This window comes from Noviherbaspirillum sp., from assembly GCF_035254685.1.
In the GTDB taxonomy this organism is placed as follows: Bacteria; Pseudomonadota; Gammaproteobacteria; order Burkholderiales; family Burkholderiaceae_D; genus Noviherbaspirillum.
On record NZ_DATFAI010000045.1, the window covers coordinates 55945 to 112433 of the forward strand.

Sequence of the window (56489 nt, forward strand, 5' to 3'; positions counted from 1 at the left end):
TCAGATCGAGCGCGCGGTCAGTGAAGGCGTGCGTGTGCGGATCGAGGATTACGCCAACGTTCCATGGTATGAACGCGCCTGGTATGGCGCGGCGTACATGCTCTACAAGGTGATCCTCAGGCTGATCACCCTGGGCCGCTATACCGAGTGACGCAGCAATCAGGCTCCCAGGGCTTCCGCCCTGATCCAGTCGCAGAATGCCTTCACCGCCGGGCGCGCCTCCGCTTCCGGCAAACGGAGCAGGTGGAAGCGGTAAGGGCCGAGCACCCGCTGCGGGAACAGCCGTACCAGCCGCCCCGTGCGCAAGTCTTCCTCGATGAATGGTTCGGCCGCGATCGCCACGCCCTGGCCGTTCGCGGCTGCCTCGAGCGTCAGGTAGGTGTGCGAGAAACTCGGCCGCGCCGGGCCTGCATGGTTCACGCCGCAGGCCTGCAGCCAGCGCGCCCAGTTCACTTCATCGGGAATGCGCGCCTCCGTTTCGTCGTGCAGCAAGGGATAGCGCAGCAGGTCGGCGGGTTCGCGCAGATCGGTTGCGGCAGCCTTGAATGCGGGGCTGCATACGGCGCAAAACCATTCCTCCAGCAGCACATCGTCCTTCAGGCCGGGATAAGGCCCGGTGCCGAGGCGGATCGCGACGTCGACACCTTCACGCAGGAAATCGACCGGATGCAGTGACGCCAGCACCCGCATGTCGATCTCCGGATGCTGCTCGCGCAGGCGCCCCAGCCTCGGCATCAGCCAGCGCGAGACCAGCGACGGCACGGAGGTCACCGTCACCACACGCTCGTCGCCCCGGTGCCGGACGGCCTCCGATGCATCGGCCAGGCTTTCCAGGATCGGCCGCAAGGCTTCCGCATACTGGCGTCCGGCGGGCGTCAGCACGACGCCGCGTGGCAGGCGCTGGAACAGGATGACGCCCAGCCAGTTTTCCAGTTGCTTCACCTGGTGTGCGACGGCGCCGGCGGAAACATGCATTTCCTCCCCGGCGCTCTGGAATCCGCCGTGGCGGGCGGCCGCTTCGAAGGCGCGGACGGCGGGCAGGGGAGGCAGGCGATAGCTCATGGTAGCCTCAAAATTATTGGGTCAATCATTCAAGAATATTGATTTGTTTCGTCCTGTGCAAGCCAATTACACTGAGGTCGTGTCGTGGTGATTGCCCGCGACCCCTAATCAAATTTGCTCATCCCGCCATGTCCATGCCCCGCCAGTCTGCTGTTGCCCTTGTCCTGCTGTCCGCCCTCGGTTTTGGCAGTGTCGCCCTGTTCGCCAGGATCGCCTACGCCACGGGTGTCAGTACGACGATGCTGCTGGCATGGCGCTTCGTGCTGGCAGTGCTCTTTCTCGCGCCGGTGGTCTGGGCCAGGCGCCTGCGCCTGCCGCGCGGCAGGACGCTGGCGGGCTTCGTGCTGATGGGCCTGCTCTATACCAGCCAGGCGCAGAGCTATTTCACCGCTTTGCGCTACGCGAGCAGCGGGCTGGTCGGACTCCTTCTGTATGTTTATCCGGTGCTGGTCACGATGCTCGCTGTCGCGTTCGGATGGGAAAAGCTCGACCGCCGTACCGTGCTGCTTCTCGTGCTCGCAGTCGCCGGGCTCGGCATCACGCTCGGCGGCGACCTGCAAGGGCAGCCGCTCGGCATCGCGCTCGGGTTGCTGGCAGCCGGCATTTATGCGATTTACATCGTGCTCGGCGGTCGCCTGACCATCGGCACCGATCCGCTGGCTGGCACGCTGGTGATTATGGCGACCGCAGGCGTCGGCAATTCCCTCCTTGCCGCTGCCAGCGGTGCGGCGCTGCCATCGGGAACCACTGCCTGGCTGGCGATTGCCGCAATCGCCTTGTTCTCCACCGTGATGGCGGTGGCATTCTTCCTGATCGGCATCAAGCATATCGGTGCTGCGCAGGCATCCATCATTTCGACGCTTGAACCGGTGATCACCCTTTGCCTCGGCGTGGCCTTGCTGGGCGAATCCGTGAGCGGCGGGCAACTTGCCGGCGGCGCGATGGTGCTGACGGCCGTCATCCTTCTTGCGCAGCGGCCGAAACATGCGGACGCACCGATTGCCGGTGAGGCGGCGGCATAGTCGGTTGTGAGCCTGATCTGATCGTGGCAAGATGCATGGAAATGTCCATGCAGGCGGGTTCCCGCCATCAAGTGCCGAAGCAATTGTCCAGTGAGCAGATTCCATGGCAATGAACACCACCTACGCTGCCAGCGAGCCGACGCGTGCCGATATCGACACGCTGGCCGGTCCGGTCGTGCTTGAATTCGGGGCGCCCTGGTGCGGCTATTGCCGCGCCGCGCAGCCACTGCTGTCTGCCGCCTTTGCCGATCATGACGATGTGCAGCATTTCAAGATTGAAGACGGCCGGGGCAAGCCGCTCGGACGTTCATTCCGGGTGAAGCTCTGGCCCACGCTAGTCTTTCTTGACAATGGCAAGGAAGCCGCCCGCCTCGTCCGCCCCGATAGCGAGAACGAGATTCGCAAGGCATTCGAAAAGATCGATCATGGCGAGCGGCATGTCACGACGGCATAAGCCGTGGCCGCGCCCGTAGCCGGAACGATGGGCCGCGGCTATACTGCCGATTCTCCTTCCGCCAAATTGCGACCCATGCACTTCGAACCCGATCTGCTGGAGAAACTGCGTGCCGCGCGACATATCGCCGTGTTCACCGGCGCCGGCGTGTCCGCCGAGAGCGGTATTCCCACCTTTCGCGATGCGCAGACCGGGCTCTGGGCGCAATTCCGCGCCGAGGACCTCGCGACGCCCGAGGCTTTCCGGCGCGATCCCGTCACCGTCTGGAACTGGTATGCCTGGCGGCGCAAGCTGATACGCGAGGTGAACCCGAATCCGGCGCATCTTGCCATCGCGCAGATGGAACATCTGGTCGAGCATGTCACTGTCATCACGCAGAACGTGGATGGTTTGCACCGGCGCGCCGGCAGCAGCGATGTGATCGAGTTGCATGGCAATATCCTCGACAACATCTGTTCCGACTGCAGGCAGCCAATAAAGGATGTCGATGAAGATGCAGCAGCGCCGCCGGTATGCCCGCGCTGCAACGGGCTGGTGCGGCCCGGCGTGGTCTGGTTCGGCGAGGCACTGCCCGAAGCGGCATGGGCGCGCGCCGCCGAGGTGCTGGAATGCGTGGACCTGTTTTTCTGCGTGGGCACCTCCAGCCTGGTGGAACCTGCGGCCAGCCTGCCGCGCCATGCGCGATCCTTCGGACGAACCGTGATTCAGATCAATCCGGCGCCGACCAGTCATGATGAGATTGCACAGTATGTCTTGCGCGGTAAGGCAGGCGAGGTTCTCCCGGCACTGGTGCACGCGGCCTGGCCGACGGCAGTGTGAACCTGCGCGCGCATACGCTACGCAATCCAGGAGCATGCAATGCATGATGATGAGCACGCCGACCATGAGGCGATCCGTGATCTTGTTACGAGCTGGCAAAGCGCTGCTGCGGCAGGGGACGTCGCGCGCCTGCGCGACATGCTCGCAGAAGATGTTGTTTTCCTGACTCCCGGACAGGCGCCCATGTGCGGACGGCAGGCATTCCTTGATGCATTCGAGGAAGGGCTCCAGCATTACCGCATTGAATCGCATGCCGAGATCCGAGACATCGGTTTCGATGCGGATCTCGCTTACTGCTGGACGCATTTGTCCGTGACTGCGACGCCGCACAAGCAGGGATTGCCCGTGCGGCGCTTCGGCGACACGCTGACCATCCTGAAGAAGCAACAGTCGCGCTGGGTCATCGCGCGCGACGCCAACATGCTCACCTCGCAACCCGCCATCGTCCCCGCCGAGCGGAACTAAATCTCCGCCTGCGCATCCTCCTTCATCACCCTTGAATGGTGAGGCACATGTTGCATGAAAGGAGCACGGCAATGGCATTTGATTTATTCAGCGCGAAAGGCACGCCGCTCGAACAGCAGCGCTTCACCTGGCGCGATATGGTCGGCAAACCGATCAGCAAACTCGATGATGATGCGTTCACACGCGTGCGCATCATCCTGATGAACGGCATCGAAACCGAAGCGCTGCGCTTTCAGCACATGGCGCAGCGGATGAGCCGCGAACTGCGCCAGTCGCTCGCGCGCACGCGGCGCACCGAACAGCACCAGGCGACGATGGTGAACTGGCTGATCGGTCCGGACCATTCGCCGCTGGAAACCACGATTGCCTATGAGCAGGTAGCGATTGAAGTCACCGCCGCCGTGGCGCAGACAGAGCCGGATCCCTACATCGCGCAGACCTACCGTTTCGGCCTGCTCGAAGACTTCGACCATCTTTACCGTTATGCGGCGCTGCTGGATCGCATGGAAGGCAAGGATGCGAACAACATCCTGCAGAGCTACACCGACATCCTGCCGGGCCGTCCTACCGTGGAAGAGCACCGCTCGCCCATCGATGACATGCGCGAACCTTATGACTGCCGTAAGGCTGCGCCGATCACCAAGCTGCACGCATTGACCATCGCCGGCTCCGAATACCAGACGCATGACTACTACATGAATATCGGCCCGTTGTTTGCCGATCCGGTGGCGCGCCAGCTGTATGCGGAAATCGCCTCGATCGAAGAGCAGCATGTGACGCAATACGGCTCGCTGCTCGATCCTCAGGAAACCTTGCTGGAACAGTGGCTGCTGCACGAAGCAACGGAGGTGTACAACTACTACAGCTGCGTGGAGCAGGAAACCAATCCGCGTGTGAAGGCGATCTGGGAACGCTTCCTCGATTACGAGCTGGGCCATTTCCATCATGTCGCCGAGCTGTTCAAACAGCATGAAAAGCGCGATCCGGCCGAGCTGTTCCCGGGGACGTTGCCGGAACCGATCCGGTTCGCCAGCCAGCGCGACTTCGTGCGCCAGGTGCTGGCGCAGGAAGTCGACCTGCGCGCCAACGGTACGCAGTTCGTCAGCCAGTCGCAGGAAAGCCAGGCATCGATCGACTATCGCGCGCAGATCAATGCCGATGGATCACCCAGCGAGACAGTCGCCGCCGGCTATATCTGGACGCCCGGCACGGAGTTGAACCGCAAGGTCACCGTCGCGGTGTAACGGACGAGAGAATCAGATAAAGGAGCAGCAATGAAAGAGCAAATACCCGTCGGCATGAACCGCACCGGCGTACAGATGTCTCCGTTCGAAACCAGCACCATGCAGGCCGGCATGCCCGCATCCATGACGCCGGCGACGCCGGGCGACGATACGGCATTGGCGGACATGCGCAGCCAATACATCACGGACGCCGATGCGATCGGCTCGGTGCCGGTGCCTGCGACCGTGCAGGGCGCTGTCGCCGCCGGCGCTTCGATGATGCTCGGGAACCAGCCGCAACTCCTGCTCGACAAGCTCGGCGAGCGGCTCGCTTTCGAGCGCACCGGCACACGCCTGTACGATGCGCTGATCACCAAGTTCGAAGCGACGCAGGACAGCACTACCAGCATGACGCTGGCGGACCTGCAGAAGATCCGCCAGGACGAGGCTCGGCACTTCTCCATCGTCGCCAGCGCCATCGAAGCGCTCGGCGGCGACCCGACCTCGCAGACGCCTTGCGCCGACCTGGTTGGCGTGGAGTCGATGGGCCTGGTGCAGGCCGTGACCGATCCGCGCACGACGATCGCGCAGTCGCTGCATGCGATATTGATCGGGGAAATGGCGGACAACGTCGGTTGGGAAATGCTGATCGCGCTGGCCGAAGACCAGCAGCAGATTTCCCTGATCTCCGATTTCAGCGTTGCGCTTGACGAGGAAAGGGCGCACCTGCTGCAGGTGCGGAACTGGCTGGAGGAAGCGACCTTGGGCGCGGTCGTATCGGACGGCGCGCTGGTGGACGACATCAGCGACGCCAATCCGCCGCAGGTGCACTGACGCTGGTCTTACGTCGTCCGGCTGAGATAGGCGACAAGCTGCCTGGCCTGCGCTGACAGGCCATCCAGACTGCGCACGCCCAGCCGCAGTTCCCGCGTCGCCCATGGATCGTCCAGCGTGACGATGGCCGCCTCCATCGCGGCGGCGTGCCGTTGCGCCGCTGCTTCCGGCATGACCGCAAGGCCCACGCCCTGCGTCACGAGCTGCGCCAGCGCGAAAAAGCCCGGCGCACGTACGCGCAACGTCAATGGCCGCCCGAGCAGGGTGGCCATCTCTTCCACGAAGTGCTGCATCGCGCGCTCGGCGGGCATGCCGACGAAGGGATAGTTCACCGCATCACGCAGGTGGCAATGGCCGCGTGCGGCAAGGCTGTGGCCGGCGGGCACGAACAACACCAGGCGATCATGGCGGAACGGCAGTGTGACGATGCCCTGCAAGGGCAGGTTGCCATCGAGCACGCCGATGTCGATGTCGCCGGACAGCAGCGCGTGCAGGATCTCCTGGCTGGGCATTTCCTCGACCTGCAGGTCGACGTCGGGGTAATCGATGAGAAAGGGCCCGAGCGCCGGCGGGAGGAAGGTACTGTTGGCGACCGTGTTCGCCGCCAGTTTCACCGCGACACGTTGTCGCCCTGCAAGCCCGTCGAGCGCCTGGTTGAGCTGCGCCGCTTCCGCCAGCACCCGCCGCGCATGGTCGAGCGCAATGCGGCCGTCCGGCGTGGGCGTCATGCCGTCGGCGTGCCGGGTAAACAGGCTCAACCCAAGCCGGTGTTCCAGGTGGCGCAGCCGGTTGCTTGCCGCCGACAGTGCAATCGGAAAATCTGCCGCGGCCCGGCTCAGGCTGCCCGATTCGGCAATGGCCACCAGCAGGCGCAGGTCGGTCAGATCGAAGCGCATGGTTTCTCAAATGGAGAAGGCTGATTACAGAAAATACGCATTTTCGCGGGAATGGCTTCTCGGCAGAATAAGGTATCAACCATACCACGCCGCCTGCCATGATTGGAAAAGTTCGCCATCGCACCCGTCATTACGCCAGCCACTGGGCGCAGGACGGCCGCCTGTACGCGGTGCTCTCAGCCTGCGGCTTTTCGCTGAAAGCCGTCTTCGTCAAACTCGCCTACGCGGCCGGCCCGGTCGAGCCGCTCACGCTGCTGGCGCTGCGCATGGCCTTTGCACTGCCGCTCTTCCTGTGGCTCGCCTGGAAGAGCGCGGGCCCGGATGCCAAGGCGCTGACGGCTGCCGATGTCGCACGCATCTTCGGGTTGGCGTGTCTCGGCTATTACCTGTCGAGCCTGTTCGATTTTTATGGCCTGCGCAGCATCACCGCCGGGCTGGAACGGCTCATCCTGTACCTCTATCCGACACTTGTCCTGCTGCTGCAGGCCTGGCGCACGCGGCACTGGCCGCACGCGCGCGCATGGCAGGCCATGTCGATCTGCTACGTCGGCCTGGCAATAGCGTTCGCCAACGATCTCCATCAGGCAGGGCAGGGAGCGAGCGTGCTGGCCGGTTCGGCCTGGGTGTTCGCGAGCGCGGTAACTTATGCCTTGTACTACGTCGGCACCGGCGAAATGGTGAGCCGCATCGGATCCATGCGCTTGTCGGGCCTGGCCGGCACCGCATCCTGCCTGCTTGTGCTGGGGCACTTCGCATTGTTCGGCGAGACTCAGGCCTTGATGGCCACGCCGGCCGGCGTCTGGACCAACGCGGCGTTGATGGCGGTGCTCTCCACGGCCTTGCCGATTTACTGGCTGGCGCTGGCCATCCAGCGCCTCGGCGCCGGGAACGCGGCGGCGGTCGGCACGCTGGGGCCGGTGATGACAGTGTTCGCCGCATGGCTGCTGCTCGGCGAGGCGCTGTCCTTGCCGCAGCTGGCGGGCCTTGCGCTGGTGATGGTCGGCGTGACACGCCTGAAGCCCGCGTCGGCGTCAAAGGGTGAGGCCGTGCCGCTCAATCGGGCAGAAGCGGTCGGCAAGTAGGAGCAGGCATGGACCACGGTTTCAACATGTTGATTGTCACGTCCACGTTCACCTTCGTGCTCGCCGGCTTCGTGAAAGGCGTGATCGGGCTCGGCTTGCCCACCGTCGCCATCGGACTGCTCGGCCTCGTGATGACACCGGCCAAGGCGGCCTCGCTGCTGGTGGTGCCATCGCTGGTCACCAACATCTGGCAACTGGTTTCCGGCCCCGGCTTTGCCCCGCTGCTCAAGCGTTTCTGGACGCTGCTCGCGGGTTTCTGCGTCGGCACCTGGTTGGGTGCAGGATGGGTCGGTGGCGATGAGAACGGTTATGCAACGATGCTGCTCGGCGTTGCACTGATCGCCTATGCTTTGCTCGGACTGAGCAAGCGGCGCTTCACGGTGTCGCCCCAAGCCGAGCGACGCCTCTCGCCGGTCATCGGCATCACCACCGGCATGATCGCAGCGGCAACGGGGGTATTCGTGATTCCCGCGGTACCTTACCTGAACGCGCTCGAACTGGAGCGCGACGAACTGGTGCAGGTGCTCGGCCTGTCATTCACGGTATCGACGGTCGCGCTCGGCATCGTGCTGGTGAACCACGGGATCTTCCAGCTTTCCGTTGCGGGGGCATCCTCGCTCGCGCTGCTGCCTGCGCTGGCCGGCATGTTTGCAGGCCAGCGCCTGCGCATGCGCGTGCGGCCGGAGACATTCCGTACCTGCTTCTTTGCGGGAATCCTGTTGCTCGGCGCACACCTCGCCTTGCGCCACGTCTTCTAAACCGGCGGCGATGCCGCTGCACAAGAAATCGGCCCGCCCGGGCCGTCCGTATTCGAAAACTGACAAGAAACGACAAGAAATGCTGCATCAAGTATGCCGGCCGGCACAACTGATGCGGATCGTGGCGCCACATTATTTTGCGCTGCAGGATAGAAAAAGCACGGTCACCCTATAAAATGCAGGGAGTTGCATCACTTTACAGAGCATGTCCGACTCCGTTCGCATCGATAAGTGGCTGTGGGCCGCGCGTTTTTTCAAGACTCGTTCAATGGCAACCGACGCTGTGGATGGCGGGAAAGTGCGCCTGAACGGTGAGCGCATCAAGCCGGCGCGCAGCGTAAAGATCGGCGACACGCTGGACATCGACAACGGCGCCACCGAATGGGAGGTGGTGGTGCAGGGATTGTCGGACAAGCGCGGTTCCGCGACCGTGGCGCAAGCCCTCTATGCGGAAACGGAAAAGAGCATCGCGGAGCGGCAAAAGAAGGCAGAACAACGAAAACTGTTCCGCGAGCCAAGCGAGACAATCAAGGGAAGACCGACCAAGCGCGACAGGCGGCAACTGGACAAATCGAATTACTGAGGATTTGTGTTCCGCCGCGCATTGCCGTTTCTCCCTGCTTCGGACAGCGAAAAAGGGGAGCGGCGAAATGCGTCGCAAGGCAGCATTTTCATTCGAGCATTGACTCTACATTGACTCTCACAGGACTCTAGAATCGACCCTCTAAGTTCCCGTTTGACATTTATACTACGGTGGATAATAGTACGAGCGTTCGCTTCAGGTTTATCCCCGTGCTGGTTTTGATTTTTTGACAGGGCACTATCGTGGCAACTCATATGGCTGATCCGACAACCAAATTCATGCGTAAAGGCGAACTCACCCGCGCCGCAATTCTTGACGTGGCACTTGACCTCGCCAGTCGTGACGGACTGGAAGGGCTGACCATCGGCCTGCTCGCCGACAAGATGAACATGAGCAAGTCGGGCGTGTTTGCGCATTTCGGTTCGCGCGAGGATTTGCAGATCGAAGTCGTGAAGTTGTACCACCATCACTTCGAGCAGGAAGTGTTCTATCCCAGCATGAAGGAGCCGCGCGGCTTGCCCCGCCTTCAGGCGATGTTTGCCCGTTGGGTCAAGCGCGTGTCGATGGAAATCGCATCGGGGTGCATCTACATCAGCGGCGCGGTCGAATACGATGACCGTCCGGGCGCTATCCGCGAGGAGCTCGCGGGCATGGTGCGCGCATGGAAGAACGCCTTGCGCCGCTGCGTGGTGCAGACCATTGAAATGGGTCATTTGTCCGAAAGTACCGATCCGGACCAGCTGGTCTTCGAAATGTACGGCCTAATCCTTGCCCTTCACCACGATGCGCGTTTCCTGAAGTTGCCTGGCAGCGTTAACCGCGCCGAAGTCGGGTTCGAACGTTTGATCAGCAGTTACCAGAACCCGCAGCCTGCCGAAAAGCCGGCTGCCAAACCAAACACCAGGGCTGTCAAGAAAACAGCCTGAAACGTTAGACGTCAGGAGATAAAACATGGGTCAATACGTCGCTCCATTGCGTGACATGCAGTTCGTGCTGCACGAGCTGCTGAAGGTGGAAGATGAGTTCAAGCAATTGCCTGCGCACGCAGAGATTGACAAGGACATCATCAACCAGGTGCTCGACGAGGGCAGCAAGTTCGCTTCCGAAGTGCTGTTCCCGCTGAACCACTCCGGCGATCGCGAGGGCTGCCAGCTGGACAAGGAAACGCACACCGTCAAGACGCCGACCGGCTTCAAGGAAGCCTACCAGCAGTATGTCGAGGCCGGCTGGCCCGCATTGTCCTGTGACCCGGAATACGGCGGCCAGGGCCTGCCGCTCGCGATCAACAATTCGTTCTACGAAATGCTGAACTCGTCCAACCAGGCATGGACCATGTACCCCGGCCTGTCGCATGGCGCGTACGAGTGCATCCACGAGCACGGCACCCCGGAGCAGAAGGCGCTCTATCTGCCGAAGCTGGTGTCCGGCGAATGGACCGGCACCATGTGCCTGACCGAGCCGCACTGCGGCACTGATCTCGGCATGCTGCGCTCGAAGGCAGAGCCGCAGGTCGACGGCAGCTACAAGATCACCGGTGGCAAGATCTTCATTTCTGCGGGCGAGCATGAAATGTCCGCCAATATCGTGCACCTCGTGCTGGCGCGCCTGCCGGATGCACCGTCGGGCACCAAGGGCATCTCGCTCTTCATCGTGCCGAAGTACATTCCGAACGCGGACGGCACGCCGGGCAAGCGCAATCCGATCGTGTGCGGCGCGATCGAGGAAAAGATGGGCATCCACGGCAATTCGACCTGCCAGCTCAACCTCGACGGTGCCGTCGGCTGGCTGATCGGCGAACCGAACAAGGGCCTGAATGCCATGTTCGTGATGATGAACGCAGCCCGCCTCGGCGTCGGCATGCAATCGCTCGGCCTGACCGAAGTCGCTTACCAGAATGCGCTCGTGTATGCGAAGGATCGTCTGCAGATGCGCAGCCTGTCGGGCGTGAAGGCGCCGGACAAGCCCGCCGATCCGATCATCGTGCATCCGGACGTGCGCCGCATGCTGTTGACGGCGAAGGCATTTGCCGAAGGCGGTCGCGCATTCACCTCCTATATCGCGCTGCAGATCGACCGCGAACTCAACCACCCGGACGAGCAGGTGCGCAAGGACGCGGCCGACGAAGTCGCGTTGCTGACGCCGATCGTCAAGGCCTTCCTGACCGACAACGGCTGGATCGCCACGTCGGAATCGATGCAGGTCTACGGCGGCCACGGCTACATCTCCGAATGGGGCATGGAGCAGTATGTGCGCGATGCTCGCATCAACATGATCTACGAAGGCACCAACACCGTGCAATCGCTTGACCTGCTGGGCCGCAAGATCCTGATGGACAACGGCGCCAAACTGCGCAAGTTCGGCGAAAAGGTGAAGGCTTTCGTGGAAGAGAACGCCATGAACGAGTCCATGTCCGAGTTCATCACGCCGCTGGGCGACATCGGTGACAAGGTCGGCAAGCTGACCATGGAAATCGGCATGAAGGCTTTCCAGAACCAGGACGAGGTCGGCGCAGCTGCCGTGCCTTACCTGCGCGTGGTCGGCCACATGGTGTTCGCCTATTTCTTCGCGCAAATGGCGAAGATCGCGCTGGAAAAGCAGGACTCCGGCGACAATTTCTACAAGGCGAAACTGGCGACGGCGCGCTTCTACTTCGCACGCCTGCTGCCCGAGACGGCCATGCTGATCCGTCAGGCACGTTCCGGCGCAGCCAGCCTGATGGCGCTCGACGCAGACCTGTTCTAACGATTCGCCGCCGTGCTCCTTCCCCCTGTCAGGGGGAAGGTTGGGATGGAGGTGATGCGGCTGAACAATCGCAAGCGTCTGTTCAACCTTCGCACCCCCACCCTGACCCTCCCCCTGACAGGGGGAGGGAACCAGTCACCAGAAGATTAAGGAACCCCCCATGTCCAATTTCATCGTCAAAAAAGTCGCCGTGCTCGGCGCAGGCGTGATGGGCGCGCAGATCGCCGCCCATTGCGTGAATGCCAAAGTGCCCGTCGTGCTGTTCGACCTGCCCGCCAAGGAAGGCCCGAAGAACGGCATCGTCCAGCGTGCCATCGACAACCTGAAGAAGCTCAGCCCGGCGCCGCTCGGCAACAAGGAAGATGCCGCGCTGATCCAGGTGGCCAATTACGAAGACAACCTCGACGTGCTGAAGGAGTGCGACCTGATCATCGAAGCGATCGCGGAACGCATGGACTGGAAGCATGACCTGTACAAGAAGGTCGCGCCGTTCATCGCGCCGAATGCGATCTTCGCCTCCAACACCTCCGGCCTGTCGATCACTGCGCTGTCGGAAGGCTTCGACGCCGAACTCAAGGCACGCTTCTGCGGCGTGCACTTCTTCAACCCGCCACGCTACATGCACCTGGTTGAATTGATCCCGACCGTATCGACCCGCCCCGAAATCCTCGATCAGCTCGAAGCCTTCCTGACCACCACCCTGGGCAAGGGCGTGGTGCGCGCCAAGGATACGCCAAACTTCGTCGCCAATCGCGTCGGCGTCTTCGGCATGCTGTCGACGATTTACGAAGCCGAAAAATTCGGCCTCGGTTTTGATGTGGTCGATGACCTGACCGGTTCCAAGCTGGGCCGCGCCAAGTCCGGCACCTTCCGTACTGCCGATGTGGTCGGCCTGGACACCATGGGCCATGTGATCAAGACCATGCAGGACAACCTGCCGAATGATCCGTTCGCTGCCGTCTACAAGACTCCCGCCGTGCTGGAGAAGCTGGTCGGCGCCGGCGCACTCGGTCAGAAAAGCGGTGCCGGCTTCTACAAGAAGGTCGGCAAGGAAATCATGCGCTTCGACGCTACGAAGAACGACTATGTGCCGTCCGGCGCAAAGGCCGATGAATTCGTTGCACGCATCCTGAAGGAAAAGGATCCGGCCAAGAAGATGAAGGCGCTGCGCGAGTCGACCAACCCGCAGGCACAGTTCCTGTGGGCGATCTTCCGCGACACCTTCCACTACATCGCCGTCCATCTCGAATCCATTGCCGACAATGCGCGCGACGTCGACTTCGCGATGCGCTGGGGCTTCGGCCAGAAGACCGGCCCGTTCGAAACATGGCAGGCAGCCGGCTGGCAGCAGATCGCGCAGTGGGTCAAGGAAGACATCGATAGCGGCAAGGCGCTGTGCAATGCACCGCTGCCGCAGTGGGTGTTCGATGGCCGCACCGGCGTACATACCGCGGAAGGCTCGTGGTCGCCGTCGAAGAACACCAACGTGCCGCGTTCCAGCCTGCCGGTCTACCAGCGCCAGGCATTCCGCGCATCGCTGATCGGTGACGGCGTTGCCGGCGGCGCGACCGCAGGCACGACGGTGTTCGAAGACGACGCAATTCGCCTCTGGCATCAGAACGACGACGTGCTGATCATGTCGCTCAAGACCAAGATGCACACGATCAGCCTGGGCGTGGTCGCCGGCATCAACAAGGCGATCGAAGAAGCCGAGAAAAACTTCAAGGGCCTGGTGATCTGGAATACGGATGCAGCCGAAGGTGGCGCATTCTCCGCCGGTTTCGATCTGCAATCCGTGATGCCGCTGTTCATGTCGGGTGGCGTGAAGGCGATCGAACCGGAATTCGCCAAGGGACAGCAGGCGATCCTGCGCCTGAAATATGCGAACGTCCCGGTCGTTGCGGCGGTGTCCGGCCTCGCGCTGGGCGGTGGTTGCGAACTGATGCTGCATGCAGCCAAGCGCGTGGCATCGATCGAATCCTACATCGGCCTGGTGGAAGTGGGCGTGGGCCTGGTGCCGGCCGGCGGCGGCCTGAAGGAAGCCGCGGTGCGCGCTGCCAATGACGCGAAGGGTAACGACATCTTGCAGTTCCTGAAGACCTACTTCTTGAATGCGGCGACCGCCAACGTGTCGAAGTCCGCGCTCGAAGCGCAGCAGATGGGTTACCTGAAGCCGACCGACACCATCGTGTTCAATCCGTACGAGTTGCTGCACGTGGCGAAGGTCGAAGCCCGCGCCATGTTCGACGCCGGCTATCGCGCTCCGCTGCCGAAGCTGATCCCGGTCGCCGGCCGCTACGGCATGGCCACCATCATGGCGCAGCTGGTCAACATGCGCGACGGCGGCTTCATTTCGGCGCACGACTACAAGCTCGGCTCCATGATCGCCGAGATCGTCTGCGGCGGCGACGTCGAGCAGGGCAGCCTGGTCAGCGAGCAATGGCTGCTTGACCTGGAACGCAAGGCATTCCTGGAACTGCTGATGCATCCGAAGACGCAAGAACGCATCATGGGCATGATGCAGACCGGCAAACCCGTCCGCAACTGATCGCCCATCCCCACGGACACGGAGCAAACAAATGACCAAACAACTTCAAGAAGCATACATCGTCGCCGCAACCCGCACGCCCATCGGCAAGGCGCCGCGCGGCATGTTCAAGAACGTCCGTCCGGACGACCTGCTGGTGCGTGCGATCCAGTCCGCGATGGCGCAGGTGCCGAACCTCGATCCGAAACTGATCGAAGACGCGATCGTCGGCTGCTCATTCCCGGAAGCGGAGCAAGGCCTGAACATGGCGCGCAACGCCGTGCTGCTTGCCGGCCTGCCGAACACGGTCGGTGGCGTCACGATCAACCGCTATTGTGCATCGGGCATCACCGCCGTCGCCATGGCCGCTGACCGCATCAAGGTCGGCCAGGCTGACGTGATGATCGCTGCAGGTGCCGAGTCGATGTCGATGGTGCCGATGATGGGCCACCACCCGTCCATCAACATGAATGTGTTCAAGGACGAGAACGTCGGCATGGCCTATGGCATGGGCCTGACGGCAGAGAAGGTGGCGCAGCAGTGGAAGGTCTCGCGCGAGGCGCAGGACCAGTTCTCGCTGGAATCGCATCGCAGGGCGCTGGCGGCGCAGGCAGCCGGCGAATTCAATGACGAGATGACGTCCGTCGAGATCATCGAACGCTTCCCCAACCTGGCAACGGGCCAGATCGACATCAAGACCCGCACTGTCAGCATGGACGAAGGCGCGCGCCCGGATACCAGCATGGAAGGGCTGGGCAAGCTCAAGCCGGTGTTCGCGGCCAAGGGTTCCGTCACTGCGGGCAACAGCTCGCAGACTTCTGATGGCGCAGGCGCGCTGATCCTCGTCAGCGAAAGGATCCTGAAGCAGTTCAACCTGACTCCGCTGGCCAAGTTCTCGTCGTTCGCGGTGCGCGGCGTGCCGCCGGAAATCATGGGCATCGGGCCGAAGGAAGCGATTCCGGCCGCGTGCCGTGCCGCAGGCATCACGCAGGACCAGATCGACTGGTTCGAACTGAACGAAGCCTTCGCCGCGCAATCGCTGGCCGTGATCCAGGATCTCGGCCTTGATCCGGCCAAGGTGAACCCGATGGGCGGCGCGATCGCCCTCGGCCACCCGCTCGGCGCGACCGGCGCGATCCGTTCCGCGACAGTAATTCACGCGATGCGCCGCAAGAACCTGAAGTACGGCATGGTGACCATGTGCGTCGGCACCGGCATGGGCGCCGCAGGCATCTTCGAGCGCGTATAAGGCACAGGAAGAGGCAGGCGCGAGCCCTGACGGAAAGCCGTACGGTCAAGCGCTGTACGGCTTTTTTCGTTGGAGGAAACGATGGAGCCGGCCACACGCGCTTTCCGATAATCGGGCACAATCCATTGCTTGATCTATGGCATCGATAGCCCACACCAGGACTTTACAGGAGACTTATGGATATTCTCACCAGCAAGGCGAAGGGAATTCTGACGATCGAATTCAATCGTCCTGAAAAGAAAAACGCCATTACCACCCAGATGTACCAGATGATGGCCGATGCGATCGCGGATGCGGAAAGCGACAAGGCCGTACGCGTCATCCTGATCCAGGGCAAGCCGGAGGTCTTCACGGCCGGCAATGACCTGGAAGACTTCTTGAAGAATTCGTCGGCGGAAGTCGGCGACCGTCCGGTGGCGCAATTCATGCGCAATCTGAGCAGCGCCAGCAAGCCTGTCGTCGCCGCCGTGGCGGGCAACGCGGTCGGCATCGGCACCACGCTGCTGATGCATTGCGACCTCGTCTACGCCGCCGAGAACGCGAAATTCGCGATGCCCTTTACCCAGCTCGGCCTGTGCCCGGAATTCGCCTCCAGCCTGCTCTTTCCGCAGATGGTGGGCTATCCGCGCGCGGCGGAGAAGCTGCTGCTCGGCGAAGCATTTCTGGCGCAGGAAGCGTACGAGATGGGCATGGTCAGCCAAGTCCTGCCGGTCGCTGAACTGAATGAATTCGCGCAGGCAAAAGCGGCGGCGCTGGCCGCGCTGCCTGCATCCTCGCTGCGCGTCACCAAGCGCATGATGAAGGGCGCGCAGACCGAGGCGATCAATGCGCGCATGATGGAAGAGAACAAGCACTTCGGCGCGATGCTGATGTCTGGCGAAGCGAAGGAGGCGTTTACTGCGTTCTTCGAGAAGAGAAGGCCGGATTTCACCAAGTTCGAATAAGACAGTTCGAACGGTTGCCATGCCTTCTTGAAAGCCCCGTTGCAACATGCAGCGGGGCTTTTTCTTGGTGCGTACCTGCCGGATTCCGGGCTGGCCTCATGTCATGTCACAAAGCCGCCGAAGAGAAGAAGCCTGCTACGGAGATTGCAGCGAAGGATCTTACTTCGACAGCGATGATCCATGCTTCTTGTGCAGCAGGCGCGCCCACCAGCCTTGCCTGGCTCCGGGATCGTCGTCGCCTTGCCGCTTCGCATCGTTGTCGTCTTCACGCGGCTGCGTCGAGAGCGATTCGACCTGCTTGTCGTATTCCAGGAACAGCACCTTGCTTTCCAGTACCTTGATCACGCTCTCCTTGTCTGCAAGGCGCGCCCGCAGCTCGTTGGTCACCTGGTCCTTTACCTTGCGCAACTCGGCCTCGAGCGCAAGCGCGCGTTCGAGCGAGCGGTTCCTTTCCTCCAGCAGCGCGATCTTCACCTTGTCGTGGCTTGCCGGCTCGTCTTCGTCATCCTCGCCGCTATGCAGGCGGCCATAGGTGCGCAGCAGTTCCGACGTGTCGATCTGCGTCTCTCCCTCGTGGGAAACGGTCTTGCTCAGACGGCCCTTTTCGATGTCACGATAGATCGTCGAACGGTTCCGGCGAACGAGTTTTGCGGCCTCGGTAATGGAGACAAGTGCCATATGACAAAAAATCCGGATGACAGGAATTCAATGTGCGTGTCCAGCGCAACGGTCTTGCTGTGTACTACTTGACATGATTCAGGCGAAAAAATTCTCTGCATGCTGAACAAAGTCCCAAAGGGAAGGACGGCAGGGAAGCGGTGTGCAAGGCCAGTTGCTTCGGCATCCCGAATGGCAAGTCGGGGCATTTGCTTGTATGCAGCAGGCCGGCCTTGCTTGGCCAGGCTGAAATGCGCGTGCGCAGCGTCTGCAAGGCAGCGGACGGATCGCCGCTGGAGAGATGCTTGAGCAGCATTCTCATTCTGCGTTTGGCACGGCAACCGTCGCTGGCCTCCTGCTGGCGAAAGTACTCCGTCAGGCCTGGGTCAGCGCCCGGCCTCCTGCGCTGCCTTGCGGATCGATGCAAGCGTTGCGTTCGGCGAGATCAGGTCGACGTCGTAGCGCAATTCGACCAGTGCAGGCAGGCCGGTCGACGCGATGTGCGACAGTGCGCGCTGCAGCGCCGGCGCGAACGCCGCCGTGGTGTCAACGGTTTCGCCGCTCGCACCATAAGCGCGGGCCAGCGCGGCGAAATCGGGATTCTGCAGGGTTGTTCCCGATATGCGGCCCGGATGTTCGCGCTCCTGGTGCATGCGGATCGTACCGTAGGCGCTGTTGTTGAAGAGGATGAAGAGAACACCGGCGCGATATTGCACCGCCGTCGCCAGTTCCTGCCCGTTCATCATGAAGTCGCCGTCGCCGGCGAAATTAAGGACCATGCGCTGCTTGCCCTGCTGCTGTTCGATGATTTTTGCAGCGATGGCGGCAGGCACGCCATAGCCCATGGCGCCGGAGGTGGGCGCGAGTTGCGTGCGGAATCCGGCATACGTCCAGAAGCGGTGCGCCCAGGTGGCAAAGTTGCCTGCTCCGTTGGCGAGGAGCGTGTCGGCGGGCAGTTGCGCTTTCAGTGCCTGCATGACCTGCCACAGGTTGAGTTTCGCCGTGGTGGTGTTGAACACCGGCGGTTCTGCCTGCCATGCATCCAGTTCCGCGCGCGCCTCCGCCACTGTGTGGCGCCAGGCAGTCGCATCGACCGGCGCCATGTCCGCCAGCGCGGCGGCGATCTGCGGCATGCCGCTATTGATCATCAGGTCCGCCTGGTAGACGCGGCCGAGTTCCTCTGTCGAGGCATGAACATGGATCAGCTTCTGCCGCGGCAACGGCGCCTGCAGCAAGGTGTAGCCACCCGTCGTCATTTCGCCGAGGCGCGGGCCGATGGCAAGGATCAGGTCGGACGATTGGATGCGCGCGGCAAGCTTCGGATTGATGCCGATGCCGACGTCGCCGATATAGTGCGGGTGGCGATTGTCGAGCAGGTCCTGAAAGCGGAATGCGCAGGCGGCGGGCAGCGCGTTGGCCTCGATGAAGCGTCGCATCTCATCGCAGGCTGCTTCGTTCCAGCCCGCGCCGCCGAGTACCACCAGCGGGCGTTGCGCTGCGCTGAGCAGGGCGCGCAACTGCGCCATCTGCTGCGCAGACGGCGCGGCCTGCACCGGCTGGTACGGACGCGCATCCGCCACGGCGGCGCGCTCGCCCAGCATGTCTTCCGGCAGCGCCAGGACAACCGGGCCCGGTCGGCCGCTGGTGGCGACCTGGAAGGCGCGCGCGACATATTCGGGAATGCGTTCGGCCCGATCGATCTGAGCGACCCACTTCGCGATGGTGCCGAACATGCGGCGGTAATCGATTTCCTGGAAGGCTTCGCGCTCGACAAAGTCGTTGCCGACCTGGCCGATGAACAGGATCATCGGTGTCGAATCCTGCTGCGCCGTGTGCACGCCGATGGCCGCGTTGCTCGCGCCCGGGCCGCGCGTGACGAAGCAGATGCCGGGGCGGCCGGTCAGCTTGCCGTAGGCTTCTGCCATGAATGCTGCGCCGCCTTCCTGTCGGTTGACGATGAAGCGGATCGGCGCATCGTGCAAGGCATCGAGTACCGCGAGATAACTTTCGCCCGGCACACCGAAGGCGATGTCGGCGCCGTGCGTCTTGAGTGCATCGACCAGGATCTGGCCGCCGGTACGTGTGGTCGGCATGGCTTTTCAAGAGGGAAAAACACTACCGTATCAGAAAACGCGGGGGCGGGTGATGAGGTAGAATTGCGGCGTGAAGCAAGCCAGACAGTCGCTGGCCATCGCAAGGTGGCGGGAGGAAGGTCCGGACTCCACAGAGCAGGGTGACGGCTAACGACCGTCCGCCGTGAGGCGCGGAACAGGGCCACAGAGACGAGTCTTTGGGACTGCAGGAGGCGCAAGCCTTCCTGCGTCACAAAGGGTGAAACGCGGTAACCTCCACCTGGAGCAATTCCAAATAGGCACGCGATGATGTTGCTCGCGGAGCGTGCGGGTAGGAAGCTTGAGCCGTGGAGTAATTCACGGCCTAGAGGAATGACTGTCATAACGAGCGGGGGCAACCTCGATCGTCGTAACAGAATCCGGCCTATCGGCTTGCTTCACATTGATGTTCTTCCTCCGGCTTGCGCCAGATCCAACTTCCGCTTGTACGCAATTCGCTGCTGCGCACCATGGTGTGCAACTTGAGCAAGCTCAACGCAGGCAGGGGTGTTTCCGGTAAAGTTCGAAGCCTCGGTTCACGGCATGGAGAGTCCGCTGGCCGTGGGACGGAAACAGCGATAGTGCGGGAAAGTGGATCCGGATGCCCCTTACATAGCGGCCGCGAAGCAGTACTTCCAGGCGCATCCGGAAGCGCCTCCCTGCCTTCGGAACTTCCTCCCACGACCAGCGGGCTTTTCACATGCATATCCGCTGCGCTACCGCTAGCGACGCTCACTGATGGCGCGCATAAAAAACGCCACTGCAGGAGTGGCGTTCTTCATCGTGGCTCAAACCTTCACTCGGCATAATTACCTCGATCAGATCGATCAGTTCAAGCAGCTTGATCAGCTGCCGAAATAGGTGCGGTCCTAAGTATTGCGCGCGGCCTGCAGCGCTTCCGTGCGCACATCGTCGCGCGAGCGGCTGGATGCGACGCGGTCGAACTGCACATATTCGGATTGCGACAGCGCGCCCTGGCGATAGGCTTGCTCAAGTTCGGCACGGACTTCTGCGCGGGTCTTCACCGACTGTACATTGCTGAAGTCGACATACTCGGTATTGCCGGCGGCAAGAGCAGAACCGGCGAGGGCAAAGGCTGCAACGGCGGTCATCAGGTGTTTCGCATTCATTTTCATTCTCCAGTTTCAATGTTGGTTCGGGTTGCGCCTGCCCGGTTGAGCCACCGGCCATTGACGCCTGCCTCGGTGAATCGCACACTGGCTTGCGTGTGTGCTCATCGATGAAGCACAGTTTAAGCATTGCGCTGCGAGAGAAAAACAGCGTAAATATCAATGCATCATTCCTGGTTTGGAAATAATGATGCGAAAGTTGCCCAAAATTATGGGAACATCGTCGATTTCCCGACTGATTTGCTCAGGGTTTTCAAACTTTGACCTGAGTCATTGGAGATAAATAGTCGCCCTCCTATATTGGAGACAACCGTTGCAAGACGGAAATCTCGCCACGATAAGGAAGGGGCTACTGTGGAAATTTTTGAAGCCGATGTTGCTATCGTTGGTGCGGGCGGTGCGGGTTTGCGCGCTGCCATTGCAGCCGCCGAGAAGGATCCGGGACTGAAAGTCGCACTGATCGCCAAGGTCTACCCGATGCGCAGCCATACTGTGGCTGCGGAAGGCGGATCGGCCGCCGTGACACAGTCGCACGACAGCCTGGACCACCATTTCAACGACACCGTGCATGGCGGCGACTGGTTATGCGAACAGGACGTCGTTGAATACTTCGTCGCGAACTGTCCGCGCGAAATGATCCAGATGGAACACTGGGGATGCCCGTGGAGCCGCAAGGAAGACGGTCACGTCAACGTGCGCGCGTTCGGCGGCATGAAGATCGAACGCACGTGGTTCGCGGCCGACAAGACCGGCTTCCACATGCTGCACACGCTGTTCCAGACCTCGATCAAATACCCGTCGATCAAGCGCTTCGATGAATACTTCGTCAGCGACCTGATTGTCGAGGATGGACGCTGCCAGGGCGTGCTCGCCATCCAGATCAGCACCGGCAAGTTCGTGCTCATCAAGGCCAAGTCGGTCGTGATCGCCACCGGCGGCGCAGGGCGCGTTTTCCGCCAGAGCACCAACGGCGGCATCGTGACCGGCGACGGCATGGCGCTCGCGTATCGCCACGGCGTGCCGCTGCGCGACATGGAATTCGTGCAGTACCACCCGACATGCATGCCGGGCACGGGCCTGCTGTTCACCGAGGCATGCCGCGGTGAAGGCGGCATCCTGGTCAACAAGGACAACTATCGATACCTGCAGGACTACGGTCTCGGCCCGCCGGATCCGTGGCCGCGCAAGAAGGCGATGGAGCTTGGTCCCCGCGATCGCCTTTCGCAAGCCTTCTGGCATGAGGACCGCAAGGGCCGCACCATTGAAACGCCGCAAGGCACGGCAGTGCTGCTCGACCTGCGCCATCTTGGCGAGAAACACATTCTGGAACGCCTCCCGCTGATTTGCGAGATGGCCGAACGTTTCATGAACATCAACCCGGTCAACCAGCCGATCCCGGTGCGCCCTGCGGTGCACTACACCATGGGTGGCATCACGGTGAACGGCAGGACGGCATCGCCGCTGCCCGGGCTGTACGCCGCCGGCGAATGCTCGAGCGTCGGCATCCACGGCGCGAACCGCCTTGGTTCCAATTCGCTGGCCGAGCTCTGCGTGTTCGGCAAGGTGGCGGGCGACGAGGCGGCAGAATTCGCGCGCTCGGTGTCGTACAGCGCCGGTTCGAGCATCGTGAAGCAGGCAGGCGATGCGAAGCAGCGCGCGCTGTCGCTGGTCAAGCGCGAAGGTGGCAAGGAACGCATCTCCGTCGTGCGCAAGGAAATGGCGCTGGCCATGGAACGCGGCTGCGGCATTTATCGCATCGGTAAGGAAATGCAGGAAACCTGCGACAAGATCGATGAGCTCAAGCTGCGCTACCGCGACATCGGCGTGGACGACAAGTCCAGCGTCTGGAACACGGACTGGCTGCAGGCCATCGAACTCGGCTTCCAGCTCGACGTCGCGCAGGCCATGGCCTACTCCGCGTTCAACCGCAAGGAATCGCGCGGCGCGCACCAACGCATTGACGGCTACGAGGAACGCGACGACGTCAACTTCCTCAAGCATACGCTCGCCACGTACAACGGCGTCGACGCACCGGGCATCAGCTGGGGTGATGTGAAGATCACCAAGTCGCAACCTGCGGTGCGCGCGTATGGCGCCGCGGGCGAGGCGGCAGAGCAGAAGGAGAAGGCCCATGGCTGATACGCAAAAGACGATCGAGGTCGAAGTACTGCGCTATCGCCCCGAGCAGGACAACGAGCCGTTCTTCCAGACGTACTCGGTGCCTTTCACCGATGACATGTCGGTGCTGCAGGGACTGCAGTACATCAAGGAAGAGCTCGACAGCACGCTGTCCTACCGCTGGTCCTGCCGTATGGCGATCTGCGGAAGCTGCGGCATGATGATCAACGGGAAGCCCGAGTTGTCCTGCCACACCTTCCTGCGCACCTTCTATCCGGGCAAGATCCGCGTCGAGCCGCTCAACCACTTCCCGATCGAACGGGACCTGGTGGTGCGTCCGGACAGCTTCATCAACAAGCTGGAGAGCATCAAGCCCTACATTGTCGCGAAGGAAGTGCGCCGGCTCGACCAGGGCGAGTACCTGCAGACGCCGGAACAGCGGGATCGCTACGAGCAGTACAGCTCCTGCATCAACTGCATGCTGTGCTACGCGGCCTGCCCGCAGTACGGACTGAACAGCGACTTCATGGGACCGGGCGTACTGGCGCTGCTGCACCGTTACAACGAAGACAACCGTGACGGCGGGAAGGCAGAACGCATGGAGCTGGTGAATGCGGAAGAGGGCGTGTGGAACTGCACGGCGGTCGGCTACTGCTCCGAGGTCTGCCCGAAAGGCGTGGACCCGGCCAGCGCGGTCAATCTCAACAAAATCAACAGCGCCAAGGATTTCTTCGCGAATCTGTTCCGTCCGAAAGGAGGCGTGAGATGAGCAATCCGCAAGGTGACGCACGCCGGCCGTACATGCGATCCATGGATGGCTGGTGGCGCAAGAACCCGTTCTTCGTCAAATACATGATGCGCGAAGTGACTGCCTTCGTGGTTGCCGCCTACGCCATCATGCTGCTGGTCGGGCTGCTCAGCCTCGCCAGGGGCGAAGCCGCCTACAACAGCTGGCTCGCGGTGCTGACGCATCCGATCTCGCTCGTGCTGCACCTGCTCGGGCTGGTCGGGCTGGTGTATCACACCTGGACGTGGTTCGAAATCATGCCCAAGACCATGCCGCCGATGTATTCCAACGGCAAGCGTGTCGAGGGCAGCGTGATCACCACGGTCGGCGTCGTGGCTGCGATCATCGTTACAGTGGCGATTCTTCTGCTGGTCTGGAGTGTGAAGCCATGAAAAAGAGATCCAACGCACCGATTTTCTGGGCACTCTTCGGCGGTGGCGGCATGCTGTCCGCGCTGACCGGGCCGGCACTGATCTTCATCACCGGTCTTGCGATCCCGCTCGGCCTTCTGCCGCACGACATGATGAGCTATCCGCGCATGCTGGCGTTCGCGCAGAACATCTTCGGCAAGCTCTGCATCCTGGCGGTGATCATCCTGTTCCTGTGGCATGCGGCGCATCGCATCTTCAAGAGCCTGCATGACGTCGGCATCCATCCGAGCCCGGCCTCGAAGATGGCCTGCTACGGCACGGCATTCATCTGCAGCGTGCTGGCCATCTATGCCGTATTGGTGGTCGGTTTCTGAAGGCGAAGCATTGATGTTTGCCAGCGGTCGGACGGCGCCGGGGACTGCATGACCGGCCCGTTCGACGATTCCGCCGGCGCGGCGCCGGCCCGCCGCCAGTTGCCGGTGCCGAAATACCTGCAGGCCCATTACTGGTGGGCCTACGTCCATCCGGACGCGCTCAAGGTGTTCGAGCGTCAATGGCTCGTCAACCTCATCCTCTGGGGCAATTACAACCGTCTGTGCGATGCCGTGCTGCAGGCGCATGGGCATCACCTGCCGGGGCGAACGCTTCAGGTCGCCTGCGTCTACGGCCACTTCACGCAACGCCTCGCGCAATGCATTCCTGAAGGAGGAATGCTGGACGTGGTGGACGTCCTCCCGCAGCAGCTGGACAATCTCGCGAAAAAACTGCCGGCAGGCTCGCCCGTTCGCCTGCATTGCATGAATTCGGAGGCGCTTGACTTCGAGTGCGACAGTTTCGACCGTGCGCTGTTGTTCTTCCTGCTGCATGAGCAGCCGCCGCAGGTGCGCGAGAAAACCTTGTCTGAAATCCTGCGCGTGCTGCGTCCCGGCGCAACGCTGACGATCGTCGACTACGCACGCCCCGTTGCGCTCAATCCGCTGCGTTACTTGTGGCGGCCGGTGCTGGACCGGCTGGAGCCGTTTGCCTGTGATCTGTGGTGCGAGGAAGTGACGGCCTGGTTGCCGAAGGACATCACGGTCACCAGCGTGCGCAGGCAGGCTTTTTTCGGCGGCCTGTACCAGATGCTCACGCTGACAGTGGGCAGAAGCAGCCAGGGCTGACTGAAGGGCTTGCCCTCAATGCGCATTGCCGGTCAGTTGCACGTACAGCTTCGGCAATACCTGGGGCAGCATTGCTGCGTCGCGCACCACGACGTAACCGCCCGCGCCGAAGAGGTGCGACAGATAATCGCCCGCCTTTTCATCGATGGTCACGCAGAACGGCATCAGGCCGAGTCGCCGCGCCTCCTGGATCGCCATGCGGGTATCTTCGATGCCATAACGCCCTTCATACTTGTCGAGGTCGTTCGGTTTGCCGTCGGTCAGGATAAGCAACAGGCGCCGCGCCGACTTCTGCTTTGACAGGATCGCGGCCGAGTGACGGATCGCCGCACCCATGCGCGTGTAGAAGCCTGGCTTGAGTGCCGCGAGCCGGCCGCGGATTGTGCTGCCATAGCGTTCGTCGAAACCCTTCAGCAGGTGATAGCGCACGTTCTCGCGGCGCACCGAGGAAAAACCATACAGCGCAAACCGGTCGCCGGTCGAAGACAAGGCTTCACCGAAGAGCATCAGGCTGTCGCGGATCACGTCGATCACGCGGGCGGAATTGTTCACCCACGCATCGGTCGACAAGGAAAGGTCGGCCAGCAGCAGGCAGGACAAATCGCGCAACTGGTTGCGGCTGTCGATATACAGCCCCGGTTCGGACAAGGGCACGCCGCTCGCTTTCTCCGCTTCATAACGCACGCAGGCGTCGAGGTCGAGATCGCTTCCCGAGGTCTGCGCGCGCAGGCGGGCGCGTTGCGGCGCGAGCGCCTGGAACTGGTTGCGCAAGCGTTTGGCATTCGCGCGCAAGGCCACCGGCAATTCGCAAGGTTCGGCATCGCGCGCCAGCAGCATCTGCAGGCGACAGTGCTTGTCTTGCATCTGCTGCTTGCGATAGTGCCATTCTGGTAGCAGGATGCCATCGGCGAGCACAAGGTCGTCGTCCGCCTCGGCCGGCAGGTCGAGGTCGAAGCGCACCCGGCTGGCGGTGGTCGTTCCATCCTGCGCGACACTCATCACTTCGAGATCATTCGCTGCCTTGGCTGCGTCGTCGTTGTCGTCTTCATCAAGATCGCGATTGACCTTCACATATTCCGCCCAGGAGAACAGGCTCTCGGCGCGGAACAGCAGCATGAAGGGGCTGTCCGGCTTGGGCATGTCCACGTTCTCGGCCCGGCGCTTGCGTGTTTCGGCATCGCGCTCGACCTTGCCACCCTCGGGCTGTTGCGGTTCGGCGCTGCCGGCCTTGCGCTGTTCTCCCATCGTGGCCGGCGGATCGGGGTGCAGCCAGAGTGGCACGGGTGCCGGCATGCGACGTCCCGGAATGAAGTCGCTGACCGAACCCGGTTCGCGCAGGGCAGCCTGAATAGTCGCTTCCGCTGCTGCTTCGTCCTGCGGCAGGGTGCCCGGTGCCGGGCGTCTCGCAATTTCGGCGGCCGCCAGTTTTATGTAACGAGGGAGCAGGCCAGGCAGCGCGCGCAAGGTTGCCTGCGTTGCTTCCTGGCTGCGCACGATCCAGCTTTCGTCAGGCGCCACGTCATGCGCGGCGAGTGCGATCAGCCAGAGATAAAGTTCGCGATTCTGCTCGCGCTCCGGATAGATATCGATGGATAAAGGCAGGTGCAATGTGACGTCATCGCACCAGGCCAGTTCGATCTTTTCGCCGATGCCCGCCACGCGCTCCAGCCAGCTGCGCCGTGCACCGTGCTCAGTGGCATTGCCGGCGCGGATGCTCAAGCCTGCATCACCGCCCAGCGCGCGAAAGAAGATCGGCGCGATCTTTTCCATTTCCTTCAATTCGACGCGCGCCTTCGGAAAGCCGCGATAGGCAGTGCGCGTGATCAGCTTGTCCCACAAGCCGCCGACGAATTCTTCCATGTCACGCTTCCTTGGTTTCAGACGGTGCGCGCTTGATCATTATGGTGCGCGCGGCACTGACGTTGAATGCCGCTTCCGACTCGGCACGGAGCTCGTGCACCCAGTCGAGCAGTTGTCCGTTCGGATTGTTCGCCTGCGTCTGGTCGCAGGCGTCGACGCACTGTCCGCACTGTACGCAGGCGAACATCATGCGTTTCACGTTGCGCGGGTTCAGGCGCATCGGACAGACGTGATCGCAGGCGGAAAAGCAGGTCGAGCAATCCTTGGCACGCTCGCGCTTGAAACCGACCACCATGGCCTTGTCGTTGGCCATCCAGGCGAGGCTCTGGAAGAAACCGACCGCACATGCATAGCGGCAGAACAGATGGCGCGCGAACATGAACTCGACGAAAAAGGCAATGCTGGCAGCGCTAAGGAATACCGTTTGGTTGCGCGTGAGCGTCCAGTGCCAGATGTTGCCGTAGATTTCCGCCGGCGGCAGCAGATAGGTCAGCAGCACGACCGCCCACAGCATCGCGCAGCAGATCACCAGCGGAATGACTGCGAACCACCAGATCGCATCATGCTGCGTCTGGCTGCCGTCGGGATTGCGCGCCGGGATGCGCTTCTTGTCCCACAGGCTTTGCTTGCCGATGGCGCGGCGCAGGGTCCGGTTGATGGTCTCAACGACCGAGAAATGCGGGCAGAGCCAGCCGCAATACAGGCGTCCCCATTTCCAGCTTACATAGATGAGCGTTCCGCCGATGCCCAGCAGCGGCAGGAAGCCGCGCAAGACGATGTTGAGCGAGGCCTGTGCTGCCGTTGCGCGACCCGCGAGAAAATCATCCAGCCCAAGTGTCCAGTCAAGGCCGAAGAAGATGAAATGCTTGACGTTCAGGTCGAGACGGAAGATGTCGAATACCGGAGAGAGGATGAACAGCAGGAAGAATCCGGTTTGCGTGATTTGCCGCCAGCGTTGCACCCGTATGCCGAGCAAGCCAGTCGTGTTTTTCCCGGTCGCGGGCGCGACGCGCGGCCCCGTCAGCGCCTGGGTTTGCGGTGCAGCCATGTGCCAGCTCCGATGGTTAGCGTCCGAAAGTTGCCTTGATGACTTCGAACAGTGCCGCAGCGGTGTCGGCATCATCGGTCAGTGGTTCCACTAGTGCGGCTTCGCATGCAGCCACCGGGTCGCAGCCCGAACGCATCAGGCTGGCTGCGTATACCAGCAGGCGCGTGGACACGGCTTCTTCGAGATCGTGGTCCTTCAACTGGCGGAAATGGCCCGCAAGCGTAACGAGCTGCGTAGCGCGCATGGTGTCGATGCCGGTTTCGGCGATGAGGATCTTTTGCTCCAGATCGGCCGGCGGGAAGCCGAAATTGATCGCAACGAAGCGTTGGCGCGTCGACGGCTTGAGGCTCTTCAGGAGGTTCTGGTAGCCGGGGTTGTACGACACCACCAGCATGAAATCATCCGGCGCCTGCAACTCCTCGCCAGTGCGCTCGATCGGAAGGATGCGGCGGTCGTCGGTCAGCGGGTGCAGCACGACCGTCGTGTCCTTGCGCGCTTCGACCACTTCGTCGAGATAGCAGATGCCACCCTGGCGCACGGCGCGCGTGAGCGGACCGTCGGACCAGATGGTCTGGCCGTCACCGATCAAATGACGCCCGACCAGGTCAGCGGCGGTGAGGTCGTCATGGCAGGCCACGGTGATCAGGGGACGTGCAAGCTTTGCGGCCATGTGCGCGACGAAACGCGTCTTGCCGCAACCGGTCGGGCCCTTGATGAGCAGCGGCAGCTTGTTGCGGAAGGCGTATTCGAACAGCTCGCACTCGTTGCCGACGGGTTGATAGAACGGTATGTTCAGTGCGGCGATGAGGCCGGGCGCTGCAATGTCGTTCATGTGTTGATCCTTCAATGCATGGAAATATGGAATGCATAGGCAATGGTGCCGAGCACGACGATCAGCCAGCCGAGCACGATCCCCCGCCACAGTGCGCCCGCGTGACGCAGGGCCATGAAGCGGTCGGCAACCACCCGGCCTTTGATCAGGGTGGCGAGCAGCACCGGGACAAGAACCGCGTTACCGGACCAGGCGGTTTCCGCCATGCCGAAACTCACGGCGGTCAGCACCAGCAGAAGAAGCCAATGACGTGTCGAAGCGGTATTCATACAAAGCCTTAATGCAATACGTAAATGAGCGGGAACAGCACGATCCACACCAGGTCGACCATGTGCCAGTACGAGGCCCCGGTCTCGACGCCGCCATGTTCGGCGGCGCTGTATTCACCGCGCCGCGCCTTCAATGCGACCGCGCCAAGGATCACCATGCCGAGCAGGACGTGCATGAAATGAAAGAAACCGAGGAACAGGTAAAACATGTAAAAGGTGTTGGTCGACATGCTGATGCCGTCGCCGACCTTCGCCCCAAATTCGACAAGCTTGAGGACCATGAATGCACCACCCAGTCCCATGGCGGCAAACAGCCAGTTCGCACATCGCTTGTGCTGGCCGCGCCGGATGGCCTCGACGGCACGCACCACGAAATAGCTGCTGGTCACCAGCAGCATGGTATTGATCATGCCGCTGACTCGGTTCAGTTCGAGTTGCGACGCGTTAAACAGTTCAACATTGCGCGCGCGCGCAAATGCATAAGCGAGAAAAAAAATGCCGAACACGAGCAGTTCGGCATAAATAAAACACCACATTGCAAAGTCGCCAGGGAGTTCGCGACGTACGGCTTGTGATGCACTAGGGGTAATTGAAGCGTCCACGATGTTTTCTGAGGCCGCCCGGCGGACCGGGCGGCTTTATGCAATGTCAGGCGATAAAGAATCAGGCGACGGCCTTATCCTTGCCCTTGATGAAGAAGCTGGCGATGTAGAGCACGAGACCGACGAAGAACATCAGTCCTGCGCCTTCGCGCAGCCAGTAGAAGATCGATACTTGATCTTGCGCAGCCATGAACGGCATCGGAGTCGACGACACGCGTTGCAGCCACACTTGCAGGATGCCCGCAGCGGTGAGGAACAGCGTGATCAGCACCATGGCGACGGTCATGAGCCAGAAGCCCCACATTTCGGCAGTCTGGGCCGACTTGGTGTTGGCCGGACGACCGCGCATCAGCGGCATGGTGTAGCTGATCATGGTCAGAACGACCATTGCATACGCACCGAAGAACGCCATGTGGCCGTGCGCAGCAGTGATCTGGGTGCCGTGCGTGTAGTAGTTCACCGGAGCGAGGGTGTGCAGGAAGCCCCACACGCCAGCGCCGAGGAATGCCATCACGCCGGTGCCCAGCGCCCACAGGATGGCGGCGCGGTTCGGATGCTCGCGGCGACGGCGGTTCACCATGTTGAACGCGAAGACGGTCATCATGAAGAACGGAATCGGCTCAAGTGCGGAGAACACGCTGCCCCACCATTGCCAGTATTCCGGTGCGCCGATCCAGTAGAAGTGGTGGCCGGTACCGATGATGCCGGAGATCAGTGCCATCGCAATGATCACGTACAGCCATTTTTCGATCACTTCACGATCCACGCCGGTCACCTTGATCAGCACGAAGGCCAGCATCGCGCCCATGATCAGTTCCCACACGCCTTCCACCCAGAGGTGCACCACGAACCACCAGTAATACTTGTCCTTGACGATGTTGGCCGGGTTGTAGAACGAGAACAGGAAGAAGATCGCCAGGCCCCACAGACCGACCAGCATGACCAGGTTGATGCTGGTCTTGCGGCCGCGCAGGATGGTCATCGAAATGTTGTACAGGAACAGCAGTGCAACGATCACGATGCCCACTTTGGTCGGCAGCGGCTGCTCGAGGAACTCGCGTCCCATCGTTGCCAGCAGGTTGTTGCCGGTGTATTCGGCCAGCGCTGCATAGGGCACGAACAGGTAGCCGAGGATGGTCAGCGCACCCGCGATCAGGAACAGCCAGAAGCTGAACAGCGCCAGTTTCGGGCTGTGCAGTTCACGTTCGGCTTCTTCCGGAATGAGGTAGTAGCCTGCGCCCATGAAGCCGAACAGCAGCCATACGATCAGCAGGTTGGTGTGCACCATGCGTGCAACGTTGAAGGGTATTGCGGGAAACAGGAAGTCACCCACGACGTACTGCAGGCCCATGATCAGACCGAACACGATCTGACCAAAAAAGAGGCCGATCGCCGCGATGAAATATGGCTTCGCGACGGCCTGTGATTTAAATTGCATGAAGTTCTCCGATGATTGCAGTGATCTGGTTTTCTGTATCAGCCCTCGATGTTCGGCGGCCACTTGGCGGTGTCCACTTCCGAGCTGTACTTCAGGAAGTTCACGAGGTCGTCGAGCTGTTGGTCGGTCAGGTTGAACTGGGGCATTTGGCGACGGCCCGGTACTTTGGTCGGCTGTCCCTTGATCCAAGCCTTGATGAATTCAGGGCCGCGACGCTTGTAGACATTGCCGAGTTCCGGCGCGAAGTAGGCGCCTTCGCCCATCAGCGTGTGGCAGCCGATGCAATTGCGTGTCTCCCAGACGTGCTTGCCGCGCGCGACCGAATCGGTCAGGTTTGCTCGATTGTCACGCTTGGGCAGCACCTGCATGGTGTCAAACGTCATTGCCAGAAACAGCAGGAAGAAAAAAACCGCCCCGCCATAAAAGATATTTCTGGCTGTCGATTTGGTGAATGATGCACTCATGGTTGCTAAGGTCCTTTCAGTCGAAAACCGTGTCGCACGCAGAAGGCGAGACGATCGTCGACCATCTCTTTGCCGCGTTTTTAAAACCTACATTATAAATACATCTTTTCTCTAAGGGAAAGAGATTTCTGCATACAGTTGTGTATGGAAGAGTGCGGAGCTTTACACAAGTACAATATGTGTCGGTGCGACGCGGGCCACGCGAGCAGTGTTTGGCCAGTCGATAACGAGCGTAACGAGAGGAGAATCGCAATGAGTCGCAATGTTCTTGATGAGGCACGCATTCATCCCGCCATCCGCGAGAAGATCGCCAACCATCATGCCGATATCGTGCGCGAGGTGCAGGCTGCGCTTGAAGCCAACGCGGTGGTGGTGGTCGGCATGGCCCAGAATCCGTTTCCGAAAAAAGCGCGCAAGGCGCTCGATGCAGTCGGCGTTCCTTATCGCTACCTTGAATACGGCGGCTACCTGAGCAACTGGCGCCGTCGCAATGCACTCAAGATGTGGACTGGATGGCCGACCTTTCCGATGATATTTGTGCACGGCGTTCTGCTCGGCGGTGCGAGCGAGCTGCAGCGCTTGATCGACTGTGGCGAGTTCTTACGCATGCTGGAGCAAGGCGCCGACACCAGGGGATCCTGAGATCTGTCACATTTTGAATGGCAGATTCTGCCGGCCACCCGACAGCGATGACTGCATTGCCCATCCTCGCGATCGCAACACTTTCGCTCCGGTGGACGCCGCGCGCTCACCGCCGATTGCCTCGGCATAAACCGCGCATCGAGGTGTGACGAACCGCTAAGCCCGCCTCCCGCCTTCCGGTGGACATCGTGGTGTGAGGTCGCCAGGCACAATCCGCGCGCCACCCATCATTCCGAGAGACGCATTTTCCTGATCCTGCGCGGCGCAGGATCAGGACGATGCTTTTTTGGCACAAGGCACCGTCCGATCGCCGCCTACGCGCGTTCCCGGTCCGGATTCACGTTCTGCGTTCCCCGCCAGTCCGGATTTGAACTAACCACCGTCGACGCAGACTAAATGACGCCAGGAAATTCCGGGGAACAGCTCGGGTTTTCGGGCTGGAATTCCCATTGCGCAACGTTTTTCTGATACTCAAATCACATGTATATATCTAAGGCGTCACTTTCACTATGTGCGATAAGTGCTTAATTTTTTTGAGGATTCACTCAATAGATTGCTTGAGCGAAACGCGCTAAGTCATTGAGTTCATTGAAAAAAATCGCATTTTTGTTTCCGAATATTACTTGACCGCAAATTAACCATCCTCTAAAGTGGGCAACAGTGTGAAAAAGTGTATTTTTGTGGGGCGAAAAGGCTGGTAGCCGTACGGAAATCACGGTTCAGAAGAACGATCAAAAACGACAACCACGAGGGTAATCAGGGTGTTCCAAGGCGCGTCAGCATTGAGTCTCGATGCCAAAGGACGGATGACGATTCCGGCCAAGCATCGCGACGCCTTGTCGCTTCAGTGCGAAGGCCGCGTCACGTTGACTCGCCATCCGCATGGCTGCCTGTTGTTCTTCCCGCGTCCCGTCTGGGAAAACCATCGCGAGCAGATCGCCGCGTGGCCGATGTCGGCGCGCGCCTGGCAGCGCATTTTCCTGGGTAATGCGTCCGATGTCGAAATGGATACGGCCGGCCGCATCCTGATCGCGCCCGAACTGCGCAACGCAGTCGGCCTGAAGCGCGACGTGATGCTGCTCGGCATGGGCAGCCATTTCGAGATCTGGGATGCCGAGAAGCTCGCCGAAGACGAGGCGCAGGCCGTGGCGAACGGCATGCCGGACGTGTTGAGTAATTTTTCCTTCTGACGGGCCGTGATGACTAATGAAACGGTGCCCGGATTGCAGCACCGTACGGTGCTGCTGGAAGAAGCGGTCGATGCGCTGGCGATCGACGGCGAACGCGCCAATGGCGTGTACGTCGATGGCACCTTCGGCCGCGGCGGCCACAGCCGCCGGATCCTGGAACGCCTCGGCCCGCAAGGCCGCCTGCTCGCGTTCGACAAGGATCCGCAGGCGATTGCGGTGGCGCAGGCGATTGGCGATGCACGTTTCGAGATCGTGCATGACAGCTTCGCCACCATGGATGAGGCGCTGGCGGCGCGGGGCGTGACGCTGGCGGACGGAATTTTGCTGGACCTGGGTATCTCGTCGCCGCAGGTGGATGAAGCGGGGCGGGGTTTCAGTTTTCGACTGGACGGGCCACTGGACATGCGCATGGACACGACGCGCGGCATGTCGGCGGCGGAGTGGCTCGCAACCGAGTCAGAACAGACGATAGGAAAGGTGATACGGGATTATGGGGAAGAACGGTTTGCTTTTCAGATTGCAAAGGCGATTGTTGCTCGCCGGGCAGTCGAGCCAATTTCAGGCACACGACAGCTTGCCGAGATCGTGGCACACGCCGTCAAAACCCGCGAGAAAGGCAAAGATCCGGCCACTCGCACCTTTCAGGCTATCCGGATTTACATCAATAAAGAGCTTGAAGAACTCGAAGTAGGACTGAGTGCCGCACTGAAAAAACTGGCACCGCACGGGAGATTGGCTGTGATCAGCTTTCATTCACTGGAAGATCGCATCGTCAAGCGCTTCATGGCCTCCAAAGCCAACGCGCCGCAGCCCGACCGTCGCCTGCCGATCCGCGCGGCAGACCTGCCGCAACCCGAACTCAAGCTGCTCTCGAAGATGAAACCCTCCGATGTCGAAGTCGCCGCCAATCCGCGCGCGCGTTCGGCGATCATGCGCGTGGCCGAGCGCACTGTCGCGCGCGGAGGCTTGCCATGAGCGGCCGCATCATTGCCGTCTTCGCCGCCGCCCTGGTCGGTTGTGCACTCTCCGTGGTCAATGCGCAATACCAGGCGCGCAGCCTGTTCATCGAGCTCGAGCGCGCGCAGGCCGCTTCCCGGCAGCTCGACATCGAGTGGGCGCAGCTGCAGCTCGACCAGTCCACGCTGGGAAAAAATGCCCGTATCGAAGCCAATGCGCGGCGTGACCTGAGCATGGTCCAGGTCACCCCCGCCCGCACGCAATACCTGACACCGGGGACGAACTGATGTCGCGTACAGCAGCCGCCAAGGGAGTGCAGTTCAGCGCGAGCCCGGTGCTCGCAATGAAGCTGCCCGTGTGGCGTTCACGCGTGGTCCTGTTCGGCCTGTTCGCCGCATTCGCCGCGCTCGCCGGCCGTGCGCTCTGGTTGCAGGGCATTTCCACCGACTTTTTACAGAAGCAGGGCGAATCGCGCTATGCGCGCACACTCGAACTGCCCGCAACGCGCGGCAAGATCACCGACCGCGACGGGCAGGTGCTGGCATCGTCCCTGCCGGTCAAGGCGATCTGGGCCATTCCGGACGACGTGCAGCAGGCGCCGCGCGACAAGCTGCGCGAGCTGGCGAAACTGCTCGACATGAGCGAGCGCGACCTCGACAAGAAGCTCGATTCCGACCGCAGCTTCGTGTATCTGAAGCGGCAGGTCGAGCAGGACACCGCGGACAAGATCGCAAAACTCAGCATTCCCGGCATCGAGGCTCGCAAGGAATACAAGCGCTATTACCCCGAGGGCGAGGTGATGGCGCATATCGTCGGCTTCACCAATGTCGAGGATGCGGGGCAGGAAGGCATGGAACTGGCGTTCCAGAAGAGCCTCGCGGGTACCAACGGCAGCCGCCGCGTCATCAAGGACCGGCTTGGTCGCATCGTCGAGGACATCGGCTCGGTCCGATCCCCGCACGATGGAAAGAACCTGGCACTGTCAATCGACAGCAAGATCCAGTATATCGCTTACTCGCAGTTGAAGGAGGCCGTCGAAAAGCACAAGGCGAAGGCTGCCGGCATCGTCGTGGTCGATGTGCAGACCGGCGAAGTGCTGGCGCTGGCCAACCTGCCTTCCTACAATCCGAACGACCGCACCCGCCTCACTGGCGCGCAACTGCGCAATCGCGTGCTTACCGACACCTTCGAGCCCGGCTCCATCATGAAGCCGTTCACGATCGCGCTCGCGCTGGAAAACAAACTGGTTACGCCCAGCACCGTGATCCAGACCGCGCCCGGCTACCTGACCATCGGCAAGGCAACGATTCACGATTCGCATGCGCATGGTCCGCTGACGGTATCGGAGGTGATCGAAAAGTCGTCCAACGTCGGCACGACAAAGATTGCGTTGCAGTTGCAGCCGCAGCAGATGTGGGAAATGTTTACTACCGTCGGTTTCGGCCAGCCTCCGAAGCTTGGCTTCCCCGGCGCAGTCGCCGGCCGCGTGCGCCCGTACAAATCGTGGCGGCCGATCGAGCAGGCGACCATGAGCTACGGGCACGGCATTTCGGTGTCGCTGATCCAGATGGCGCAGTCCTACATGATTTTCGCGCGCGACGGCGATACGATTCCGCTCTCTTTTCTCAAGGCCGCCGACCAACCGATCAGCCGCCGCGTGATCTCGGAAAAGACGGCGCGCGAGGTGCGGGCCATGATGGAAACCGTCGTGAGCCCGGCCGGCACGGCGCCCAAGGCGCAGGTGCCGGGCTATCGCGTGGCCGGCAAGACAGGTACCGCGCACAAGCTCGCGGGCGGGCAGTACGTCAATAAATATGTCGCATCGTTCGTCGGCTTTGCGCCGGTATCCCATCCCCGTCTCATCGTCGCCGTGATGGTCGACGAACCGACGAACGGCTCGTACTACGGCGGCGACGTCGCGGCGCCCGTTTTTGCTTCGGTGACCGCGAACGCGCTGCGCGCGCTGAACGTTCCACCGGACTCGCAGGTAACAGACATCATTATTCCGGCAGATGGCGTGAAGGAGAGCATGTGATGACTGCGGCCCCGACTTCGACGCTGACGGAAGCCCTGGCCTGGCTGCACGCGAACGCGCCGAAGGCCGACCTGTCTTCGGATTCACGCAGCGTCAAGCCGGGGGACGTGTTCTTCGCCTTCCCTGGCGAAACCGCGGATGGCCGCGACTATATCGAACGCGCGATGGAAGCCGGCACGAAAGCAGTGGTCTACGAAGCGAACGGCTTCGAATGGAACAACGCCTGGACCATGCCGCATCTCGCGGTGCCGAACCTGAAGGCGCTGTCCGGCCAGATCGCGAGCGGCTATTACGGGCACCCGGACGCCGCCATGTTTTCCGTCGCAGTGACCGGCACCAATGGCAAGACTTCCTGCACCCAATGGCTTGGCAGTGCGCTGTCGCGCCTCGGACAACCGACCGCCGTGATCGGCACGCTCGGCGTCGGATTCTTCCAGCGCGGCGAGCACGGCGGGTTCAGCACCACGGGCTATACCACGCCGGACGCCGTGCTCCTGCAGCGCAAGCTGGCGCAGCTTCATGGCGGGGGCGCACAGGCGCTCGCCATCGAGGCATCGTCGATCGGGCTGGAGCAGGGACGTATGGACGGCCTGCATTTCGACGTTGCCGTATTCACCAATTTCACGCGAGACCATCTCGATTATCACGGCAGCATGGAGGCCTATGAAGCAGCCAAGCGCAAGCTGTTCGACTGGCCGGGCCTGCAACATGCAGTCATCAACCTGGATGACGCCATGGGCCTGCGGCTGATTCGCCATGTGCAGGACACGCAACCGTCGGTGCTGATCATTGGCTACTCCATTACCGAATGTGCGGTCCCGGATGTGCCGACCTTGCGCGCGAGCGAAATCCGCACGAGTCATGGCGGCACCGCATTCCGGCTCGATTCGGCATTCGGGTCGGCGCAGGTGAAGACGCAGCTCGTCGGTGAGTTCAACGTCAGTAACGTGCTCGCCATTCTGGGTGTCCTGCTGGCCAGGAACGTCGATTTGAAGGCTGCGGTCGAAGCAGCCGAAACGCTGAAGGCCGTGCCGGGCCGCATGCAGCAATTGGGAGGGCAGGACGCACCGCTGGTCGTGATCGATTATGCGCATACGCCGGACGCGCTGGAAAAAACGCTGGTGACCCTGCGTCAGGTGACGCATCAGCGTCACGGCGAGTTGTGGTGCGTCTTCGGTTGCGGCGGCGACCGTGATCCGGGCAAGCGCCCGCAGATGGGCAAGGTCTCACAGGAGGCAGATCACATCATCGTCACCAGCGACAACCCGCGCAGCGAGGACCCGACCGTGATCCTGTCGCAGATCATGGAAGGGATCGATACTCCCCGCCTGGTCCGCAACGCGCCGCATGTGATCGAGGACCGTGCCGCAGCCATCCTGTGGGCAGTGCGGCACGCAGGGAAAAACGACGTGGTCCTGCTGGCAGGGAAGGGACACGAGCCGTACCAGGAAATCAAAGGCAAGAAATTGCCGTTTTTGGATGCAGACCATGCCGCGCTGGCATTGGCTGCAAGGGCAACAATGAAGGGGATGAATTAATGAAATCATCATTGGCTGAATTGCAGCCATGGATTTCGAGTGCCGTCGTGGTGAACAACACCGCGACCGATGCAGCATTTGACGGGGTGTCGACCGACAGTCGTCAGGTAGCCGTCGGCAACCTGTTCGTCGCACTGCGCGGCGAGCGTTTCGACGCACATGATTTTCTGGATGAAGTGGCGGCCAAAGGCGTGGCCGCAGTCGTAGTCGAACGCGTGCCGGAAGGCCTGATGGTGCCGGCGCTGGTCGTGCCGGACGCGCGCGTCGCACTGGGCGAGATCGCCCGCTTCTGGCGCCGCCGGTTCACGCTGCCGGTCATTGGCGTCACCGGCAGCAATGGCAAGACGACCGTCAAGGAGATGATTGCATCGATCCTTGCGGCGGCTTTCGGCGCAGACCATGTACTTGCCACCCGCGGCAACCTGAACAACGAGATCGGCGTGCCGCTGACCGTTTTCCGCCTGGACGATGCGCACAAGGCGGCGGTGGTCGAACTGGGCATGAACCATCCCGGCGAGATTGCAACCATCACCGGCATCGCGGTACCGACTGTCGGCCTGGTCAACAATGCGCAGCGCGAACACCAGGAATTCATGGAAAGCGTCGAGGCGGTCGCAAAGGAAAACGGCAGCGTGATCGCCGGACTGTCGGCGGAAGGCGTTGCGGTGTTCCCGGCTGATGACACTTACACATCCTTGTGGCGCGCGCTTGCCGGCCCGCGCAAGACCTTGACATTCGGCCTGTCGCAGGACGCCGATGTCAGCTGCACTTTTCAGGTGAACGATTTCGGCAGTGACCTGTCCATAACTGCCGGTGGGAAATATTTTCAGGTGAAGCTCTCCGCCGCGGGTGCACACAACGTGCGCAATGCCCTGGCCGCGACGGCATGCTCGCTGGCGATCGGCGTGCCCGAGGAAGCGATCGTTCGCGGCCTCGAGGCATTCGCGCCGGTCAACGGCCGACTGCAGCGCAAGACGGCGAAGAGCGGCGCCCTGGTGATCGACGATACCTATAACGCCAATCCGGATTCGGTGCGCGCCGCGATCGATGTCCTGTCGCACGCGGCGTCGCCCCGCATCCTGGTGCTGGGCGACATGGGAGAGGTGGGCGACGAAGGCCCGCAGTTCCATGTCGAGATCGGCGCCTACGCGCGAGAAAAGGGCATCGAACATCTGCTGACATTGGGTGAACTGGCACGCCACGCGAGCGCGGCGTTCGGTTCGCCGGCACAGCATTTCGACGCGATCGACGCCATCAACCAGGCAGCCGAGAGACTTGTTTCCTCCGGTACGACGGCGCTGGTGAAGGGCTCGCGCTTCATGAAGATGGAGCGCGTGGTCCAGCACCTCGTCAATACATCAGATAAAGGACAGGGATCTCACTGACATGCTGCTCTGGCTGGCACAATATTTTCAGCAGGACCTCGGACCACTCCGGGTCTTCAACTTCATTACCTTCCGCGCGGTGTTCGCCACGCTGACCGCACTCGCCATCGGCCTCGCTGCCGGCCCGGCCATGATCCGCATGCTGACCCGACTGAAGGTCGGCCAGGCGGTTCGCACCGACGGGCCGCAAACCCACCTGATCAAGTCCGGTACGCCCACCATGGGCGGCGCGCTTATCCTGCTCTCCATCGCGATTTCGACCCTGCTGTGGTCGGACTGGAGCAACCGCTTCGTCTGGGTAGTGCTGGTCGTGACCATGGGCTACGGCGCCATCGGCTGGGTCGACGACTATCGCAAGGTGGTCTACAAGAACCCGGAAGGCATGTCCTCGAAGGAGAAGTATTTCTGGCAGTCGCTGATCGGCATCATCGCCGCCATTTACCTCGCCTTCTCGGTCTCCGCGCCGACCAATACCAAGGTCTGGCAACTGTTCCTCGCGTGGGTGCAGTCCGGTTTCAACCTCGACCTGCCGCCAAAGGCCGACCTGATCGTCCCCTTCTTCAAGACCATCAGCTATCCGCTCGGCGTATGGGGCTTCATGGCGCTGACCTACTTCGTCATCGTCGGCACCAGCAATGCCGTCAACCTGACCGATGGTCTTGATGGTCTCGCCATCATGCCGACCGTGATGGTCGGTTCCGCGCTCGGCCTGGTCGCTTATCTGACCGGCAGCGCGGTGTATGCGAAGTATCTGTTCATCCCGCATATTCCCGGCGCGGCGGAACTGCTGATCTTCTGCGGCGCCATGTCCGGCGCGGGCCTCGCCTTCCTCTGGTACAACGCCTATCCGGCACAGGTGTTCATGGGCGACGTCGGCGCGCTTGCGCTGGGCGGCGCGCTCGGCACCATCGCCGTGATCGTGCGCCAGGAGATCGTACTGTTCATCATGGGCGGCATCTTCGTGGTCGAGACGCTGTCGGTGATGCTGCAGGTGAGCTATTTCAAGTACACCAAAAAACGTTACGGCGTCGGCCGCCGCATCCTGATGATGGCGCCGCTGCATCACCATTTTGAACAAAAGGGGTGGAAAGAAACCAAGGTCGTGGTGCGCTTCTGGATCATCACGATGATGCTGGTGTTGTTCGGACTCTCAACCTTGAAGCTGCGCTGATGGACTACCAGGGCAAACACGTACTCGTACTCGGGCTCGGCGAATCGGGCCTGGCGATGGCATTGTGGCTGGCGCGCTGCGGCGCGAAGCTGCGCGTCGCCGACACGCGTGCGCAGCCGGAGCGCCTGCCGGCACTGAAGGAGGCTGTCGCGGATGCGGAATTCATCGGTGGAGCGTTCGACGCCAGCCTGTTGGAAGGCATCGACTTCGTGGCTGTCAGCCCGGGGCTCGCGCCCGGCCGCGAGCTGGCCGCGATTGTTCCGGCAGCGCAGGAAAAAAATATTCCTTTGTGGGGCGAGATCGAACTGTTCGCGCAGGCGCTTGCCGCGTTGCGCTTGCAACGCGAGTACGCGCCGAAAGTGATCGCGATTACCGGCACCAACGGCAAGACCACGGTCACCAGCCTGACCGGCCTGCTGTGCCGCCGCGCAGGATTGAAAACGCAGGTGGCCGGCAACATCAGCCCGGCCGCTCTCGACGTGCTGCGCGCTGCGCTGGATGCCGACGACCTGCCGCAGGCATGGGTGCTTGAACTGTCGAGCTTCCAGCTTCACACAACATTCAGCCTGGAGGCTGACGTCGCCACCGTGCTCAACGTGACGCAGGACCACCTCGACTGGCACGGTAGCATGGAAGCCTACGCGGCCGACAAGGCGCGCATCTTCGGCGCGCGCACCATTCGCCTGCTCAATCGCGACGACCCGCGCGTGATGCAGATGACATCGCCGCTGGCAACCAGCATCAGCTTCGGCGCGGACGAACCCGACCGGCCGGACTGCTTCGGCCTGGTCGACGACAACGGCATGCAGTGGCTGTCGACGGCAATCGCCTCGGAAGATGGCGAAAAGCGCCGTCGCAAGAAGGACAACATCGAACTGCCAATCATTCTCAACCGCCTGATGCCGGCGGACGCGCTCAAGATCCGCGGCCAGCACAATGCCGTCAATGCGCTCGCTGCGCTGGCCCTTTGTCGTGCGATCGGCCTGCCGCTGGCGCCCTTGCTGCATGGCCTGCGCGATTATCACGGCGAGCCGCATCGCGTGGAGTTGGTAGCCAATGTCGGCGACGTCGATTATTACGATGACAGCAAGGGCACCAACGTCGGCGCGACGGTGGCGGCCTTGAACGGCCTCGGGCTGCAGCAGCACGGCACGCACCGGTTGATCCTGATCGCCGGCGGCGACGGCAAGGGCCAGGACTTCGCGCCCCTCGCTGAACCGGTTGCCAAATATGTCCGCGCGGTGCTCCTGATCGGCAAGGATGGCCCCGCGATCCGCGACGCCGTGGCAGCGACCGGCGTCGAGCTTGTCGATTGCGACACGCTGGAAAACGCGGTGCAGAAGGCGTCCGGGCTGGCTCAGGCCGGCGACGCCGTGCTGCTGTCGCCAGCCTGCGCCAGCCTCGACATGTTCAGGAACTACGCGCACCGGGCCGAGGTCTTTGTGGATTCGGTACGCGAAGTAGCGCTGTCGCGCGGCGAGGTATTCCCGTGAAATTCGCGCTGTCATCCTTTTCCAGCTCATCTTCGCAGGCGCCGCTGCCCGGTGTCGTGCAGCGCTCGAAGATGATGGAGTACGACCAACCGCTGGTGTGGGTGGTCGTGCTCCTGATGCTGTTCGGGATGGTGATGGTCTACTCGGCCTCGATCTCGCTGCCGGATTCGCCGAAATACGCGAGCTATTCGAATTCGCATTTCCTTGTCAGGCAGGCGGCATTCATCGCGTTGTCCATGTTCGCCGGTTTGCTGGCGTTCCGCGTGCGCGTCGAAACCTGGCAGCGCCTTGCGCCTTACCTGTTCGTCGCGACGCTCGTGCTGCTCGTCCTGGTCCTCATACCGGGCATCGGCAAGGGCGTCAATGGCGCGAAGCGGTGGCTGCCGTTCAAGGTGTTCAACCTGCAGCCGTCGGAACTGATGAAGCTGTTCGTCGTCCTGTACGCGGCCGACTACACGGTGCGCAAACAGCAAGTGATGCACAAGCTGACCAAGGGCTTCATGCCGATGACGATCGCGATCGGCTTCGTCGGGCTGCTGCTCCTGCTGGAGCCGGACCTCGGCGCGTTCGGCGTGATCGTGTGCATCGCGATGGGCATCCTGTTCCTGGGCGGGATCAACGGCATCTGGTTCGGCGGGATTGGTGCGACGCTGGTCGGCATTTTCAGCCTCGTGATCATCTTGTCGCCATGGCGGCGGGAACGTATTTTTGCGTACCTCAATCCATGGACGGAAGAGAACTCGCTGGGCAAGGCATACCAGCTGTCGCATTCTCTGATCGCATTTGGCCGCGGCGAACTATTGGGCGTGGGCCTGGGCGGCAGCGTGGAAAAGCTGCATTACCTACCCGAGGCGCATACCGACTTCCTGCTTGCGGTGATCGGCGAGGAACTCGGCTTCGCCGGCGTGCTGGTCGTCGTCATGCTGTTTTACTGGATCGTCAAACGATCCTTCGAAATTGGCCGCCAGGCTATCGCGATTGACCTTACCTTCGCGGGGCTGGCAGCCAAGGGTATTGGAATCTGGATTGGTGTACAGGCTTTTATCAATATGGGTGTAAATCTCGGCTTGCTGCCGACCAAGGGCTTGACACTTCCCTTGATGAGCTACGGCGGATCGGGCGTGCTGATCAACTGCATCGGCCTCGCCATCCTGCTGCGTATCGATTACGAGAACAGAGTGCTCATGCGTGGAGGCCGCATATGAAACGCCTCCTGATCATGGCAGCCGGGACCGGCGGCCATATTTTCCCCGGCCTGGCGATCGCGCAGACCATGCGTGATCGCGGCTGGCAAGTGTCCTGGCTGGGCACGATGCACGGCATGGAGCGCGACATCGTACCGAAGCACAAGGTTGAGATGGATTCCATCGACTTCGCCGGTGTGCGCGGCAAGGGCTTGATGCATACGGTGCGCGGCATGTTCAAGCTGGCGGGCGCGTTTGCATCCTGCTTCAGCATCATCGGCCGCCGCAAGCCGGACGTGGTGCTCGGCATGGGCGGTTACGTCACCGTGCCGGGCGGCATGATGGCGAAGCTACGCGGCGTGCCGCTCGCATTGGTCAATGCCGATGCGGCGCTGCTGCTGTCGAACAAGACGCTGGCGCCGGTGGCAAAGCGCGTGCTGTTCGGCTTTCCGGCCGACTTTGGCGCGGCGGCCAGCAAGGCCATGGTGACCGGCAATCCGGTGCGCAAGGAAATCCTCGACGTGCCCTTGCCCGCGCAGCGCTACGCAGGCCGCAACGGTCCGCTGCGCCTGCTGGTGGTCGGCGGCAGTCTGGGCGCGAAAGTGCTAAATGAATGCATTCCAGCTGCGCTGGCGCGCATTCCCGCCGAAGTTCGCCCAAGCGTCACACACCAGTCGGGCAAGCAGCACATCGACGCGTTGCGCAAAGCCTATGCCGATGCGAAGGTGCAGGCGGAAGTCGTGGATTTCATCGATGACATGCCGCGCCGCTATGCAGAGGCGGACCTGGTGATCTGCCGCGCCGGCGCGATCACTGTATCGGAACTGACCGCGGCAGGCGTCGCCAGCGTGCTGGTGCCCCTCGTGGCATCGACCACTTCCCACCAGCGCGACAACGCGCAGTGGATGGCGAACCAGAAGGCGGCGATCCATTTGCCGCAAAACGAATTGAACCCGGAGCGGTTGTCGCAACTGCTGCAATCGCTTTCGCGTGATGCATGCAGGACGATGGCAGAGGCGGCGCATGCCCTGGGCAGGCGCCAGGCGAACGAAACAATCGCTAACGTACTGGAAGAATTAGCCACACAAGCATGAAACACAAAGTCAAAAACATTCATTTCGTCGGTATTGGCGGCTCGGGGATGAGCGGCATCGCGGAGGTGCTGCTGAACCTTGGCTACACCGTGTCCGGCTCGGACCTGGGCAGCAATGCCGCCACTCAGCGCCTCGCGGAACTGGGGGCGAAAGTCACACTCGGCCACGCGGCGGAAAACATCGAAAAGGCCGACGCCATCGTGACCTCGACCGCGGTCAAGGGTGACAACCCCGAAGTGATCGCCGGACGCGCCAAGCGCATTCCGATCGTGCCGCGTGCCGTCATGCTCGCCGAACTGATGCGCCTGAAGCAGGGTATCGCGATTGCCGGCACGCACGGCAAGACCACCACCACCAGCCTTGTCGCCAGCGTGCTGGCCGAGGGCGGGCTGGACCCGACCTTCGTGATCGGCGGCCGTCTCAACAGCGCCGGCGCCAACGCCAAGCTCGGTGCAGGGGATTTCATCGTCGCCGAAGCGGACGAATCGGACGCGTCCTTCCTCAACCTGTCGCCGTGCATCGAAGTCATCACCAACATCGATGCCGACCACATGGAGACGTACGACCACAGCTTCGCAAAGTTGAAACAGGCGTTTGTCGAATTCACCCAGCGCCTGCCGTTTTATGGCGTGGCGATGCTGTGCATCGACGATCCGAATGTGCGCGAAATCATGCCGTTCATCTCCAAGCCCATCCTGACCTACGGCTTTCGCGAGGATGCGCAAGTGCGGGCGACCGACGCCCGCGCAGTCGACGACCACATGGAATTCACGGTGATCCAGGAAGGCTATCCGCCGCTGGACGTGCGCCTGAACCAGCCCGGCATGCACAATGTGCAGAATGCCTGCGCCGCCATTGCCATCGCGCGTGAAGTGGGCGTGAAGGATGCCGCGACGCAGAAGGCATTGCGCGAGTTCACGGGCGTCGGCCGCCGCTTTACGCGTTATGGCGAGATCAAGCTGCCGTCGGGCGGTGCGTTCACGCTGGTTGACGATTACGGTCATCACCCGGTGGAAATGGCTGCCACGCTCGCAGCGGCGCGCGGCGCCTATCCGGGCCGGCGCATCGTGCTGGCATTCCAGCCGCACCGCTACACACGTACGCGCGACCTGTTCGAGGATTTCGTCAAAGTCCTGTCCACGGTGGACGCGCTGGTGCTGGGTGACGTGTATCCGGCGGGCGAGCAGCCGATCGTCGCGGCAGACGGCCGTGCGCTCGCACATGCGCTGCGCGTGCTCGGCAAGGTGGAGCCGCTATTTGTGGAAGACATCGCCGACATGCCGGCGACGATCATGAGCGTGGCAAAGGATGGGGATGTGGTCATCACCATGGGTGCCGGCTCGATCAGCGGCGTGCCTGGCAAGCTGGCTCAGGGAAGCTGAGCGTGGACGCGGGATCAATCATGAGTGCAACAGATCTGAAGAAAGAATTTGGAAAAGTCGGTGTGCTGTTCGGCGGACGCTCCGCCGAGCGGGAAGTCTCGCTGATGTCGGGGCAGGGCGTGCTCAAGGCGCTGCAGGACAAGGGCGTTGATGCACGTGGCTTTGACCCGGCCGAGCGCAGCCTGGCCGAATTGGCAGCGGAGAAGTTTGACCGCGTGTTCATCGCGCTGCATGGACGCTACGGCGAGGACGGCACGCTGCAAGGCGCGCTGGAGCAACTGGGCATTCCGTACACGGGTTCGGGCGTGATGGCCTCGTCGATCGGCATGGACAAGGTGATGACCAAGCGTATCTGGTTGAGCCACAGCCTGCCCACGCCGCGCTTCATCGTCCTCGATTCCCAGAATGCGGGCAATGAAGAGCTGCGCAAGGTGCCGGACGAACTCGGCCTGCCGTTGATGCTGAAGGCGCCGCACGAAGGCTCGACGATCGGTATCAGCAAGGTGGCCGGCTACTCGGACATGCAGGAGGCATTCGCGCACTGCGCGAAATACGACGAGGTGGTGCTGGCGGAAGAATTCGTGAGCGGTCGGGAATTGACCGTGCCGGTGCTCGGCCGTGGCCGTCACGCGCGCGCCCTGCCGATCGTCGAGATCCGTGCGCCGCAGGGCAATTACGACTACCAGAACAAGTATTTCAGTGACGAGACGCAGTACCTTTGCCCGGCGCCGCTGGACGAGGAGCTGACGAAGCGCATTCAGTCGATCGCGGTGCGGGCGTTCAATGCGCTCGGCTGCGCAGGGTGGGCGCGTGTCGATTTCATGCTGCGCGCAGCGGACAACGAACCGTTCCTGCTGGAGATCAATACATCTCCGGGCATGACCGGCCATTCTCTTGTGCCGATGTCGGCCAAGGCCGCGGGCATCAGCTACGAGGACCTGTGCGTGGAAATCCTGCGCGGCGCCAGCCTCGAACTGAAGCCGTCGGAAGACTGGCGCCCGACCTGAGGAAACGAGAACGACCATGTGGCACGACGTCAGAATGCTCAACGCAACCACCAATGCCCTGCTGGGGCTGCTGGTGCTGAGCCTCTTCGCGTCAGGCCTGTGGTGGGTGGCGCAGCGGCCGATGTTCACGCTGAAGATGATTCGCATCGAAGGTGTCGGCGAAAGCCAGCTGCGGCACGTTAATCCTTCCACGGTGCGCACGACGGCGGTGCCGCGCATCAAGGGTAATTTCTTCACGACCAACCTGGACACGGTGCGCCAGGCGTTCGAAGCAGTCCCCTGGGTGCGCAAGGCGACGGTGCGCCGCGAGTGGCCGAACAAGCTGATCGTGAACATTGAGGAACACGAAGCGCTCGGAACCTGGGGCGAGGAAGGGCGGCTGGTATCGGTAAAAGGGGATGTATTTACCGCCAACATGGCCGAGGCGGAGGAGGACGGCGAGCTGCCGGAATTCGCCGGACCGGACGGCAGCGAGAAGGAAGTGGTGTCGCGCTATCGCCAGCTGACCGGCTGGTTCAAGCCGATCAACCTCGCGCCGGAAGCGGTGCACCTCTCGGGCCGCTACGCATGGACAGTGAAGCTCAGCAACGGGATGGTCGTCGAACTTGGACGGGAGCAGAGCAAGACGACGCTGAAGGACCGGGTGGATCGCCTGATTGCGATCTATCCGCAACTGGTGATGCGGCTGCAGGACAAAATTGAAAGTGTGGATATGCGTTATCCGAACGGACTGGCATTGAAGGCCCAAGGACTGACGCTCGGAGCGAACGGCAGGAAAAAGTAAGCAGACAACATGACAAAAGACGCAAAAAATCTGATCGTCGGTCTCGATATCGGCACTTCGAAGGTGGTCGCGGTGGTCGCCGAAGTGATGCCCAATGGGAGGCATGAGGTCATCGGCCTCGGCCAGCACGAATCCAAGGGCCTGAAGAAGGGCGTGGTGGTCAACATCGAGGCGACGGTCGAGTCGATCCAGCGCGCGCTGGAAGAAGCCGAGCTGATGGCCGACTGCAAGATCAAGAACGTCTACACGGGCATTGCCGGCAGCCACATCCGCAGCTTCAATTCGAGCGGCATGGTGGCGATCAAGGACAAGGAAGTCACTGCGGCCGACGTGGCGCGCGTCATCGAGACGGCGAAGGCGGTCAACGTCCCGACCGATCAGCAGCTGCTGCATACCGTGCCGCAGGAATTCATCGTGGACAGCCAGGAAGACGTGCGCGAGCCGATCGGCATGAGCGGCATCCGCCTCGAGGTGAAGGTGCACATCGTCACCGGCGCGGTCTCCGCGGTGCAGAACATCGTCAAGTGCGTGCGCCGCTGCGGCCTGGAAGTTTCCGACCTGATTCTGCAGCCGATGGCTTCTGCCGATTCAGTGCTGACACCGGACGAAAAGGAACTCGGCGTGGTGCTGATCGATGTCGGCGGCGGCACGACCGACGTGGCGATCTTCACCGAAGGCGCGATCCGTCACACCGCGGTCATTCCGATTGCAGGCGACCAGATCACGAACGACATTGCCATGGCGGTGCGCACGCCGACCTCCGAAGCGGAAGAAATCAAGCTGCGCTATGGCGTCGCCAAGCAGGTGCTGGCCGATCCGAACGAAACGCTGGAAGTGCCCGGCCTCGGCGATCGCGGCCCGCGCACCCTGTCGCGCCAGGCGCTGGCCGCCGTGATCGAGCCGCGCGTGGAAGAACTGTTTGCGCTGGTGCACCAGGTGGTGCGCGAGTCCGGCTACGAGGAAGTGCTGTCGTCGGGACTGGTGCTCACAGGCGGCTCGGCCATGATGCCGGGCATGGTGGAGCTGGCGGAAGACATCTTCCTCAAGCCGGCCCGCCTCGGTGTTCCGGAGTACAGCGGGCAGCTCGCCGACGTGGTGCGCAGCCCGCGTTATTCGACCGTGTTGGGTTTGTTATTGGAAGCAAAGAAGCAGTATCTGCGCGGCCATATCGTCACTCGCCAGGATGGATCGGTGAAGGCAGTGTGGCAACGCATGAAAGAGTGGTTTTTGGGGAATTTTTAAAAGCAATATCAAGAGCAATAATTTTTCAAGTAACTGCAGTTTGCAGTTGCTAGTCGCCACACCGCGGGGTGACTAACGACTGAAAACTGCATCATCTAAGGGAGTCATCATCATGGAAATCGATATGATCGATAATGCAAATATAGGCACAGTGATCAAGGTTGTCGGTGTTGGCGGGGCAGGGGGCAATGCGGTTCAGCACATGATCAACAAGGGCGTGTCCGGCGTGGAGTTCATCGCCGCCAATACCGATGCGCAGGCACTCGCGCAATCGAAGGCGGACAACATCATCCAGATCGGCGATTCCGGCCTGGGCGCAGGCATGAAGCCCGAAGTCGGCCGCCAGTTGGCGGAAGAGTCGCGCTCCCGCATCGAGGATGCGCTGCGCGGCGCGCACATGGTGTTCATCGCAGCAGGCATGGGCGGCGGCACCGGCACCGGCGCGGCTCCGATCGTTGCGCAAGTGGCGAAGGAACTCGGCGCGCTGACCGTGGCAGTGGTTTCCAAGCCGTTCTCCTATGAAGGCGCGAAGTGCATGGAAATCGCCGACGAAGGACTTGATGCGCTGACCGCGCACGTCGACTCCCTGATCGTGATCCTGAATGAAAAGCTGGAAGACATCTACGAAGATGACAGCATGATCGAGTGGCTGCAGCACGCCGACGACGTGCTGAACAATGCAGTCGCGGGCATTGCGGAAATCATCAATGTGCCTGGTCACATCAACGTCGACTTCAACGACGTCAAGACCATCATGGGCGAGCAGGGCAAGGCGATGATGGGCACGGCAACCGCTTCCGGTGTCGACCGCGCGCGCATCGCAGCGGAGCAGGCGGTTGCATCGCCGCTGCTCGACGGCATCGACCTGTCCGGCGCGCGCGGCGTGCTGGTCAACGTGACCGCCAGCCGCAGCCTGAAGGGCAAGGAAATCAAGGAAGTGATGGCGACCGTGCGTGCCTTCGCGGCACCGGATGCGTCGATCGCGCAAGGCATCGCGTACGACGACACCATGGGTGACGAAATCCGCGTCACCGTCGTTGCCACTGGCCTGGGCCGCGCGCGCAAGAATGTGCAACTGGTGCAAACGCCGGTCCTGCGCACCGGCACGCACAATGAGCCGATCATGCAGCACACCGGCTTTAATGGCACCGGCACTGCACAGCCGGCCGCCTCGTTCGAAAACCTCAGCAAGCCGGCCGTTTGGCGCCGCGAGTCTGCGTCGGAAACGGTGCGCGCGCTGGAAAAGAACGGCATGGAAACCTACGACATCCCGGCATTCCTGCGCAAGCAGGCAGACTGACGGGAAGCCGGCCTTGCGGCGCTCCGTTGGCGCGCTGCAAGAATGGCAAGAACAAGGCATACTGCGGTCTGGACGCCGCGCCTCCCGGCGCGGCGTTTTTATTTCTGGAAGATGGAGTGTCCACGGAAAACACAGAAAACACGGAAAGTGCCGGGCTTGTGAACAGTAATGAGACAGGCGGTGCGCTTTACCCGACCGGTGAATGCCAGTAGTGACGCTCACCGCCGCGCATTCAGAAGATTTCCGTGCTTTCTGTGTTTTCCGTGGACAAAATCCTCTCCCAAGATTCACCTTCGAACCCAACCAAAGCAAAGAGGACTGCACCATGACAATCAAGATTGGCGATCGCCTCCCTGAAGGCACTCTCTCGGAATTCATCGAAGTCGCGTCTGAGGGCTGTTCGCTCGGCCCCAATGTGTTCAAGGTCAGCGAACTGGTCAAGGGGAAGAAGATCGCGATCTTCGGCCTGCCGGGCGCATTCACGCCCACCTGCTCGGCGCAGCATGTCCCCGGCTATGTCGCGCTGGCGGACAAGTTCAAGGCCAAGGGCGTCGATGAAATCTGGTGCATCTCGGTGAACGATGCCTTCGTGATGGGGGCCTGGGGGCGCGACCAGAAGGCGACCGGCGTCGTGCGCATGATGGCGGATGGCAGCGCCACCTTCACCAAGGCGCTCGGCCTCGAGATGGATCTCACGGCCAAGGGCATGGGCGTGCGTTCGCAGCGCTATTCGATGCTCGTGGAAGACGGCGTCGTGAAGCAGCTGAACGTCGAACAGCCGGGCAAGTTCGAAGTGTCGAATGCCGAAACGTTGCTGGCACAGGCCGGCTGAACGGAAATCCGGGAAGGACGGGAACGGCGCTTCGGCGCCGTTTTTTCTTGGAGGCGCGGCGCGCAACCCGATGACAGTTACTTATCTGCAGCGCCCATGAACCAGCGCAACCCGGAGTTGCCATTTTGTACTATGCTTCTGTGGCAACTTAGGCATTATTTTTTCTTTCCCTTTGGCATGAAAGGTCGAGCGATGAGCATCATGAGCGAATTCAAGGAATTTGCCCTGAAGGGCAATGTCATGGACCTGGCGGTCGGCGTGATCATCGGCGCCGCCTTCGGCAAGATCGTCGACTCGCTGGTTGGCGACATCATCATGCCGGTCATCGGGAAGATCCTGGGCGGACTTGATTACAGCAATTACTTCATTCCATTGTCGGGGCAGACCGCGACGACCCTGGCCGAAGCCAGAAAGGCCGGCGCCGTGTTGGCCTACGGAAATTTCATCACGGTCGTCCTGAACTTCGTCATTCTTGCCTTCATCATTTTCCTGATGGTCAAGCAAATGAACCGCATCAAGAGAAACGCGCCGCCGCCGGCCCCGTCAGCGCCGCCGGAAGAAGTCGTCCTGCTGCGCGAGATTCGCGACAGCCTGAAGCACTAATCCAGGCCGCCGTGACTCTGCCGCTCAGGGGCCACGACAAGCTTGACGTGCGCCTCCTTCAACACCCTTGCAAGCGCTTCCGGCGGCCGTGCGTCGGTGAACAGCATATCGATCTGCGACACATGCGCCATCCGCACCAGCGCTTGCCGGCCGAACTTGTCATGATCGGCCACCAGCCACACCTCGCGTGACTGCTCGATGATGGCCTGCGCCACCTTCACCTCGCGCGGATCGAAGTCGCGCAGGGTGCCGTCCGGCTCGATGCTGGAAATCCCGATGATGCCGATATCCACCTTGAACTGGCGGATGAAGTCGATGGTGGCTTCGCCGACGATGCCGCGGTCGCGTCCGCGCACCACGCCGCCGGCCAGGATGACCTCGCAATGCGGATTGTCCGCAAGGATCGCCGCCACATTGAGGTTATTGGTGACGACGTGCAGGCCGCGATGATGCGCGAGCGCCCGCGCCACCTCTTCTGTCGTGGTGCCGATATTGACCAATAACGAACATCCCGGCGGCACCTGCTTCGCGACCGCATTGGCGATGCGGCGCTTGGCATCGATGTTCATCACCTGGCGCTGGCGGTAGTCGATGTTTTCCACCGAGGAAGGCAGTCCGACCCCGCCGTGATAGCGCGCCAGCAACTTCGCCTCTTCCATCAGCTTCACGTCGCGTCGCACCGTTTGCGGCGTCACGTCGAGTTCCTGCGCCAGTTCTTCCACTGACATGGTGACGCGCTGCCGGACTACTTCAAGCAGCCGGCGCTGGCGTGGGTTAAGCGTCATCCCGTTTCTCCGTTCTCCGATGGCAACATCATAAGTCGAATTCAAAAACGAAGCCAAACGAACAAAAGATGCTCAAATAGATGTTGATTTGTTTTCGTATTTTGTCGTATCTTACGCTCTTGTCACTATATCTCCACTTTTTTCGGGCATCAGATGGAAGACGGCCAGGGAAAAATCGAATGCGATCTGCTTGTCGTCGGCGGTGGTATCAACGGCGCCGGCATTGCGCGCGACGCAGCGGGGCGCGGCCTCTCCGTCGTTCTGTGCGAGAAGGACGACCTGGCGGCTCACACTTCGTCGGCCTCGTCGAAGTTGATCCACGGCGGACTGCGCTATCTCGAGCATTACGAATTCGGCTTGGTGCGCAAGGCTCTGATCGAGCGTGAAGTCCTGTTGCGTTCGGCGCCCCATATCATGTGGCCGCTGCGCTTCGTGCTGCCCCATGACAAGGGGCAGCGTCCGGCATGGATGATCCGTGTCGGCCTGTTCATGTACGATGGCCTGGCCCGCCGCGAGCTGCTTCCGGGGTCGCGCGGCGTCGATCTGCGCAAGCATCCCGCCGGCCAGCCGCTCAAGCCCGAGTTCACGCGCGGTTTTGTGTATTCCGATGGTTGGGTCGACGATGCCCGGCTCGTGGTATTGAACGCCGTCGATGCTTCCGAGCGCGGCGCGACCATACTCACCCGCACCCGCTGCGAATCGGCGCGGCGCCAGGGCGACCGCTGGCTCGCGGAACTGCGCACCGCGAGCGGCAAGTCCATCACCGTCAACGCCCGCTGCCTGGTCAATGCCGCCGGCCCGTGGGCGGCCCACTTCCTCCAGACGGCCGCGCACCGGCCGACCGAAAAGGCGCTGCGCCTCATCAAGGGCAGCCATATCGTCGTGCCGCGCCTGTTCGACCATCCCTATGCCTACATCTTCCAGCACCCGGACGGCCGCATCGTGTTCGCCATTCCCTTTCAGGAAGACTTCACGCTGATCGGTACCACCGATGTCGAATACCACGGCGACCCGAACGAGGTCGCCATCGACGACGGCGAAATCTTCTACCTGTGCGAGCTCGCCAGCCGTTATTTCCGCCAGCAGATCGTCCCATCCAGTGTGGTGTGGGCCTACTCCGGCGTCCGTCCGCTCGTCGAAGACGAATCCTCCGACGCCTCCGCCGTCACGCGCGATTACCGGCTTGAACTCGACAGGGAAGGTGCGCCGCTGCTGTCGGTGTTCGGCGGCAAGATCACCACCTTCCGCAAGCTGGCGGAAGAGGCCCTCGATATGCTCGCCACTCTGCTGCCGATGCACGGCGGCGCCTGGACGGCGGATGCTTGCCTGCCCGGCGGTGACCTGTTTGGCGCGAAGCCGGTCAATCGCGCCGTCCTGGAATTCGATCGCTTCGTGGCGGAACTGCAGAAGCAGTTCGCATGGCTGCCGCCCGCGCTGGTGGCCCGCTACGCGCGCGCCTATGGCACACGCACCCATGCACTGCTCCGCGGCTGCCGCAGGATCGGCGATCTCGGCGACGAGATCGCGCCCGGCCTGTTTGAAGCTGAAGTCAACTATCTGATGCGGCGCGAATGGGCTGCTACTGCAGAGGACGTCCTGTGGCGGCGATCGAAGCTCGGCCTGCACCTGCCGATCGGCGCAGCGGCGCGGCTGGATGCATGGATGCGGGAACGGAGGGCGGAGCAGGCAAGACCGGAGATGCGCGCATAACAACAAACACGCGCGCAGCAGTATTGATTGGAGGATGACAAGGTGCTTCTGGCATTGGAAGACGTCAGCAAGAAAGCTGGCGCTGAGGATCATATTTACCCGCTCTCGTTGACGCTGGTGCCCGGCACCATCAACGTGCTGCTGGGTACGACCAAGGCAGGGAAGACCTCGCTGATGCGCCTGATGGCGGGGCTGGACCGCCCGACGGCCGGGCGCGTCCTGGTCGATGGCCGCGATGTGACCGGCGTGCCGGTGCGCGAACGCGACCTTGCGATGGTCTACCAGCAGTTTATCAACTACCCGTCGTTCACGGTCTACGACAACATCGCTTCGCCATTGCGCATCAAACGCGTGCCGGAGAACGAGATCAGAAAGCGCGTGAACGACATGGCCGAGCGCCTGCACATCACGCCGTATCTGCAACGCATGCCGTCCGAGCTGTCGGGCGGCCAGCAGCAACGCACTGCGATGGCGCGCGCACTGATCAAGGACGCCGGCCTCCTGCTGCTCGACGAGCCGCTCGTCAATCTCGACTACAAGCTGCGCGAAGAACTGCGCAAAGAATTGTCCGAACTGTTCTCAGAAGGGAGGACCACGGTCGTCTACGCCACCACCGAGCCGCTCGAAGCCCTGCAGCTCGGCGGCCAGACCTTGCTGCTGCATGAGGGCCGCCTGCTGCAGCACGGATCGACGCTCGAGGTGTTCAATGCCCCGTCGTCCATCCAGGCCGCGCGCACGTTCAGCGATCCGCCCATCAACCTGATGCAGGCCACGATCGACGCTGGCGGCCTGGCGCATCTCGGCAGCGAACTGTCGTTGCGCCTGACGGCCGACCAGATGCAGAGCATTGCGCAGCACAAGGATGTGACATTCGGCCTGCGTGCCCACAGCCTGCGCCTGGTTCCGCGCCACCAGGATGACATCGCGATCGAGGCAGAGGTTGAGCTATCGGAAATCAGCGGTTCTGAAACCTTTGTGCACGTTCACCGCGGGCACATCTCAATGGTGGCGCAGCTGCCGGGTGTGCACGATCTCAAGATCGGCACGCCATGCAGCATGTACTGCAGGCCCGCGGACCTGCTGCTGTTCGCCGCCGACGGCGCGCTGCTGTTTGCGCCGGACCAGACGTACAAGGGAGCATAAGCATGGCACGCATCGAACTCGTCGACCTGGCGCACGCCTACAAGCCGAATCCTTCCGCACCGGGCGATTATGCGCTGCGACCGATGACCATGCAGTGGGAAGACGGCGGTGCGTATGCCCTGCTTGGCCCGTCCGGCTGCGGCAAGACCACACTGCTCAACATCATTTCCGGCCTGGTGCGACCGTCGCATGGCCGGGTTCTTTTCGACGGCAAGGACGTGACCGACTTGCAGCCGGAGGCGCGCAATATCGCGCAAGTGTTCCAGTTCCCCGTCATCTACGACACCATGACGGTGTTCGATAATCTCGCTTTCCCGCTGCGCAACCGCGGCTGGAAAACGGCCGAGGTCAACAGGCGCGTCCAGCAGGTCGCGGAAATGCTGGAACTGTCGGCAGACCTGAAGCATCGTGCAAGCGGCCTTTCAGCCGATGCGAAACAGAAAATTTCTCTCGGCCGCGGGCTGGTTCGCCCTGATGTTGCCGCGGTGCTGTTTGACGAACCGCTGACGGTGATCGACCCGCACCTGAAATGGCTGTTGCGCCGCAAGCTCAAGGAAATCCATCACGAGCTCAAGCTCTCCCTGATCTACGTGACGCACGACCAGGTCGAGGCGCTCACCTTCGCCGACAAGGTGGTGGTGATGACCCAGGGAGAAGTGGTCCAGGCGGGCAGCGCGCAGGAATTGTTCGAGGAGCCGGCGCATACCTTCGTCGGTTACTTCATCGGCAACCCCGGCATGAACCTGCTGCCTTGCACCGTCGCCGATGGCGTCGCGCATCTCGACGGCGGCAGCATCCCGCTCACCGAACGCGCCAGGGTCGCCTTGCAAGGCGAAAACGGCAAAATCACGCTCGGTATCCGGCCGGAGTTCGTGGAATGCGAATTCTCACAGCAGGCCGATACTTCGCCCGCGACCGTCACCTCGGTGCGCAACCTCGGCACGCATTGCCTCGCCGAATTCAGCCTCGGCGTGCACACCATCGCCGCAAAGCTGCGCCAGCTTAGTGCCGCAGCAGGCGACAAGGTGTGGCTGCGTCTGCCCGGCGAACGGACACTTTTCTACGTCAACGACAAGCGGGTGGCCTGACATGAAAACCTATAACAACCGTGCCTGGTTCCTGATCCTGCCCGTCATCATCTGCGTCGCATTTTCCGCAATCCTGCCGTTGATGACGATCGTGAACTACTCGGTGCAGGACATCCTCAGCCCGACGCAGAAAGTCTTTGTCGGCACAGAATGGTTCCGCACCGTGATGCGCGACAGCGAACTGCACGGCGCGCTATACCGCCAGATGGTGTTCTCACTGTCGGTGCTGGCCATCGAAATTCCGCTCGGCATCCTGATCGCCCTGACTCTGCCGGCACAGGGATGGCGGGCATCGATGTCTCTGGTACTGATCGCCTTGCCGCTGCTGATCCCATGGAACGTGGTCGGTACCATTTGGCAGATTTTCGGCCGCGGCGACATTGGACTGCTTGGCTATATCGTGAATGAATTGGGCGT

56 protein-coding genes and 1 other RNA gene (2 of these 57 only partly in view) are annotated in these 56489 nt (G+C 61.8%); 43 read left to right on the forward strand and 14 right to left on the reverse strand.

Annotated elements, in window-relative coordinates; translation table 11 throughout:
• Window positions 1-151: the 3' end of a cardiolipin synthase ClsB gene (gene clsB / locus VJ698_RS21195; protein WP_324104800.1), read on the forward strand. 1016 nt of this gene lie to the left of the window's left edge; only the last 151 of its 1167 coding nucleotides appear in the window; its start codon lies beyond the left edge, outside the window; it ends in the stop codon at window positions 149-151.
• Between the two features lie 8 nt (window positions 152-159).
• Here the strand turns inward: clsB and gcvA are convergent, their stop codons facing one another.
• Window positions 160-1062: a transcriptional regulator GcvA gene (gcvA, locus tag VJ698_RS21200; RefSeq protein ID WP_324104801.1), complete on the reverse strand. Its 903-nt coding sequence runs from the start codon at window positions 1060-1062 to the stop codon at window positions 160-162.
• Window positions 1063-1190: 128 nt separating this feature from the next.
• Here gcvA and VJ698_RS21205 point away from each other — a divergent pair, with 128 nt between their 5' ends.
• The 6 genes from VJ698_RS21205 (at window position 1191) to VJ698_RS21230 (ending at window position 5879) form a co-directional block, all read left to right on the forward strand.
• Entirely contained in the window at window positions 1191-2084 is an 894-nt protein-coding gene (locus VJ698_RS21205; RefSeq protein WP_324104802.1) for a DMT family transporter, read from the forward strand.
• 103 nt (window positions 2085-2187) lie between these two features.
• Window positions 2188-2538, forward strand: coding sequence for a thioredoxin family protein (locus VJ698_RS21210; protein WP_324104803.1), 351 nt, complete (start codon window positions 2188-2190; stop codon window positions 2536-2538).
• Window positions 2539-2541: 3 nt separating this feature from the next.
• On the forward strand, window positions 2542-3357 hold the full coding sequence (locus VJ698_RS21215; RefSeq protein ID WP_324104804.1) for an NAD-dependent deacylase: 816 nt from the start codon (window positions 2542-2544) through the stop codon (window positions 3355-3357).
• A 39-nt stretch (window positions 3358-3396) separates the two neighbouring features.
• Entirely contained in the window at window positions 3397-3822 is a 426-nt protein-coding gene (locus tag VJ698_RS21220; protein WP_324104805.1) for an SgcJ/EcaC family oxidoreductase, read from the forward strand.
• Between the two features lie 71 nt (window positions 3823-3893).
• Complete coding sequence (locus tag VJ698_RS21225; RefSeq protein WP_324104806.1) at window positions 3894-5066, forward strand: hypothetical protein; 1173 nt, start codon at window positions 3894-3896, stop codon at window positions 5064-5066.
• 30 nt (window positions 5067-5096) lie between these two features.
• The gene (locus VJ698_RS21230) at window positions 5097-5879 is read left to right on the forward strand and encodes a ferritin-like domain-containing protein (RefSeq protein ID WP_324104807.1); all 783 of its coding nucleotides are present in this window, start codon (window positions 5097-5099) and stop codon (window positions 5877-5879) included.
• 8 nt (window positions 5880-5887) lie between these two features.
• Here the strand turns inward: VJ698_RS21230 and VJ698_RS21235 are convergent, their stop codons facing one another.
• Entirely contained in the window at window positions 5888-6775 is an 888-nt protein-coding gene (locus tag VJ698_RS21235; protein ID WP_324104808.1) for a LysR substrate-binding domain-containing protein, read from the reverse strand.
• A 98-nt stretch (window positions 6776-6873) separates the two neighbouring features.
• Here VJ698_RS21235 and VJ698_RS21240 point away from each other — a divergent pair, with 98 nt between their 5' ends.
• The 8 genes from VJ698_RS21240 (at window position 6874) to VJ698_RS21275 (ending at window position 16660) form a co-directional block, all read left to right on the forward strand.
• Window positions 6874-7857, forward strand: a complete 984-nt coding sequence (locus tag VJ698_RS21240; RefSeq protein WP_324104809.1) for a DMT family transporter — start codon at window positions 6874-6876, stop codon at window positions 7855-7857.
• Between the two features lie 8 nt (window positions 7858-7865).
• Entirely contained in the window at window positions 7866-8615 is a 750-nt protein-coding gene (locus tag VJ698_RS21245) for a sulfite exporter TauE/SafE family protein (RefSeq protein WP_324104810.1), read from the forward strand.
• 205 nt (window positions 8616-8820) lie between these two features.
• Window positions 8821-9198 (forward strand): RNA-binding S4 domain-containing protein, encoded by a 378-nt coding sequence (locus VJ698_RS21250; protein ID WP_324104811.1) that lies wholly within the window; start codon window positions 8821-8823, stop codon window positions 9196-9198.
• 278 nt (window positions 9199-9476) lie between these two features.
• Window positions 9477-10124 (forward strand): TetR/AcrR family transcriptional regulator, encoded by a 648-nt coding sequence (locus VJ698_RS21255; protein ID WP_324104940.1) that lies wholly within the window; start codon window positions 9477-9479, stop codon window positions 10122-10124.
• 25 nt (window positions 10125-10149) lie between these two features.
• Window positions 10150-11940, forward strand: coding sequence for an acyl-CoA dehydrogenase C-terminal domain-containing protein (locus VJ698_RS21260; RefSeq protein ID WP_324104812.1), 1791 nt, complete (start codon window positions 10150-10152; stop codon window positions 11938-11940).
• Between the two features lie 160 nt (window positions 11941-12100).
• Window positions 12101-14488: a 3-hydroxyacyl-CoA dehydrogenase/enoyl-CoA hydratase family protein gene (locus VJ698_RS21265; RefSeq protein ID WP_324104813.1), complete on the forward strand. Its 2388-nt coding sequence runs from the start codon at window positions 12101-12103 to the stop codon at window positions 14486-14488.
• Window positions 14489-14519: 31 nt separating this feature from the next.
• Window positions 14520-15716: an acetyl-CoA C-acyltransferase gene (locus VJ698_RS21270; protein ID WP_324104814.1), complete on the forward strand. Its 1197-nt coding sequence runs from the start codon at window positions 14520-14522 to the stop codon at window positions 15714-15716.
• Between the two features lie 176 nt (window positions 15717-15892).
• Window positions 15893-16660: an enoyl-CoA hydratase gene (locus VJ698_RS21275; protein WP_324104815.1), complete on the forward strand. Its 768-nt coding sequence runs from the start codon at window positions 15893-15895 to the stop codon at window positions 16658-16660.
• A 159-nt stretch (window positions 16661-16819) separates the two neighbouring features.
• On the opposite strand, the gene VJ698_RS21280 is transcribed toward VJ698_RS21275, so the two are convergent.
• From VJ698_RS21280 to VJ698_RS21290, 3 genes are all read right to left on the reverse strand, one after another.
• Window positions 16820-17338 carry a hypothetical protein gene (locus VJ698_RS21280; protein WP_324104816.1) on the reverse strand — a complete coding sequence of 173 codons (519 nt, stop codon included), beginning with the start codon at window positions 17336-17338 and terminating at the stop codon, window positions 16820-16822.
• 64 nt (window positions 17339-17402) lie between these two features.
• A complete protein-coding gene (locus tag VJ698_RS21285) occupies window positions 17403-17633 on the reverse strand; it encodes a hypothetical protein (protein WP_324104817.1) in 231 nt (76 codons plus the stop codon).
• Between the two features lie 70 nt (window positions 17634-17703).
• On the reverse strand, window positions 17704-19410 hold the full coding sequence (locus VJ698_RS21290; RefSeq protein WP_324104818.1) for a thiamine pyrophosphate-binding protein: 1707 nt from the start codon (window positions 19408-19410) through the stop codon (window positions 17704-17706).
• Window positions 19411-19482: 72 nt separating this feature from the next.
• On the opposite strand from VJ698_RS21290, the gene rnpB reads away from it, so the two are divergent.
• An RNA gene (gene rnpB, locus VJ698_RS21295) (RNase P RNA component class A) lies at window positions 19483-19832 on the forward strand.
• A gap of 465 nt (window positions 19833-20297) precedes the next feature.
• Here the strand turns inward: rnpB and VJ698_RS21300 are convergent.
• Window positions 20298-20558, reverse strand: a complete 261-nt coding sequence (locus VJ698_RS21300; RefSeq protein WP_324104819.1) for a DUF4148 domain-containing protein — start codon at window positions 20556-20558, stop codon at window positions 20298-20300.
• Between the two features lie 354 nt (window positions 20559-20912).
• Between VJ698_RS21300 and frdA the strand changes: the two genes are divergently transcribed.
• From frdA to rquA, 5 genes are read left to right on the forward strand one after another with little or no spacing between them, the layout of a single operon-like run.
• Window positions 20913-22697: a fumarate reductase (quinol) flavoprotein subunit gene (gene frdA, locus VJ698_RS21305; RefSeq protein ID WP_324104820.1), complete on the forward strand. Its 1785-nt coding sequence runs from the start codon at window positions 20913-20915 to the stop codon at window positions 22695-22697.
• Window positions 22690-23445, forward strand: coding sequence for a succinate dehydrogenase/fumarate reductase iron-sulfur subunit (locus tag VJ698_RS21310; RefSeq protein ID WP_324104821.1), 756 nt, complete (start codon window positions 22690-22692; stop codon window positions 23443-23445). The genes frdA and VJ698_RS21310 overlap by 8 nt, the downstream gene beginning before the upstream one ends.
• Window positions 23442-23855 (forward strand): fumarate reductase subunit C, encoded by a 414-nt coding sequence (locus VJ698_RS21315; protein WP_324104822.1) that lies wholly within the window; start codon window positions 23442-23444, stop codon window positions 23853-23855. The genes VJ698_RS21310 and VJ698_RS21315 overlap by 4 nt, the downstream gene beginning before the upstream one ends.
• A complete protein-coding gene (gene frdD / locus VJ698_RS21320; RefSeq protein ID WP_324104823.1) occupies window positions 23852-24208 on the forward strand; it encodes a fumarate reductase subunit FrdD in 357 nt (118 codons plus the stop codon). Before VJ698_RS21315 ends, frdD begins: the two co-directional genes overlap by 4 nt.
• Window positions 24209-24256: 48 nt before the next feature.
• Window positions 24257-24994: a rhodoquinone biosynthesis methyltransferase RquA gene (rquA, locus tag VJ698_RS21325; RefSeq protein ID WP_324104824.1), complete on the forward strand. Its 738-nt coding sequence runs from the start codon at window positions 24257-24259 to the stop codon at window positions 24992-24994.
• A 15-nt stretch (window positions 24995-25009) separates the two neighbouring features.
• Here the strand turns inward: rquA and VJ698_RS21330 are convergent, their stop codons facing one another.
• The 7 genes from VJ698_RS21330 to VJ698_RS21360 all read right to left on the reverse strand — a co-directional run bounded on the left by VJ698_RS21330 (window position 25010) and on the right by VJ698_RS21360 (window position 31507).
• Entirely contained in the window at window positions 25010-26854 is a 1845-nt protein-coding gene (locus VJ698_RS21330) for a nitric oxide reductase activation protein NorD (RefSeq protein WP_324104825.1), read from the reverse strand.
• 1 nt (window position 26855) lies between these two features.
• Window positions 26856-27902, reverse strand: coding sequence for a 4Fe-4S binding protein (locus VJ698_RS21335; RefSeq protein ID WP_324104826.1), 1047 nt, complete (start codon window positions 27900-27902; stop codon window positions 26856-26858).
• A 16-nt stretch (window positions 27903-27918) separates the two neighbouring features.
• Window positions 27919-28734, reverse strand: coding sequence for a CbbQ/NirQ/NorQ/GpvN family protein (locus tag VJ698_RS21340; RefSeq protein ID WP_324104827.1), 816 nt, complete (start codon window positions 28732-28734; stop codon window positions 27919-27921).
• An 11-nt stretch (window positions 28735-28745) separates the two neighbouring features.
• Entirely contained in the window at window positions 28746-29003 is a 258-nt protein-coding gene (locus tag VJ698_RS21345; RefSeq protein WP_324104828.1) for a cytochrome C oxidase subunit IV family protein, read from the reverse strand.
• Window positions 29004-29011: 8 nt separating this feature from the next.
• On the reverse strand, window positions 29012-29605 hold the full coding sequence (locus VJ698_RS21350) for a cytochrome c oxidase subunit 3 family protein (RefSeq protein WP_324104829.1): 594 nt from the start codon (window positions 29603-29605) through the stop codon (window positions 29012-29014).
• Between the two features lie 61 nt (window positions 29606-29666).
• Complete coding sequence (locus VJ698_RS21355) at window positions 29667-31043, reverse strand: cbb3-type cytochrome c oxidase subunit I (protein WP_324104830.1); 1377 nt, start codon at window positions 31041-31043, stop codon at window positions 29667-29669.
• A 38-nt stretch (window positions 31044-31081) separates the two neighbouring features.
• Window positions 31082-31507, reverse strand: a complete 426-nt coding sequence (locus VJ698_RS21360) for a cytochrome c (protein WP_324104831.1) — start codon at window positions 31505-31507, stop codon at window positions 31082-31084.
• Between the two features lie 252 nt (window positions 31508-31759).
• On the opposite strand from VJ698_RS21360, the gene VJ698_RS21365 reads away from it, so the two are divergent.
• The 18 genes from VJ698_RS21365 (at window position 31760) to mscL (ending at window position 51346) form a co-directional block, all read left to right on the forward strand.
• A complete protein-coding gene (locus VJ698_RS21365) occupies window positions 31760-32149 on the forward strand; it encodes a glutaredoxin domain-containing protein (RefSeq protein WP_324104832.1) in 390 nt (129 codons plus the stop codon).
• Window positions 32150-32910: 761 nt separating this feature from the next.
• Entirely contained in the window at window positions 32911-33339 is a 429-nt protein-coding gene (gene mraZ, locus VJ698_RS21370; protein WP_324104833.1) for a division/cell wall cluster transcriptional repressor MraZ, read from the forward strand.
• 9 nt (window positions 33340-33348) lie between these two features.
• Window positions 33349-34314 (forward strand): 16S rRNA (cytosine(1402)-N(4))-methyltransferase RsmH, encoded by a 966-nt coding sequence (rsmH, locus tag VJ698_RS21375; RefSeq protein ID WP_324104834.1) that lies wholly within the window; start codon window positions 33349-33351, stop codon window positions 34312-34314.
• Window positions 34311-34583: a cell division protein FtsL gene (ftsL, locus tag VJ698_RS21380; RefSeq protein WP_324104835.1), complete on the forward strand. Its 273-nt coding sequence runs from the start codon at window positions 34311-34313 to the stop codon at window positions 34581-34583. The genes rsmH and ftsL overlap by 4 nt, the downstream gene beginning before the upstream one ends.
• Window positions 34583-36331, forward strand: a complete 1749-nt coding sequence (locus tag VJ698_RS21385) for a penicillin-binding protein 2 (protein ID WP_324104836.1) — start codon at window positions 34583-34585, stop codon at window positions 36329-36331. The genes ftsL and VJ698_RS21385 overlap by 1 nt, the downstream gene beginning before the upstream one ends.
• Entirely contained in the window at window positions 36331-37869 is a 1539-nt protein-coding gene (locus VJ698_RS21390; RefSeq protein WP_324104837.1) for a UDP-N-acetylmuramoyl-L-alanyl-D-glutamate--2,6-diaminopimelate ligase, read from the forward strand. The genes VJ698_RS21385 and VJ698_RS21390 overlap by 1 nt, the downstream gene beginning before the upstream one ends.
• Window positions 37869-39254, forward strand: coding sequence for a UDP-N-acetylmuramoyl-tripeptide--D-alanyl-D-alanine ligase (locus VJ698_RS21395; RefSeq protein ID WP_324104838.1), 1386 nt, complete (start codon window positions 37869-37871; stop codon window positions 39252-39254). Before VJ698_RS21390 ends, VJ698_RS21395 begins: the two co-directional genes overlap by 1 nt.
• Before the next feature lies 1 nt (window position 39255).
• The gene (gene mraY / locus VJ698_RS21400; RefSeq protein WP_324104839.1) at window positions 39256-40425 is read left to right on the forward strand and encodes a phospho-N-acetylmuramoyl-pentapeptide-transferase; all 1170 of its coding nucleotides are present in this window, start codon (window positions 39256-39258) and stop codon (window positions 40423-40425) included.
• A complete protein-coding gene (murD, locus tag VJ698_RS21405) occupies window positions 40425-41918 on the forward strand; it encodes a UDP-N-acetylmuramoyl-L-alanine--D-glutamate ligase (protein WP_324104840.1) in 1494 nt (497 codons plus the stop codon). The genes mraY and murD overlap by 1 nt, the downstream gene beginning before the upstream one ends.
• Window positions 41915-43123 carry a putative lipid II flippase FtsW gene (ftsW, locus tag VJ698_RS21410; RefSeq protein ID WP_414691201.1) on the forward strand — a complete coding sequence of 403 codons (1209 nt, stop codon included), beginning with the start codon at window positions 41915-41917 and terminating at the stop codon, window positions 43121-43123. The genes murD and ftsW overlap by 4 nt, the downstream gene beginning before the upstream one ends.
• Window positions 43120-44196, forward strand: coding sequence for an undecaprenyldiphospho-muramoylpentapeptide beta-N-acetylglucosaminyltransferase (murG, locus tag VJ698_RS21415; protein ID WP_324104841.1), 1077 nt, complete (start codon window positions 43120-43122; stop codon window positions 44194-44196). The genes ftsW and murG overlap by 4 nt, the downstream gene beginning before the upstream one ends.
• Window positions 44193-45578 (forward strand): UDP-N-acetylmuramate--L-alanine ligase, encoded by a 1386-nt coding sequence (gene murC, locus VJ698_RS21420; protein ID WP_324104842.1) that lies wholly within the window; start codon window positions 44193-44195, stop codon window positions 45576-45578. Before murG ends, murC begins: the two co-directional genes overlap by 4 nt.
• A 20-nt stretch (window positions 45579-45598) precedes the next feature.
• Window positions 45599-46585: a D-alanine--D-alanine ligase gene (locus VJ698_RS21425; RefSeq protein WP_324104843.1), complete on the forward strand. Its 987-nt coding sequence runs from the start codon at window positions 45599-45601 to the stop codon at window positions 46583-46585.
• Window positions 46586-46601: 16 nt separating this feature from the next.
• Window positions 46602-47369, forward strand: coding sequence for a cell division protein FtsQ/DivIB (locus tag VJ698_RS21430; protein WP_324104844.1), 768 nt, complete (start codon window positions 46602-46604; stop codon window positions 47367-47369).
• Window positions 47370-47378: 9 nt separating this feature from the next.
• A complete protein-coding gene (gene ftsA / locus VJ698_RS21435) occupies window positions 47379-48611 on the forward strand; it encodes a cell division protein FtsA (protein WP_324104845.1) in 1233 nt (410 codons plus the stop codon).
• Between the two features lie 112 nt (window positions 48612-48723).
• Window positions 48724-49911, forward strand: a complete 1188-nt coding sequence (gene ftsZ / locus VJ698_RS21440; RefSeq protein WP_324104846.1) for a cell division protein FtsZ — start codon at window positions 48724-48726, stop codon at window positions 49909-49911.
• A 325-nt stretch (window positions 49912-50236) separates the two neighbouring features.
• Complete coding sequence (locus tag VJ698_RS21445; RefSeq protein WP_324104847.1) at window positions 50237-50743, forward strand: peroxiredoxin; 507 nt, start codon at window positions 50237-50239, stop codon at window positions 50741-50743.
• A gap of 192 nt (window positions 50744-50935) precedes the next feature.
• A complete protein-coding gene (gene mscL / locus VJ698_RS21450; protein WP_324104848.1) occupies window positions 50936-51346 on the forward strand; it encodes a large conductance mechanosensitive channel protein MscL in 411 nt (136 codons plus the stop codon).
• On the opposite strand, the gene VJ698_RS21455 is transcribed toward mscL, so the two are convergent.
• Window positions 51343-52131, reverse strand: a complete 789-nt coding sequence (locus tag VJ698_RS21455; RefSeq protein WP_324104849.1) for a DeoR/GlpR family DNA-binding transcription regulator — start codon at window positions 52129-52131, stop codon at window positions 51343-51345. The two genes, mscL and VJ698_RS21455, sit on opposite strands and share 4 nt — an antisense overlap.
• 153 nt (window positions 52132-52284) lie before the next feature.
• Between VJ698_RS21455 and glpD the strand changes: the two genes are divergently transcribed.
• The 4 genes in view from glpD to VJ698_RS21475 are tightly spaced (at most 42 nt apart) and all read left to right on the forward strand, a layout consistent with a single transcriptional unit that may run on beyond the window.
• Entirely contained in the window at window positions 52285-53841 is a 1557-nt protein-coding gene (gene glpD, locus VJ698_RS21460) for a glycerol-3-phosphate dehydrogenase (protein WP_324104850.1), read from the forward strand.
• 42 nt (window positions 53842-53883) lie between these two features.
• Window positions 53884-54984, forward strand: coding sequence for an ABC transporter ATP-binding protein (locus tag VJ698_RS21465; RefSeq protein WP_324104851.1), 1101 nt, complete (start codon window positions 53884-53886; stop codon window positions 54982-54984).
• Window positions 54985-54986: 2 nt separating this feature from the next.
• Window positions 54987-56072: an ABC transporter ATP-binding protein gene (locus VJ698_RS21470; protein WP_324104852.1), complete on the forward strand. Its 1086-nt coding sequence runs from the start codon at window positions 54987-54989 to the stop codon at window positions 56070-56072.
• 1 nt (window position 56073) lies between these two features.
• Window positions 56074-56489, forward strand: partial view of a sugar ABC transporter permease gene (locus VJ698_RS21475; protein ID WP_324104853.1) — the 5' portion only. The gene runs 454 nt beyond the window's last position; only the first 416 of its 870 coding nucleotides appear in the window; it begins with the start codon at window positions 56074-56076; its stop codon lies off the right edge, out of view.

Bases quoted from the DNA above. Each gene is read 5' to 3' on its own strand.
- rquA (WP_324104824.1), top strand. From the start codon at position 24,257: ATGACCGGCCCGTTCGACGATTCCGCCGGCGCGGCGCCGGCCCGCCGC.
- VJ698_RS21455 (WP_324104849.1), bottom strand. From the start codon at position 52,131: ATGACGCTTAACCCACGCCAGCGCCGGCTGCTTGAAGTAGTCCGGCAG.
- VJ698_RS21355 (WP_324104830.1), bottom strand. From the start codon at position 31,043: ATGCAATTTAAATCACAGGCCGTCGCGAAGCCATATTTCATCGCGGCG.
- VJ698_RS21270 (WP_324104814.1), top strand. From the start codon at position 14,520: ATGACCAAACAACTTCAAGAAGCATACATCGTCGCCGCAACCCGCACG.
- ftsL (WP_324104835.1), top strand. From the start codon at position 34,311: ATGAGCGGCCGCATCATTGCCGTCTTCGCCGCCGCCCTGGTCGGTTGT.
- VJ698_RS21290 (WP_324104818.1), bottom strand. From the start codon at position 19,410: ATGCCGACCACACGTACCGGCGGCCAGATCCTGGTCGATGCACTCAAG.
- VJ698_RS21220 (WP_324104805.1), top strand. From the start codon at position 3,397: ATGCATGATGATGAGCACGCCGACCATGAGGCGATCCGTGATCTTGTT.
- VJ698_RS21390 (WP_324104837.1), top strand. From the start codon at position 36,331: ATGACTGCGGCCCCGACTTCGACGCTGACGGAAGCCCTGGCCTGGCTG.
- VJ698_RS21300 (WP_324104819.1), bottom strand. From the start codon at position 20,558: ATGAATGCGAAACACCTGATGACCGCCGTTGCAGCCTTTGCCCTCGCC.
- gcvA (WP_324104801.1), bottom strand. From the start codon at position 1,062: ATGAGCTATCGCCTGCCTCCCCTGCCCGCCGTCCGCGCCTTCGAAGCG.
- VJ698_RS21330 (WP_324104825.1), bottom strand. From the start codon at position 26,854: ATGGAAGAATTCGTCGGCGGCTTGTGGGACAAGCTGATCACGCGCACT.
- VJ698_RS21430 (WP_324104844.1), top strand. From the start codon at position 46,602: ATGTGGCACGACGTCAGAATGCTCAACGCAACCACCAATGCCCTGCTG.
- VJ698_RS21425 (WP_324104843.1), top strand. From the start codon at position 45,599: ATGAGTGCAACAGATCTGAAGAAAGAATTTGGAAAAGTCGGTGTGCTG.
- VJ698_RS21445 (WP_324104847.1), top strand. From the start codon at position 50,237: ATGACAATCAAGATTGGCGATCGCCTCCCTGAAGGCACTCTCTCGGAA.
- VJ698_RS21345 (WP_324104828.1), bottom strand. From the start codon at position 29,003: ATGAATACCGCTTCGACACGTCATTGGCTTCTTCTGCTGGTGCTGACC.
- VJ698_RS21240 (WP_324104809.1), top strand. From the start codon at position 6,874: ATGATTGGAAAAGTTCGCCATCGCACCCGTCATTACGCCAGCCACTGG.
- murG (WP_324104841.1), top strand. From the start codon at position 43,120: ATGAAACGCCTCCTGATCATGGCAGCCGGGACCGGCGGCCATATTTTC.
- VJ698_RS21225 (WP_324104806.1), top strand. From the start codon at position 3,894: ATGGCATTTGATTTATTCAGCGCGAAAGGCACGCCGCTCGAACAGCAG.
- frdD (WP_324104823.1), top strand. From the start codon at position 23,852: ATGAAAAAGAGATCCAACGCACCGATTTTCTGGGCACTCTTCGGCGGT.
- mscL (WP_324104848.1), top strand. From the start codon at position 50,936: ATGAGCATCATGAGCGAATTCAAGGAATTTGCCCTGAAGGGCAATGTC.
- VJ698_RS21310 (WP_324104821.1), top strand. From the start codon at position 22,690: ATGGCTGATACGCAAAAGACGATCGAGGTCGAAGTACTGCGCTATCGC.
- mraY (WP_324104839.1), top strand. From the start codon at position 39,256: ATGCTGCTCTGGCTGGCACAATATTTTCAGCAGGACCTCGGACCACTC.
- VJ698_RS21250 (WP_324104811.1), top strand. From the start codon at position 8,821: ATGTCCGACTCCGTTCGCATCGATAAGTGGCTGTGGGCCGCGCGTTTT.
- VJ698_RS21275 (WP_324104815.1), top strand. From the start codon at position 15,893: ATGGATATTCTCACCAGCAAGGCGAAGGGAATTCTGACGATCGAATTC.
- VJ698_RS21230 (WP_324104807.1), top strand. From the start codon at position 5,097: ATGAAAGAGCAAATACCCGTCGGCATGAACCGCACCGGCGTACAGATG.
- murD (WP_324104840.1), top strand. From the start codon at position 40,425: ATGGACTACCAGGGCAAACACGTACTCGTACTCGGGCTCGGCGAATCG.
- VJ698_RS21255 (WP_324104940.1), top strand. From the start codon at position 9,477: ATGCGTAAAGGCGAACTCACCCGCGCCGCAATTCTTGACGTGGCACTT.
- VJ698_RS21385 (WP_324104836.1), top strand. From the start codon at position 34,583: ATGTCGCGTACAGCAGCCGCCAAGGGAGTGCAGTTCAGCGCGAGCCCG.
- VJ698_RS21280 (WP_324104816.1), bottom strand. From the start codon at position 17,338: ATGGCACTTGTCTCCATTACCGAGGCCGCAAAACTCGTTCGCCGGAAC.
- VJ698_RS21470 (WP_324104852.1), top strand. From the start codon at position 54,987: ATGGCACGCATCGAACTCGTCGACCTGGCGCACGCCTACAAGCCGAAT.
- VJ698_RS21335 (WP_324104826.1), bottom strand. From the start codon at position 27,902: ATGGCTGCACCGCAAACCCAGGCGCTGACGGGGCCGCGCGTCGCGCCC.
- VJ698_RS21340 (WP_324104827.1), bottom strand. From the start codon at position 28,734: ATGAACGACATTGCAGCGCCCGGCCTCATCGCCGCACTGAACATACCG.
- glpD (WP_324104850.1), top strand. From the start codon at position 52,285: ATGGAAGACGGCCAGGGAAAAATCGAATGCGATCTGCTTGTCGTCGGC.
- VJ698_RS21235 (WP_324104808.1), bottom strand. From the start codon at position 6,775: ATGCGCTTCGATCTGACCGACCTGCGCCTGCTGGTGGCCATTGCCGAA.
- VJ698_RS21365 (WP_324104832.1), top strand. From the start codon at position 31,760: ATGAGTCGCAATGTTCTTGATGAGGCACGCATTCATCCCGCCATCCGC.
- VJ698_RS21245 (WP_324104810.1), top strand. From the start codon at position 7,866: ATGGACCACGGTTTCAACATGTTGATTGTCACGTCCACGTTCACCTTC.
- VJ698_RS21260 (WP_324104812.1), top strand. From the start codon at position 10,150: ATGGGTCAATACGTCGCTCCATTGCGTGACATGCAGTTCGTGCTGCAC.
- VJ698_RS21315 (WP_324104822.1), top strand. From the start codon at position 23,442: ATGAGCAATCCGCAAGGTGACGCACGCCGGCCGTACATGCGATCCATG.
- VJ698_RS21395 (WP_324104838.1), top strand. From the start codon at position 37,869: ATGAAATCATCATTGGCTGAATTGCAGCCATGGATTTCGAGTGCCGTC.
- ftsZ (WP_324104846.1), top strand. From the start codon at position 48,724: ATGGAAATCGATATGATCGATAATGCAAATATAGGCACAGTGATCAAG.
- VJ698_RS21210 (WP_324104803.1), top strand. From the start codon at position 2,188: ATGGCAATGAACACCACCTACGCTGCCAGCGAGCCGACGCGTGCCGAT.
- VJ698_RS21360 (WP_324104831.1), bottom strand. From the start codon at position 31,507: ATGAGTGCATCATTCACCAAATCGACAGCCAGAAATATCTTTTATGGC.
- murC (WP_324104842.1), top strand. From the start codon at position 44,193: ATGAAACACAAAGTCAAAAACATTCATTTCGTCGGTATTGGCGGCTCG.
- rsmH (WP_324104834.1), top strand. From the start codon at position 33,349: ATGACTAATGAAACGGTGCCCGGATTGCAGCACCGTACGGTGCTGCTG.
- VJ698_RS21265 (WP_324104813.1), top strand. From the start codon at position 12,101: ATGTCCAATTTCATCGTCAAAAAAGTCGCCGTGCTCGGCGCAGGCGTG.
- ftsA (WP_324104845.1), top strand. From the start codon at position 47,379: ATGACAAAAGACGCAAAAAATCTGATCGTCGGTCTCGATATCGGCACT.
- VJ698_RS21205 (WP_324104802.1), top strand. From the start codon at position 1,191: ATGTCCATGCCCCGCCAGTCTGCTGTTGCCCTTGTCCTGCTGTCCGCC.
- VJ698_RS21285 (WP_324104817.1), bottom strand. From the start codon at position 17,633: ATGCTGCTCAAGCATCTCTCCAGCGGCGATCCGTCCGCTGCCTTGCAG.